Genomic DNA, 57,671 nt, shown 5'->3' on the forward strand with positions numbered 1-57,671 from the left:
GGGCCCGGTACCGGATGCCGGGCAGGCGTCGGGCAGGGGGCCCGTCTCCGGTGCGCGGCCGGGGACGGGCAGCAGTGCGTGCACCACGTCCGGTGGCAGGGCGTCGCGGTCCGCCGCCAGGGCGTCGGCGAGGGCGTCCGCAAGGACCTGCAGGGGCGGGGAGGACGCGTCCGACTCCGCGGCCCGGCCGGTGAGGACCCGCACACCCCGGCCGCGGGCGCGTGCCGCCAGCTCGGCGGCGAGGCGGGTCTTGCCGATGCCGGGATCGCCCCTGATGCCGAGTACCTGCCCTTCACCGATGAGGAGCCTGTCCAACAGGTGCTCAAAACGGGCGAGTTCGTAACGTCTGCCTATCAACTCGGTCATTCCCGAGCCCTGTTCGGACTGGCCTGTCATGCCGTCGTGCTCCCGTCCCCCAAGGCGCCGACGAGCCGCCCGGCCGCCACGACCCCGGGCCCGGCCCGACTTCAGGCGCCACTATAGGCACGGCATGAACACGGCAGCTTCACAAGTGCCGCAATCTCTTTACGTAGTTTTACGAATGCCAGATCACTCGGCACTCGGCCTAAATTGCCAGTCCGGGCCGGGCGCTGAACCTCCGGCTCCGAGAGACCAACGGGGATGCGTTACCAGCCTGTTTCCGCCCGCAGGCGGGGGCGGGCCGGCGACTGCCGACGGAACGGGGAGGCAGCATGACTTGGCCGGAAGTCGATCGACAGGATCACGAACGTTCGCAACCGGAGCACCACGGACCGCAGTACAGACGGACGGCGGCGCCCCCACCGCGGACCGCGGCGCTTCCGCGGCCGGCCGGGGACCTGCGCGCGGCGCAGCGGCCACCGGACGCGCACCGGCAACCGGAACGGGAGCGGCAGGGGCAGGGGCAGGGGCAGGGGCAGGGGCAGGGGCATCGTCGGCGGCGGGAGGCGGGCGTGCCGGACGGCGTCCCGGCGGTTTTACCGGTCATCGGTGAACTACCGCCCGGTGGCGGATCGGCCGGGTCGGGCGCGGCGGAGCGGAGCGTGCCGCTCGACGAGCCGGGAGTGCGGCCCCACCCGCGGGACGTGGGCCACAACGCGACCCTGGTGGACGTCACCGGCGCCGAGGAACTGCTACTGGAGACCCTGGCACGCCACCCCGGCGAGGTGCTGTGGATGGGCTCGGTGACCTCGGGCGCCTCGCCGCTGCTCGGACTGGTGCGGAAACTGGGCGCGGAGATCGGCGCCGCCTTCGGTCTACGCGCGCTGATAGACCGCGACTGCGACGTGGCGACGGTCGCGCCGTGGCTCACGGAATCCCAGCGGGGACCGGAGGTGCGCACCGCCCCCTCGATTCCCCAGGACCTGCTCGTCGTCTGCCGGCGGCTGGCCGTCGTCTCGGCCGGCCGGTACGCGGACGAGCCGCTGCTGTCGGTCGTCGGCGAGCCGATCGGCGTCCGGATGATCGGCGGGCTGTTCGAGGCGGTGTGGGCCGGGGCCCTTCCGCTGGAGGGGCACGACCGGGTGGACGGCATGGTCCTCGACGACGTGAAGAGGGCCATCCTGCACCTGATGGCGGAGGGCGCGAAGGACGAGATGATCGCCCGCCGGCTGGGCGTCTCGCTGCGGACCTGCCGCCGTCATGTCGCCGAGATCCTGGCCAACCTCGGTGCCTCCAGTCGTTTTCAGGCCGGGGCCCGAGCCGCCCGGCTGGGCATGGTCGCACCCGGTTCGTGCTGCTCTCCCGGGCACTGACCGACCGGACACCCCGCAGGCAGCGGTGCGGCTCCGGCCCGGGGCCCGGCGCCGCCCGGGTCGGCCCCCGGGTCCGGTGGTGACGCCGGCCGTCCGACTCCCTCGCCCCCGTGCCCGACCGTGCGAGCACGGGGGCGAGGGCCATCCGCCCCTGCCCCTCGCCGTCCCTTCCTTCCCTCCGCCGATGCCGTCGGCGGAGGCAAGGAAGGGACGGCGGCGGCTGCGGCGACAGCGACGGGGGGCCTGTTCCTGCGCGTACCGGCCGGGTGTTCGGGCCGCGTCCGGGTACCCGAGGGGCCGCGCGTACGGGCCGGGCTCCGCCGCCTCCCGGCTCCTCGGTCAGCCCGGCGCGTCGCCCGTGACGAGCAGCAGCAGCGCCGCGAGCCGCGCCTCCTGCGCGGTTCCGGCCCCCAGCCTGTTGAGGGTCATGTGCAGATGCGACCCGAGCACCCCGAGTGCCCGCTCCCGTCCGCCGGTGGCGGCCCACACGTCGACCGCCGCGCGCAGCGGCGTGGCCCATACCTCCCACGGCGGCCCCGGATCATCCATCAGCCTCAGCAACTCGGCTTTGGCGCCGCGTAGTTGATCGGCCTGAGCGCGCAGCGCGTCCGGCGGGCCCGCGACCGGGGACGGCGCCGGGGGCGCGGAGGCCGCGCCGGGAGGGCCGGGAGGTGGTCCGCCGTCCCGGTCGTGCGCGGACAGCCAGGCGGCCCAGCCGTCCCGAACCGCTTCGAGGAACGGCCTCCTGTCCTGTCCGGGCAGGGCGGAGGTGGCCGCCGCGGTCGCCGCCAGCGCCTGGCCGAACACCTGGCGCCGGGTGCGGGGCTCCCGGCAGGCTCCCAGCGCGAGGACGCTGGAGCGGTGGAAGAGGTCCTCGCTCAACGGCATCAGACCGGCGCCGCCGTACCGCCCGTTCTCCGGAACGTACGCCGCCCGGACCACGCCGGGCGGCAGCAGCACGCCCTGGTCGAGCGGCCCGGCCCCTTCGCCGGTCCTGGCCAGCGAACCGACCGAGGAGGCGTAGTCGGCCTGCGTCAGCCGCCGCTCGGCGGGAACCTCCGCGTCCACGGCGTCCGCCGCCCGCCGCAGGGTCTCCGTCACACCCCGCGCCTCCTCGTCGCCGAGCCCGGCGATGCGCAGCCGGAGATGCGGGCCGCCCTGCCAGTACCGCACGAAGAACCACGGATGTTCCGAATCGTCGCCCTCCCCGGCGGCGGTCGGCGCCGGTTGCGGGGCCGGAGCCGGCGGTGTCGGGACGGGAGCGGGGGTCGCGTCGGTGGCGGCGCGCGGCGCGGACGCGTACCGGGCCACGGCGGGTGCCACGCCGAGCACCAGCGCCCGGTCCGTCACATCGGTGCCCCAGGAGGGCAGATGGAGATGCCAGGTGCGCCATCCCCGGGGCCCGCCCCGGGGCGTGCGCGCGGGCGGGGCGGATCCGGTCCCGGAGCTCCGCAAGGTGCCGTCCTCCCTCGGATCGGATGTCATGTCACGTCCTCAGGTCGAGCATCGGCTCGGCGAACCGGGAACGCCCGCACACCGTCATGAAGACCGGTACGGTCCGCCGGTCCAGCCCGGCCAGCCGCTGCACCCGGAACTCGTCGTACGATCGCGCCGGTCGCGCGTACAGTCCCCGGGCCGCGGCGGCGAGTTGGAGTCCGTGGGCGGTCCAGCCGCACCACAGGTTCAGCAGCGACCAGGCCACCGGACCGAGGTCGTCCAGCAGGGCCCGCACGTCCACCGCGAACGTCCACGCCATGGAGGCGTGCCGCAGCCCGCAGTCCGTGCCCGGCGACATCGGGTACCCGAAGGCCTCCTGGAGCAGTGCCATCACCCGCGGCTCCCGGCGGACCGACCGCACCTCGCCGTCCACGACCTCGTGGTATCCGGTGTGCCGGTCGCCCACGCCCTGCAGCGCCACCAGCAGTCTCACCCGCCGCCCCACCTCGACCAGGGCTTCCGCCGGCGGCGGCACCCGGGTCCAGGCCACGGCCTCCCGCAGCGCCTCCTCGGGCAGCCGGGTGGGACGGCCGGAGAAGCCGGACAGCCGCCCGGGGACCCGGCCGGCCGTGCGGTTCCACAGCACCCGGTCCCACCGGGGCGCCGGGGGCCCGCCCGTGCCGTCCCGCCGACCTGCTGCCGCGTCCGCGCCGGCAGGGGCGCCCGGGATCCCGCACGCGATGGGTCCGCCGCCCGGGAACGTGCCGTCGCCGCCGGTCGCGTGGCCGGTGCCGCCGACGCCGACGGCGCCGGTTCGGGTGCCCGGGGCGCGTGCTTCCGGGCGCGGTGCGGGTGCCGTGAGCCGGTGCCCGGCGACCTCGTCCGCCTCGTCGAGGGAGGGGTGGGCGGAGGCGTCGGCCAGCAGGGCGTCGAGCGCGCCGTACGCGCCCGGTCCCGCGGCTCCGCCGGGCAGCGGGCACCCCCCGGCCGGCGGCACCACGTCCCGCAGCGCCACGCGCACCGGGGCCGACCAGCGCCCGGGTCCCGTCGCCCGCACCATCCTGGCGCAGGCGGCCGCCTCGGAGGAGTCCAGGAGGAGTTCGGCACGCGCCCCGAACAGTTCGGCGGCCACCAGCAGACTGCGGAGGTTGATGCCGGTCTCCAGGTCGCCGAGGGCCGCGCGGAGCCTGCCGTAGGGCGTCGGCAGGTCCGTGTACCGGGCGGCCAGCACCACGTCCAGGTCTCCGCGCGGGGTGGGCAGCGCCGCGTACGGGACGTCCAGGTCGACCAGCGCGTGCCGGTACGGGTCCAGGTAGGCGGCGCCGTGCCGGGAGAGGGTGAGCGCGTGGACCGGGAACTTGCTGCGCACCGAGGCGACGGGGCGGTGGTCGTTGAAGCGGTTGGACGGCTCGCGGCGCTGCAGACCGAACGCGGCCAGCAGCAGGTGCCCGGCGCGGTCCTCGGGGTCGTGGGCGCCGACCCGACCGTGCGGGTGGTCGGCGCCCCCGAGCAGTTCGCTGGTGCCGTGCGGCAGGGGGGCGCCGAGACCGCCGCGGGCCGCTAGGGGCGGCAGCAGTGCGGTCGTGGCTGCGGCGTCGTCGATCTCGATCGGCCCCCCGAACAGGGACTTTCCGGGTCCCTGGCGGTAGGCGAAGCGGTGGACGGCCTCGACGGTCAACTCGACTCCTGGGAGGGGGGAACGGTGGTGCCGTCCGGGCGGGCAGCGGGCCCCGCCCGGTCCGCGGACCCGGCGGGCCCGGGGTGGTCCGCGGACGCGTCGGGCCCGGTCGTACGCGCGGGCGCGTCGGTGCCGGTCCGGCACGCGGAGGCGTCGGAGGGGTTCCGGCATGCGGAGGCGTCCCGCGCGGTCCGCTGCTCGGACGTACGGGGGCGGGTGGGGTGGCGTGCCCGCGCCCACCGCGGGGGTGCCGCCGCCACGGCGGTCACGGGAACGGGTGCGGGTCGAGGCGGTCCACCCGGGATCCGGCCGGGGCCGTCTCCCGACGCCCTGCCGGGGACGGTACGCCGGGCAACGGCCCCCGGGCCGGTCCGCCGCCCGGCCCCGCATGCCCCGTGACCACGTCGACATCGACATCGACATCGACGTGGGCGTGGGCGTCGACGTGGGAGTCGACGTGGGCGCGGGCGGTCGGCTGCCCGGGGCGGTCGTACGGCGGCACGAGCGCCGGCTCCGTCTCCGGCAGGCCGTCCAGGAGCCGGGGCAGCCCGGTGAACCGCTGGTGGACCTGGCCGAAGCACATGGGCACGATGCCCGGCACGACCGCCTTGACCACCGCCAGACCCGCGTCGGCGTGCTCCGGCGTCGTCTGGTCCACGAGCAGCACGTCCGTCAGTCCCGCGTCCGCGTACAGTTCCGCGACGAAGCCGAGACCTCGGGTCACGTCCCCGCGCGCGGCCCGCGCGTACACTCCGGGCCAGTCCGGAAAGGCGTCCGCGAGCGGCAGGAGCGGACCGCCCAGCACCTCGGTGACGCGCGGCAGCAACCGCGGGTCGGCGTTGCGCCGCGGATGGTCCATCAGGTCGTCGACCCGGGACCGGTCGCCGACCATCGGCTCGATCGCCGCCGGGTCCCAGGTCAGGCCGGTCTCGGTGAGCTGCGCCAGCTCCCACAGGGCAGCCCGGACCGCGGCCTCCGGGTCCGGGCTGCCGCCCGCGGTGCTGAACGCGGCGGGCAGCGCGCGGTCCGGGCGGAGCGCCAGCGCCCACACCACGGGCACCGCGATGTCGGCGGTGGCGACCAGCAGCCGGATCTCGAACCCCCGGGCCCTGGCCATGCGCAGCAGCAGCCGGCTCTGCGGGTCCCGCACGGTGTCGGGGTCGATCTCGGGCAGCGGGCGCCGCCGGTGCCAGGCCAGCAGGAAGGCGTCGCGTTCGGCCAGTTCCAGCAGCGAGTGCAGGGCGGCCTCCTCGTACGACGAGCCCAGCGCGCAGCCGCTCGACGACTCCAGGACGTGGTTCAGGCGCCGGTCGCCGGGCTCGCGCGGCGGATACCGGTACTGGTAGAAGCCGGCGTCGGCGGGCACCAGCAGGGGGCGGCCGTCGCGCATCCGGTGGGCCCACACCCAGTCCATGGGGGTGCCGGCGTCCCAGGGCCGCACCCGGGACAGCGGATGGGCGAGCTGCGCCTCGGTGTAGCCGCCCAACCGGGCCGGGTCCAGGGCCCGTTCGCCGAGCTCGGCCAGGCTGCGGCCGGTGACCGGCCGGGTGCCGTGGGGATAGCCGGCCATCCGCTCGTAGGCCTCCAGGTAGGCCACCGCCTCGGCCTCACCGTAGGTGCGGGCCCGGCCGTGCCCCGCCGGGGAACCACCCAGCAGTCGGACCTCCGACATGGCGAACGGCACGTGCGCGTCGCGGCTGACCCGCACGGCAGGACCGAAGCGGGAGTCCGCGAGGGCTTCCCTCATCCGGTCCGCGTCCATGCCGAACGGGGCACCGGCCCGGGTCGGTACCGCCGCCGCGGTGGGCCGGGGCCGCAGCCGCGGCGCCGGAGGCGGCCGGAGCGGGTCACGGGGGGCACCGGGCGCTGCGCACACCGGGCAGCGGTAGGTGCGCCGCAGCCGGTGGCGGCGGACCGCCCCGTCGGCCCGCAGTACCGCCAGTTCGCCCGGGCCCAGGGGCGCCGCCGCGACCACGGTGCCGTACACCTCGACGGCGTGCCGCAGCCATGGCGGCCGGGGCGGCACCGGACGCCGTCCCGGCGGCCGGGGCGGGGCGACGGCACCGGAGGCCGGGGGCGCCGCCGCGACGGGGGCCGGGGGCGCGGCCGTAGCGGCGCGTCCGGAGCCGGCCGACGGGGCCGGTCCGGCCGGGGCCGGCGCCGAGGCCCCCGACTCCGCGGCTCGGGACTCCGCGGCTCGGGACTCTGCGGCTCGGGACTCTGCGGCTCGGGACTCTGCGGCTCGGGACTCTGCGGCTCGGGACTCCGCGGCTCGGGACTCCGCGGCTCGGGACTCCGAGGCTCGGGACTCTGCGGCGAAGCGGAGGAGTTCCTCGCCCTCCGGGCGGTGGCGGTGCGACCGCCGGGTGACGAGGCAGCCGGCGCACGCGGGTGGCGTCCCCGCACCGCCCTGCACGGCGGGCGGCAGCCACAGCGGGCCCACCAGCACGCTCCCGGTCTCCACCCGCACGGACAGCAGGCCCGTCCCGCGCAGGCGGGCGGTGGCCAGTGCCGACTGCTCCCACTCCTGGTCGTATCCCCCGCTGACGGCGACCACGCCCACGTCGGGATGCTCCGCCCAGCCGCTCCAGTCCCAGCCGACCGGCGCTCCCGGACCGGCAAGCACCTCGGCGGGCGACCGCAGTGCGGCGGTGCACGGTGCCGGGGAGGTCGGCGGGGAGGTGGGCGGGGTGGGCCCCGCCGCGGCGGTCAACGCAGCTCCAGGAGACCGCAGGGCAGCAGCCGTCCGGGCAGCACGCCGTCGCCGGTCAGCCGATGCGCGGTCAGCGTGCCGCCGAGCGCCGCGCCGCCGCGGGCCAGGGCCGCCGCCCGCTGCGGGGCGAGCGAATGCAGCACCCAGGTGCCGGGAGCGTCGCCCCGCTCCGGCGTCCACCGGCCCCCGGACTGGACGCGGGCGCAGCACTCGACGAGCGCGGCGTGCACGGCGGACTCCCGTCCGGGGCCCCACTGGCGGCCCAGCACGGCGCCGTCGGCGTCGCGCACCGCGGTAGCGACCCACCAGCCGAGGGGTGGGATCCGCCGGACGTCGAGTCGTACCGGCTGTTCGAAATGGTCGAGCAGCGCTCCCCACAGCGCCTGGACCTCGGGGTGGGTGACGGAGTCCCAGTCCACCGGTTCCGCACCGGGGGCGTCCCGGTGCGGGACCGGGGCGAGGCGCAGCAGGCCGTCCAGCAGCCACTGGTGCTCGGTGGCACCCGCGCAGGCGACCGGGCCGCCGGAGCCCGCAGGGTGCGTCCCGGGCACCACGACCGAGCGCAGGCCGTCGAGCAGCGCCTGCACTCCGGCCACCGCCCTGCTGGGTCCCCAACCCAGGGTGGTGCGCCCGGAGTCGATCCAGCGCACGGAGGCGACGGAGACCGGCACCTGCTCCACGTCGAGGTCGCGTTCGAACCGGGCGGGACCGGTCCAGCGGGCGGTGAGCGGCCCCGACGCCGCGTAGGCGCCGGTGGGGTCCGGGGCCGGCGCCCGGCCGTCCGCGAGGTCGGCCAGCAGCGCGCCGGCGTCGACGCGCCGCCACCGGCCCGCCGCCGGGCCTCCGCCGGAGCCCTCGGGGGCCCCGCGCCTCCCGCCCCGGTCCGGCTCCCCCTCGGAGGGCACCGGCATCCGCTCCGCGGACGTCGGGCGGGGACCGCTCGGTGGGGCGGTGCCCGTCACGGGCGTGCGGCCGATGCCGTCGGGACCGGTTTCGGTCCGGTCGTGCGATCCGCTGCGGATCCCGACCCGGTCGTCCGAAGCGTCGCCGGCGGCCCGGTCGTCGGCACCACCGCCGTCCGCCCGGCCGTCCGGACCGCCGCCGCCCTCCTCGGTGGGCTTCTCGGTGGACTTCTCGGTGGACTTCTCGGTGGGGTCTACGGCCTCTCCGCCGTCCGGGGCCGCGGGGCGCACCCCGTCCGGTCCGGTGAGGGGGATGCGCCGCGACTCCAGGGCGTGGCCCCACACCAGGGTCAGATGGGGTGCGGCCGCGGGTGGGCTGGGGGCGACGCCCGGGGAGTGTCCGGAGACCTGGTCGGCAGGGGGCTCGCCCGGGCTGGTGCCGGAGCCGTCCGGTGGGGAGGTGCCGATGCCGGTGAGGACCTCCACGCAGGCGCGGGCGGCGAGTGCCCCGGCCAGTACGGCGCTCATCGGCCGCGGCGTCCAGCCGGCGGGTTCGAGCGCGGCCCAGGCGGCGGCCCGCCGCAGGGCCGCGGCCGGGTCCGCGGACCCGCCCCGGGGCCCCGGCGTGGCCACGGCGGCCAGATCGGGCCGCGCCACCACGACCACCACGGGATGGCCGGCCGCGGATGCGGCCCGCCAGACGTCGGCCTCGGCGGACCCACCCGGTCCGCGCGCGTCCGTGACCCCGTCCGTGCACCCGTCCGCGTCCGCCTCCACGGGCGCGGGCACGCCCGCATCCGCGTCCGCGACCAGGACGGTCACGTCGGGGGCGGATCCCTCCGCAGGGGCGATGCCCGGCAGGACGCGCACCCGTTCCACTCCGTGGACGGCGAGACCGCGCAGCAGCGCCGGCACCGCAGGGCCGGCACCGCGCACGTCCACGGTGGCCGAACGCAGCACGGCGAACACGCCGTAGGGGTCGTCGCTGTGGTCCTCCAGGAACGCCAGGACGTCGGCGTACCGCTCGGCGGTGCCGGGGTCGGGCTCGGGGGTTCCCATCGCGTCCAGGTCCAGCAGCACCCCCTGGTCCAGCAGGGCGCGCAGGATGCGCGCGAGGACCGGACGGGACTCCTCGGTGCCTTCGGCCGCCACCAGTTCGTCCAGGCAGGTGCCGTCCGACAGCGGGCCGAGGTGCCGGTCGAGGAGGGTGAACAGGGCGGGCGGACCGCCCAGCACGAACGACCGGCGGCCGTGCGAGAGGTGCACACCCCGGGACACCGGCGCCAGATGGGCGCCGGGGCGCAGCTTCACCCAGGTGCCGGGGCCCGGGTGGTCAGGCGCGGCCCCGCCCGCGGTCCGGCGGTGAGCCGTGTCCGCGGCCGGTGGAACCGCGGGGGCCGCCGCCGGTCGGGCCTCGGCCTCCGTGGGGCCGCCCCCGGCGGCGGGCGCGACGGTGGTGGACGGGGTGGTGGTGGACGGGGTGGTGGGCGCGGTCATCGTGCGGCCCCCTCGCGCCCCGAGGCCGCCAGGTCCCCTGCGGGCTCCAGGCCTCCCGCGACGTCCCTCCGATCCGGGCCCGGGGACGACTCCTCCCGGCCCGCGGCCTCCTGATGTCCCGTCACCCCCTCCGGGGCGGCGCGGCCGGCGCCGGACGGGGCCGGGGCCGGGTCGTCGGACTCCCCGGCGGGCAGGTCGTACTCGACCGCCCACTCCACCGCGTGCCGGCCGGGCCGGACGCCGGGCAGGGCCTCCTCCAGGTAGCCGGGGCTGCGGCGGTCCAGCAGCCGGGGCAGCACCCTCGCCGTCAACGCACTGCCCAGGTCCAGGTACTGCGGCTTGTCGCGGCGCCGGGACTTCACGTAGGCGCGCACGCCGTCGTCGCCGTCGCGGGACGGCAGGCCGCCCAGCGGCGTCTTGGCGACGACCTCCTCGGGTACCTCGTGTGCGGCGCGCCACTCGGTGAGCGCGATCAGGTGCTCCGCCTCGCTCAACGAACCGGCCGCCGCGGGGAAGTCGTCCCCCGGGTACCAGCGGCGACGTCCGAGCACCACCTGTCCGGCCGTCAGCCGGGGCAGGGCCATGGTGCGGTCGGCGGGCTCGCCGGCCCGCAGCCGCCGGGCGCGTACACCGGCCAGCGGATCGAGGGTGACGCGTCCGCTGTCGGCCAGCCACATGGCGATGCGGAGCGGCTCGGGAAGCAGCTCCGACCATTTCATCCCGCAGGTCACCGGGACCACGGTGCGTCCGTCGCGGTCGGTCAGGGAGAGGGTGTCGGTGGCCGGGTCGTGGCCGAGGCGGAGGCCCGCCCAGCCCTCCGGGGTGACGGTGTCCGGCAGCAGGCGGACCCGGTGGTTGATGTTCGCGTTGTGCAGACCGTGGTCCTCCAGCACGATGCCGCCCGCGCTGCCGAACTGGCGCAGCACCCGGGCCGCGGTGCGGTCGGCCGCGTCACCGCCGAGTTCCCGGTCCGGCCCCAGGAAGCGGCTGCCGAGCAGGTTCCGGCCGCCGTAGCAGTCGTTGAGCACCAGCCGCCCGTCGACCGGCTGCACCAGCATCGCGTACGAGGCTGCCCGGCGGCGGAAGTACGCCGGCATCCGGTCGGCGAACGCGGCCAGCGCGGCCGGGTCCAGGGCCGCCTCCGGCGCGTCCTCGGCGTCGTGGAGGGTCCGCAGCACGTGGCCGACCGCTTCCCGGCGCAGCGCCAGCAGTGCGGCGAGTGCGCCGTTCGGCGGGCCGAAGTCGTCGGCGGTGGCGGCGCTCAGCGCGGTCTCGCGCCGGTAGACCATGGTGACCAGATCGGCGGCGGCGTCCAGCAGGTCGACGCGGGCGCCCGGCCCGAAGCGGTCGACGAAGGCGGTGCCCAGCAGGGCGCGCACCTCGTGGTGGCGGTCGAAGAGGGAGAGGAACGAGGTGACGTCGGCCAGGTCGGTGAGGGCCGCTCGGTATCCCTCGTCGGTGACCTGTGCGGGCGGCAGCACCAGGTCCTCGTTGACGTGCAGCCGGGCCGGCCGGATCGATCGGGCGTTGAGGTCCCGCTCGGCGCGGTTCAACCGGGTCAGCGCGGCCACCCGTCCGCTGACGCCGCCGGTCGCCAGGTCGCCGAGCGCGCGTTCGGCCTCGTCCAGGGCGGGCAGCGCCTCGGGGTCCTGCCGCCGCAGGACGGCGCGGGCGGCGGGCAGCGGGTCGGCGAGTTGCTCGTCGAGGGCCGGGCCGGGCCGGAGGATGCCGGCGGCCAGTGCCTTCGCCAGGAAGGCGACGGTGGGGGCGGGCGCCAGGCCGAGTCGTGCGCTCAGTTCCGCCGCGAGCGCCCCGGTGCCGATCGGGCCCAGCGCGGTGAGGGTCAGCAGCAGCGACAGCGGCCGGGTCAGGGAGGCGCTGACCAGGTTGGTCCCGGAGGACGTCCGGCGCACGTAGCGCACCTCGGAGTCGTCCGCGCGCAGCGTGCGGTTGCGCTCGACGACCTCGGGCAGTCCGGCGGCCCCCTCCGCCTGCCAGGGCCGCTCTCCGGTACCGGTGATCACCGCGCCGAACAGCGCGCGGTCCAGGGAGACGAACGCGCGCGCCGACCGGCGGTCGAAGTCGGCCGCGTCGAGCCTCCGTCCCTGCGGCGCCCAGTGGGCGAAGCCGACCGCGGTGAACCGGGACAGCGGGCTGGTGCGCACCATGGCGCGGGTCAGGTGCTGCAGGATGCCGCGCTCCGACTTGCGCAGCCGGGCGGAGGGTGCCGAGTAGCCGGAGCGGTAGCGGCGGACCGCGTCCAGGACCTGGGGCGAGTTCAGCGCCAGGGAGAGCTGGAACGGTTCGGCGGCGCACAGTTCGGCGAGCACGGACCGCTCGTGGGCGACCAGTTCGGCGTGCCCGGCGGTCAGCGCGGCCCGGGCGAGCTGCGAGCGCTGCCGGTTGTCGAGCCACGCGGTGACCGTCGGCGGCCAGTCGCCGGTCGTGAGGGCGGGCGCCGGATCGCGCTGGTTGTGGATGTCCCGGCGCAGTTGCAGCGCGCGGTGCCGCTCCCGGCCGGCGGCCCGGCCGGCCACCTCGTACAGCTCGTCGCAGGCCTGCTCGGCGAGTTGCGTGCCGACGGTCCCGGCGGCGGCCAGTGCGCGCAGGGCGACGGTCAGGCCGGGGGCGGCGAGGCGGCGGCCGGGCAGCGGGTTGACCCGCAGCAGCAGGGTGTCGGCGAGCACCGGGCGGCGTACCCGGGCGGGCACCGCGGGCTGCGGCTGGGCGGTCGACTCGACGGAGGTGTCGACGGACATGAGGGGCGGTCACCTTCCTGTGCGGGCCCGGCGGGCGGACGGGCCCGGGGGTTCACTGCGAAGTCGGCGGGAGGCGGACGAGGCGGGAGGGATGCCCCGGGCGGCACGGACCGCCGGGGCGGAGCCGGCGCCCCGGACGGTCACACCGGCTCCCGCCGTCCGGGCGCCGCCGCGGTGGTCGCGGGGCCCGGTGGAGACGGGCCCGGTGGAGACGGGCCGGGTGGAGACGGGCCCGGGGGCGCCCGGCGGGCGGGCTCACGCCGTGGCGGCGACCGGCTGGGGGGCGCTCGGGGGCGGGCTCACGCCGTGGCGGCGACCGGCTCGGCGGGTGTGCGGTCCAGGAGGGGCATCACCTCGGAGGCGAACAGCTCCAGGCTGCGGAACGCCTCCGTGCCGCCCAGCCCGCCGAAGTCGGTCTGCCACAGCAGCACGTCGGCGGCCAGCCGCTCCTGGAACCGGCCGATCTGCTCCACCACGTGGGCCGGGGAGCCGACGAAGGCGGTGCCCGAGGAGCGCAGGTCCTTCGCGGTGAGGGTGCGGGCGATCCGGTTGAAACCGGTGTAGCCCTGGTAGTCGCTGGAGGTGGTGTCGTCCCAGCGGTTCAGGGCGGACGTCCACACCTTGAGGTACCGGTCCAGGTGGACGTCGGCGACGCGGCGGGCCTCCTGGTCCGTCTCCGCCACGAACAGCGGCAGGCTGGCCGCCACCCGGGGGGCCTCGCCGGCGCCCCGGCTGGCGGCGAAACTGTCCCGGTAGGAGGCGACCAGGGCGTCGTCGAAGGAGGTTCCGGAGGGCGTGATGAGCAGCCCGTGCCCCAGTTCCCCGATGCGTACGAAGCTCTCCGGGGACCGTACCGCGGCGATCCAGAACGGCGGCCGCGGCCGCTGCGTGGGCCGCGGCAGCACTGTGGCGTCCCGGAACGAGAAGAACGGGGTGTCGAGGGTGACCTGCTCCTCGGTGAGCAGCCGCCCGACGGCGTCGACGGTGGCCTCGAAGCGGGCCCGGCTGCCGTCCATGGGCACGCCGAGCGCCTCGAACTCGTAGGGCAGGTAGGCGCGGGCGAAGCCGATCTCCAGCCGCCCCTCGCTGAGGGCGTCCACCATCGCGATGCGGGAGGCCAGGTCGATGGGGTGGTGGAAGACGGGCAGCACGCATCCGGTCATCAGCCGGATCGACCTGGTCTGCGCGGCCACCGCGGAGAGGAACGCCAGGGGGCTGGGGCAGTAGCCGCCGTAGGGGTGGAGGTAGTGCTCGGTCATCTTGACGTAGTGCATGCCCGACTCGTCCGCGATCCGGGACATGCGCAGCACGTCCTGGAAGTACTCGGTGGCCGGCTTGGTGTCCGGGGCGGAGTCGGGCAGGAACGACACGCCGAAGCGCATGGTGGTCTCCAAAGTTCTCTCGGCACGGCGGGGTCGGAGCTGCCGCGTCCGGCCCGGTGGTGGGCGGCGGTGGCCGATCCGTCACCAGGGCTGCCACGGGTGCACGGTGGGGCAGGCACGGGGTGGAGCGGGCGGGTCGGTCGGGTGGGTGGGTGTCGGGGCACGGAGGCGACCGGGGGCGGCAGGGGCACGGGGCGGCCTGCGGCCGGCAGGAGCGCGGGGCACGGGCGGGCTGAGCACGGAGCGCGGGCGGGTGCGGCCGTCGGGAGTCAGGCCGTGCGGGCCCCGTCCTGCGGCCGTACCGTGGCGGCCCGCGCGACCGGCCGGCTCACCGGGTCGGCACCGGCGGCCGGGAGGCCTCCTCCACGGCGGAGCGCACCCGTTCCGGAAGCTCACGCTCCGCGAAGCCCGTCATGCGCTCCAGCCAGGTCTCCCCGAGCAGTTCGTCGGCGGCCTCGCTGACTCCGAAGCACAGGTAGTAGCGCTGGAGCGGGCTGATGCCCAGGCAGGTGAGCGCCGGATACAGGGTGTTGAGGACGAGGCGGTGCGCGGTCTGCCAGTACGGTTCCCGGAGCGTGATGCCGCTGTGGTGGGCCGCCGTGTGGAAGGCACTGGGCACCGGGCGGTCGTCGGTGGGCGCCGTGGTGGCGCCCAGTGCGCCCAGTGTCTCGTCGGTGACCAGACCGGACGCGGTGAACGCCTCGGCTGCCCCCCGGCAGCGGGCGAACGCCGTTGCCCAGTGGGCGAGCAGGGGCGTCTCGGGCGGTGCCGCGGAGGGCGCGGACGTCTGCGTCCCGGTGGCCGCGGCGGGCTCCGGACTCTCGGCGGCAGCGGTGGGTGACGGTGCCTCGGCCACGGCTGCGGCGAAGAACTCCCGGTCGCGCACGTACCGTTCGCGGAAGGCGGCCCGCAGGTCGGTACGCCGGCCCACCGCCGACATCACGCCCTCGGCGTGCGAACGGTAGGGCAGCGTGCCCACGCCCAGCCCGTACGGATGGCCGCGGGCGAGCAGGGCCAGCACCCGGGCCACCAGCCGCCGGACGTCCTCCTCGTGCGCGGCGGAGCCTCGCGCGCCGCTCGCCGGTCCGGTCGTCGCCCCGTCCGGCCCGAAACCGGGCGTTGCGGCGGGATCCGGTGCGGCGCCGACGCTGTGCAGCAGCGGGGACAGGAGATGGGAGGAGAGCTGGTCGCGGGCGTCCACCAGGGCGGGGGTCCAGCCCGGCGGGGGCTCGGTCTCCTCGTCCACCTCCACCAGCCCCTGCGCGCGCAGGGGCGGATAGGGCGGCGGTACGTTCTCCCAGCGGCCCAGTTCCGCGGCCCGCGCCCGGTAGTCCGCCTCGTCGGGGGCGGTCGCCGGCAGCGATCCGGCGGCCCGCGCGGCCAGCGCCGCGAAGTCGTCCAGACGTACGGTGTTGCTGGCCAGCGGGCGCAGCGTGATCCGCAGGTGGGAGCCGCCGAGCCAGCCCCGGCGCACATGCGCCAGCGGCACCCACTGCTGTGCCGTCAGTTCCCGGAGCGGGCCGGCCAGCAGGCGCAGCAGCGGCCGCGGGTCCGTCGAGTGGTCGTGGACCCGCACGATGCGGGTCCGTCCGGGCAGATCCACGCGAGACTCCTCCGGAAGGGCGCGGGGGGACCCCGGTGGACCTTGGTCCCCCCGCCGCGGTGAGCGGTCTTCGAGCCGGCCGGCGGCCGGCACACACATGAGCCCGGGCTGAGGACCGGACCGGAAGCGCCGTCAGTGACGGACGATCAGCAGCAGCAGCACGACGAGGACGAGGAGACGGAGACGGCGTCCAGCGCTGCGCCGTCGACCACGTCCTCCGCGTCGTCCACGAACTCCGCGCTGTTGATGATGATCGACGCGCCCATCTCGGGCAGCGCCACCGCGTCGTTCAGGTCGAGGACCTGCAGGTCCTCGAGGTCGAAGGCGGCGAACTCGGTCGCGGTCTGGCTCATGTCGCATGTTCCCTTCATGGGTGACTGTCGGATCCGCCCGCAGGAGTGCGTGGGCGGGCCCGGGAGCTTGCTCCGACCGGCGCGGGCCGCTGTCCGGCCTGCCCGTCCCTACGGACGGACCGCCGGGGACGTGCCCGGCGGCGGCGCGTCAGGACGGGCCGTCCGGCACGGGCCGGCGCCTCGGAGCGCTACTCATCGTGGTGACCCCGGAGCGCCGCGACAAGGCCCGCCCTGCGGCAGCAAACTGCGGATCACCGGCCGGATCTGCAGCTTGCTGCCAGAGCACCGGAAGGCGGCCCGAACCGCTGGACGCGGGTTGCCGTCCACCGGCATCGTCGGTCCGCGTACCCGGGCGCCGCCCGGCCGCCGTGCCAGGTGGCCGGGCCGCCCGCCCGCGCCGTACCCGTTCCCGCACCCCGTCGGTGCCCGTCTCCGCGCGGGGCGGGTGCGGTACGGCCGGGCCGGCCCGGCTCCGGGCGTCCCGCTACCGCGCGTACCGGCGGGCGTCCGCCCGGACCGGAACCGGCATCGCACCGACACGGACACCGACACCGACCGGACGGACGCCGCACCGGCACCCGCACCGCCGTTGCCGCCGGCGCCGGCCGGCGGACACCGCACCGGATCCGCCGGCCGCGACGCGCGGCGGACTCCGGCCGCAGCGACCGGCGTCCGGTGGCGCCGGTGGCGCTGCCGGACGCCGGTCCGACCGAAACGACTGAGGGAGCACGATGACCGAGGGCCACACCATCAGTGCACGGCCGGCCGGCCGTGCCGCGCACGGTACGGGGATGCCCGCGTGATCGCCGCGCGAGGGCTGGAGCGCACCTTCCCGAGCAGGTCCGGCAAGGTGGAGGCGGTCCGCGGGGTGGACCTGGACGTCGCCGAGGGCGAGGTGCTGGGCCTCCTCGGCCGCAACGGGGCCGGCAAGACGACCACGGTGCGGATGCTGACGACGCTGCTGGATCCGACCGCAGGCACGGCCAGGGTCGCCGGGCACGACGTGGTGACCGAGCGGCGCGAGGTGCGCAGGCGGATCGGTCTCGTCGGACAGGGCGGTGCCGCCGGAGGCGACCACCGGGTCGTCGACGAACTCCGCACCCAGGCCCGGCTGCACGGCCTGGGCCGGCGCGAGGCCGCCGCGCGCGCCGAGCGGATGTGCGCGGACTTCGGCCTGGAGGGCCTGGAGCTGCGCCTGGCCAAGACGCTGTCCGGCGGGCAGCGGCGCAGGCTGGACATCGCCCTGGGCCTGGTGTCCCGGCCGCTGGTCCTCTTCCTCGACGAGCCCACCGCCGGTCTGGACCCCACCAGCCGGGCCGCCGTGTGGGAGCACGTGCGCTCGCTGCGCACCGAACACGGCGTGACCGTCTTCCTCACCACGCACTACCTGGACGAGGCCGACCAGATCTGCGACCGGATCACCGTCGTCGACGAGGGCCGGGTCATCGCCGACGACACCCCGGAGGCGCTCAAGGACGCCACCGCGGGGGACACCGTGGTCATCGCCACCCCGCAGGTGGCCGAGGCCGCCGTCGCGGTGGCCCGCGCGGTGCCCGGGGGCCGGGTGGACCGGGCCGCGGACGCGGTGCAGGTGCGGGTCGTCGAGGCCCGCCGCCGGCTCGCCGACATCCTGCGGGAACTGGACCACGCGGGCGTCGACGTCGAGTCGGTCCTGGTCAAACGGCCGTCCCTGGACGACGTGTTCCTCGCCCTCACCGGACGCTCGATGCACGGGGAGCACCCGGAGCCGGGCGCGTCGCGCACCGCTCCCGCGACTCCGGCCGACGCCCCCGACAGCGCAGACACCACAGACACCGCAGACACGACAGGCACCACAGGCACGACAGGCACCTCAGGCACGTCAGGCACGACAGACCTCGCCGATCCGGTCGCCCCGGCCGACGCCGCGGCCCCCGCCGCGGGTACCGCCACCGGTGTGCCGGCGTCCGGCGCCAGACCCGCGCCCGCGTCCGGCGGGCCGCGGCCCGCCGCGGGTGCGGCGGGCCGGCCCGCGGCGGCCGGGACCGCCACGGCCACCCTCCGGGAGGACCAGTGACCCCCCAGCCCGTCAACGACGCCGTCGCGGTGTTCCAGCGCTCCCTGCGCTACACCCTCCGCAACCCCGCGTGGGTCGCCGTGGGTCTCATCCAGCCCGCGCTGTACCTGCTGTTCTTCGGGCCGCTGCTGCTCAAGCTGTCCAGCGGTCCGGGCTTCGACCACACCAACTCCTGGAGCGTCTTCGTCCCCGGACTCCTCGTCCAGCAGGCGATGTTCAGTTGCGTGTTCGTCGGGATCGGCATCCTCGGGGAGCGGCGGGCCGGCGTCCTGGACCGCATGCGGGTCAGCCCGGCCAGCAAGACCGCCCTGCTGGCCGGCCGGGTCGCCCGGGACGTCGTCGTCCTGCTGGTGCAGGCGAGCGTGCTGGTGCTGGGCGCGGTCGCGGTCGGGCTGCGCGCCTCCCTGCCCGGTGTGCTCCTCGCCGTCGTACTCGTCGGTGTCCTCGCCGCCGGCATGTCCTCGCTGTCCTACGGACTCGCCCTGCGCATGGGGCAGGAGGAGGCCTACAGCGGCGTGCTCAACGCCGTCACCCTGCCGGTGCTGCTGCTCTCCGGGATCCTGCTGCCGATGTCGCTGGCCCCGGGCTGGCTGGCGTGGATGTCCCGGGCCAATCCGCTCACGCACGTCGTGACCGCCGAACGCCACCTGTTCGCCGGTGACATCGACAGCGGCCGGGTCCTCCTGGGCGCCGGCCTCGCGGTGCTGCTGGTGCTGGTCGCCGGACGGTTCGGCATCCGCGCGATGCAGGAGACCGCCCGTTGAGCGCCCCGGCCGCCTCCGCGGCACCGCCGGCCGCCGCACCGCGGACCGCGCCCGCGCGCTGCGAGCCGCGCCGGCTGCGTCTGGACAACGGGCTGCGCGTCGTGGTCACCGAGGACCACGACGCGCCCGCGGTCGCCGTCGCCGTCACCTACGACGTGGGCTTCCGCTCCGAGCCCGAGGGAAGCAGCGGCTTCGCCCACCTCTTCGAACACCTGATGTTCGAGGGCAGTGCACGTGTCGGGCGCGGGCAGCACGCCCAGCTCGTCCAGGCCTCGGGCGGCGTCTTCAACGGCACCACCCACCGCGACCACACCGCCTACTACCAGGTGGTGCCCGCCGAGGCCCTGGAACGGGTGCTGTTCCTGGAGGCCGACCGGATGCGGGCCCCGCGCATCACCGAGGAGACCCTCGCCCACCAGATCGCCGTGGTGCGGGAGGAGGTGCGGCGCAACATCAGCGGCCGCCCCTACGGCGGCTTCCCCTGGGTGCAGCTCCCGCCCGCCGTCTTCACCACCTTCGCCAACACCCACAACGGATACGGCGACCTGGCCGACCTGGAGGCGAGCCGCCCCGACGACTTCGCCGCCTTCTTCGACACCTACTACGCCCCCGGCAACGCGGTCCTCACCGTGGTCGGCGCGGTCGACGCGGACGCCTGCCTGGAGCTGGTCGACCGCCACTTCGGCCCGCTGCCCGCCCGCCCCGTGCCGCGGCGCCCCGACTTCGGCGAGCCCGCGCCAGCCGCCGACCGGCTCGACACGCTCCCGGTAGCGGGACTGCCGCTGCCCGCTCTCGCCCTGGGCCTGCCGCTGCCCGACCCGGTCGCCGATCCGGACCGCTACCTGGCCGCCACCGTGCTCGGCGCGCTGCTCGGTGACGGCGAGAACTCGCTCCTGCACCGCACCGCCGTCCGCGAACGCCGGCTCGCCACGTTCGTGCACGCCGGCGCCGGGCTGACCGGAGTGCCCTGGGAGGCGCGCGATCCGGACGTGTTCGTGATCCGCGCCATGACACCGACCGAGCAGACCGCCGACGCGATCGGCGACGCCGCGTTCGAAGCGCTGGGCCGGCTCGCCCAGGACGGCCCCGACCCGGCAGCTCTCGCCCGGGCGGCCGCCCGGCTCGCCACCGAGCAGTACCTCGCCCTCGACCGGGTCGGCTCCCGCGCCCGTGCCCACGGCCGCTTCGAACTGCACCACGGGGACGCCGCCCTCGCCGACCGGCTCCCCGGCCGCCTGCCGCGGACCACCCCCCAGCAGATCGCCGAGGCCGCGGCCGCCCTGGCGGGCCGGCCCCGCCGCGGTGTCCTGCTGTGCCCGGCGCCCCACCACGGAGGCCGAGGATGACGACCGCTGCGGCAACCGGAGCCGCCACGCCCGATCACTCCCACCGCGCACCCGACGAGGCGCACCGCGGGCCCGGCCCTTCGCCCGTGGGCCTGCCCGCGCTCGGCGCCCCGCGCCCCGTGCCGCCGCCGGACGCCGCCACCCGGACCGCCGACAACGGCCTCAGGGTGGTCGCGGTGCGCCGTCCCGCCGTGCCGCTCGCCGAACTGCGGCTGCACATCCCGTGCGGCGGCGGCCCCGCCGCCCTGGGCGCCACCGCCGAGGTGCTGTCCGCCGGCCTGCTGGGCGGCACCGCCGGACCGCCCGCCCTCGACCGGACCGCCGTCGACGACCGCATCGCCGACGCCGGCGGACGGCTCACGGTGCGCGTCGACCCGGAGGGTCTCGAGGTGTCCGGCACGGTCCTCGCCGACGGACTGGACGCGGTGCTGGGCGTGCTGGGCCGCTGCCTGGCCGCCCCCGCCCTCGACCCGGCCGACGTCGCCGCCGAACGCACCCGCCTGCTGCGCCGTATCGAGGTGGCCCGCGGCGCGCCGCGCCACCTGGCCCGGGAGGCGCTGCTGCTGCGCGCCTTCGGCGACCACCCGATCACCCGGGAGACGCCGCGGGCCGAGCTGGTCGCCGCGGTGGAGACCGCGGCCGTGGCCCGCCTGGCCGCGGAACGCGTGGTCCCGCGCGGTGCCGTGCTGGTCCTCGTCGGCAGCGGCGACCCCGGTGCCGTCGCCGACAGCGCCTGCGCCGCACTCGCCGGCTGGCGCTCCGACCATGCCGTCACCCGGCCGACCGCGCCCCCGGCGCTGCGCACCGGTCCCCTGACCGTGGCGGCCCGGCCCGGTGCCCGGCAGGCGCAGATCCGGCTGGCCGCGGACGCCCCGCCGCGCACCGACCCGGACTACGAGGCCCTGGTGGTCGCCAACATGGTCCTCGGCGGCTACTTCTCCTCGCGGCTCGTCGGCGAGCTGCGGCAACGCCGCGGCTGGACCTACCAGGCGCAGTCCCACCTGTGGGAGCACGCCGGGCGACGCGCCTCGCTGCTGGTCGAGTTCGACACCGATCCGGAGAACGCCGCAGCAGCGCTGCGGGCGACGCACGAGCAGCTCGCCGCGGTCGCCGGCACCGCGCCGCCCACCGCGGAGGAGGTGTTCGCCGCCCGCTCCCACGCCGCGGGACTGACCGTGCTGTCGCTGTCCGGGCGGCGCGGTCTGGCCCGCCTGCTCGTCGCCCTCGACCGGGCCGGCCTCGACCACCGCTGGCTGCCGGGCCACCTGCACCGGCTGCGCACGGTCGACCCCGACGCCGTGCGGGCCGCCGCCCGCCGCCTCGCCCCGGACCGCTTCACCGGGGTGGTGGCCGGCGACCCCGCCGTGCTGGAACCGCAGACCGCGGGCCTGCCGGACGGCTGGGCCCCCGACTCCGGGCGGTCGGAGAACGCGTGACCGGACGGGACCCCGGTGCACGGTGCCGGTCCACGGCACCACCCGGGTACCCGTCGCGCGGGAGAACCCGGCGGGCGTGCGGGCGGGGCCCGGCGCGGGGACCGGCGGCGGGCTGACCCGTCGCCGGGTGACCGCGTACGGCCGGATGCCGGATACGGCAGGCCGCCGGGTAGGGCAGGCTGCCGGGTAGGGCAGGCTGCCCGTGTGCGACGGGGTGCCGGCATGCGGTCGGGTGCGGTTCCGGCGTACGGTCGCCGTCGGTTACGGGAGGGTGCGGGCCAGGGCTTCCAGGGGCCCGGACAGCATCCCGGAGAACGCGGACTCGGCGGCGCCCACGAGTACGGCGTCGTCGCCCAGTTCGCCCACGCGCAGCCGCAGTTGCTCGCGGGAGGCGGGGAGGGCGTGGCGGTTGATGCGGCTGCGGATCTGGGCGGCCGAGCCGAGGTACACGTCGCGGAGCGTGCCGCCGAAGACGACGGTCCGGGGGTTGAGGATGTTGACCAGGCCGGCGACGCCGACGCCGAGCCAGTCGCCGACGCGGTGCAGTGCGGCGCGGGCGCCGACGTCGCCCCGGTCGGCCGCCTCGACGACGGCGCGGACCGCGTCCCGTCCGGCGGCCGAGCCGTCCCGGCCGGCGGCCTCCAGCAGGGCGCGTTCGCCGGCTTCGGCTTCGAGGCAGCCGCGCGCACCGCAGTCGCAGGGGCGTCCGTCCTGCGGGTTGACGAGCATGTGGCCGATCTCGCCGCCGTAGCCGCGGTCGCCGGTGAGGAGTCGGTCGCCGGTGATGACACCGCCGCCGATGCCGATGTCGCCGTGCAGGTAGACCATGTCGCGGCTGCCGGTTCCGGCCCCGCGCAGGTGCTCGGCGAGGGCCCCGAGGTTTGCCTCGTTCTCGACCGCCACGGGCAGGCCCAGGCCGAGTCGGCGGGTCAGGCCGGCGCCGAAGTCCTCGTCCGCCCAGCCGACGCTGGGGGCGGAGTGGACGAGGCCGTCGGGGTGCCGGACCAGTCCGCGGACGCCCGCGCCGACGCCGACGCAGCAGGTGCCGGGGCGCGCCCCGGCCTGCAGTTTCCCGGACAGGCCGACGAGCGCGTCGGCCACCTCGTCGGCCCGGAGGTCGTCGCGCGGCCAGGAGATCTCCCGCCGGTCGAGGAAGACGCCGCCCAGTCCGATGCGTGCGGCGGCGAGCCGGTCCGCGCAGATGTCGAAGGCGAGGACGTACGCACGGTCGGACTCGGGCCGCACGACCAGGGAGGGGCGGCCTGCCCGGCCCGTGTCGCGGGGCAGTTCCTCCCGGACCAGGCCGACCGAGGCGAGTTCGCTGACCAGGCCCAGGATGGTGCTGCGGTTGAGTCCCATGCGCTCGGCGAGGACCGCCCGGGAGGTCGAACCCCCGAGGTGCACGTGGCGGAGCAGGGTGCCGAGGTTGTGCCGGCGGATCTCCTCCTGCGAGGGACCGGCTTTCATGCCGTCTGGACCTTCATCGTCGTACGCCGCGGCGGCGGGACAGTGCGTCCACGCCGGCGGCCACCAGCAGTACCGAACCGGTGACCGTGAACTTGACGCCAGAACTGTAGCCCATCAGGCCCATGCCGTTCTGGATCACCGCGACGACCATGCCGCCGAGTACGGCGTCGACGACTCGGCCCCGCCCGCCGAACAGGCTGGTTCCGCCGATCACGGCGGCACCGACCGCCAGCAGCAGCACGTTGCTGCCACCGGTGTTGGGGTCGACCGAGTTGCCGCGGGACGCGGCGATGATCCCGCCGACCGCGGCCAGGGACGAGCAGATGGCGAAGGCGCTGACGCGGACTGCGGCCACGTTGATGCCGGCCCGGCGGGCGGCTTCGGCGCTGCCGCCGACCGCGTAGATGTGCAGGCCGAAGGTGGTCCGCTGGAGGACGAAGGTACCGGCGACGAGCAGCGCGGCGATGACCGGCACCACGATGGGTACCCCCTTCAGCGAGTCGACGATGACGTTGCGGCTGCGCTCCTGGTTGAGGAGGTGGACGGCGACGGCGCCGAGGACGGTCAGCGCGCCGACCCGGACGGCGATCAGGGCGGGGGGCGCGGTGACGAGGCCGCGCCTGCTGCGGTTGTGGTTCTGCCGCAGTTGGATCGCCGCGTACACCGCGACCCCGGCGGCCAGCAGCGACCAGCCGAGTGCGGGGCTGAGGTTGTTGTTGGCGACGGCCAGGATCGTCTTGTCCCGGATGGAGATGTTGGTGCCCTCCTTGAGGAGCATCAGCACGACACCCTGGAAGCCGAGGAAGGCGGCCAGGGTGACCACGAAGGAGGGGATGCCGACCCTGGCCACGAGCACGCCGAGCAGCAGTCCGATGGCGATGCCGGTCAGGATGGCCGCCGCGACGGCGCCGTACCAGGGCCAGCCGTGGTCGGTGAGCAGGATGGCGAGGACGGCGGCGCAGACTCCGCTGGCGTATCCGGCGGACAGGTCGATCTCGCCGAGGAGGAGGACGAAGACCAGTCCCATGGCGATGGCGATGCTGCCCGCGCCCTGGGTGAGCAGGTTGGCGAAGTTGAGCTCGGACAGGAAGACCGGGCGCAGTGCCGCGAAGAACAGGCAGAGCACGATCAGGCCGAGGACGGCCGGCACGGCGCCCAGGTCCCCGCCCCGCAGTCGTTCCAGGTAGGTGCGGGCGACCGAGCGCAGGCTCGGGCTGCGGGCGGTGTCCTGCCCGACGGGGCGGTCCGGGTCTTCCGGCTTGTCGGGCTGCTCGGGGTGCTCGGAGGCGACGGCGGTGGTCATGCGGGGGCTCCGTTGGTGTGGGCGAGGCCGAGATCTCCGCTGCGGCCCGATGTGATGAGTTCGACGACCTGGGAGTGGGTCACGTCGGACGCCTTGACCTGGGCGGCCATGCGGCCCAGGTAGAGGGCGGCGATCCGGTCGGACACCGCGAAGACGTCGTTCATGTTGTGCGAGATGAGCACCACGGCGAGGCCGTTGTCGGCCAGCCGGCGGACGAGTTCGAGGACCTGCGCGGTCTGGGCGACACCGAGTGCGGCGGTCGGCTCGTCGAGGATGACGACCTTGCTGTTCCACAGCACGGCCTTGGCGATGGCCACGGTCTGCCGCTGGCCTCCGGAGAGGCTGGAGACCTGCTGGCGGACGGACTTGACGGTCCGTACGGAGAGACCTGCGAGGGTCTTGGCGGCCATCTCCTCCATCGTGGCGTCGTCCAGGACGATTCCGCGGCGCTTCTCCCGGCCGAGGAACATGTTCTGCACGATGTCGAGGTTGTCGCACAGCGCCAGGTCCTGGTAGACGATCTCGACGCCCAGGGCGGCCGCGTCGCGCGGGCTGTGCACATGGACCTCCTCGTCGGCGAACCAGTAGGTGCCGCCGTCGATCGGGTGGATCCCGCCGATGCACTTGACCAGGGTGGACTTGCCGGCGCCGTTGTCGCCGACGAGGGCGGTCACCTCGCCCGGGTGGATGTCGAAGGACACGTCGTGCAGGACCTGCACGGGTCCGAAGCTCTTGTCGATCCCGCGCAGTCGGAGGATCGGGGTCGCTGTCATGGAAGACCGCTCCTTGGGGTCGTGGTCCCGCGGGCCCCGGAGCGGGGATGCTCCGGGGCCCGCGGGCAGGCCGGGCGAACCGGCGGGCGATGAGGGCTACTTGATGCCGGCCGCCGTGCACAGGGCGGCGAACTTCCCCGTGCACAGTTCGTCCTTGCTGACGAATCCGTCGGCCACCACGTCCTTGACGTTGTCCTTGAAGATGGCCACCGGGGTCTCCAGGACCGCGGGCACCTTGCGCTTGCCCTCCGGGTCCTCGACGGTCGCGTTGGTCTCGCCCTTCTGGCCCTTGGCGAGGGACACGGCCAGCTTGGCGGTGGCGTCGGCCTCCTTCTTGACCGCCTTGTAGACGGTCATGCACTGGTCGCCGGCGAGGATGTTCTGCAGGCCCTGCACGGTGGCGTCCTGGCCGGTGACCGGCACCTTGCCGTTGCGGTTCTGCTTGCGCAGGACGGCGATGGCCGCGTTGCCGAGGCCGTCGTTGGCGGCCAGTACGCCGTCGATCCCGGGCTGGCTGGTGAGCATCTGCTCGAAGATCGTGCCGGCCTGGGCGTTGTCCCAGTCCGGCACCGACTGGTCGGGGCCCTTGATGTACTCGCCCGACTTGTACTTCGGGTCCAGGACGCCGTTGTAGCCCTTGGCGAAGAGGGTGGCGTTGTTGTCGGTGGGTGAGCCGTTGAGCGTGGCGATGGTGGGCTTCTCCACCTTCATGTCGGCCAGGCACTTGCTCAGGCCCTCGCCCTGCAGTCTGCCGACGGCGGTGTTGTCGAAGCTCACGTAGTACTGGGCGGAGCCTCCCAGGGTGAGCCGGTCGTAGTCGATGGTGGCGACGCCCTGGGACTTGGCCCGGTCCAGGACGGCCTTGCCGGTGCCGCTGTCCAGGTTGACGATGACCAGGACGTTGACCCCGTTGGTGATCATCTGGTCGGCGATGGTCTGGAACTGGCGCTTGTCGCCCTGCGCGTTCTGGATGTCGTAGTCGACGCCCGCCGCCTTGAACGCCGCGGAGAGGTACTTGCGGTCGGCCGTCTCCCAGCGCGCCGACGACTTGCTGTCCGGGAGGATCACGCCGATCTTCGGCTTCTTGCCGCCGGAGCCGGCGGTCGTGCTCGACGAGGAGCTGCCGCAGGCGGCGAGCGAGGCGACCATTGCCACGGAGGTGGCGGTGAGCAGGAGTCCCTTGCGCATGGGCAGGGTCCTTTCTGATGCTTACGGCCGGACGACCGGACGCAAGAGGGGCGTGTGGGAAGGGGGCCAGGAGGCGCGCGCTCCTACCGTTCGCCGGCTGTCGGGGGTCCGCTCCGGCTGAATGTTGTGAGCGGGAACTTATGGCCCGATCCACCCCCAGCGCCACACCCGGGACGCCGCAACTTTGTAATGCCTCATTACAATCAGATGACGCCGCCGTACCGCCGGACCGCCACCCGGCCCCGCTCCGCCGGCGGGCGACGTGGCGCGGACCGCACGTGCCGCCAGGCCGGCACGGCGGATCCCGGCAGACGATCAGCGCGAGTTACCTGATCCGGGCGTCTCGAAGCCGCCGCTGCTCCCCGGGCGCACCCTTTCGGCCATGTTCCAGCTCAGCGATGCCGCGCCCCTCACCGACGACCTGCAGCAGCTCCGCCGCGCTCTGCACCGCGACCCCGAAGTGGGGCTGCACCTACCGGACACGCAGCGCACGGTGCTCGCCGCCCTCGCCCGGCTCGGCCTGGAGATCTCCACCGGCCGGTCGCTCAGCTCCGTCACGGCGGTGCTGCGCGGCGGGCGCCCCGGGCCCGCCGTGCTGCTGCGCGCCGACATGGACGCCCTGCCGGTGCAGGAGGCCGCGGACCTGCCGTACGCCTCGCGCCGCCCGGGGGTGATGCACGCGTGCGGCCACGACCTGCACGTCAGTGCGGTGGTCGGCGCCGCCCGACTCCTCGCCGGCCGCCGCGAGGACCTCGCCGGCGACGTCGTGTTCATGTTCCAGCCGGGAGAGGAGGGGCACGGCGGCGCCCAGCTCATGATCGACGAGGGGGTCCTGGACGCCGCCGGAAGCAGGGTCGTCGCCGCCTACGCCCTCCACGTGCTCGCCAACACCCTGCCCGCGGGGACGGTCGCGACGCGTCCGGGCACGATCCTCGCGGCATCGGACGGTTTCGACGTCACCGTCATCGGCAGGGGCGGGCACGGCTCCTCGCCGCACACCGCTCTGGACCCGGTTCCGGTGGTCTGCGAGATGGTGACGGCGCTGCAGACGATGGTGACCCGCGGCGTCGACGCCTTCGACCCGGCGGTGATCACCGTCGGTTCCCTGCACGCCGGCCGGGCCCGCAACGTCATCCCCGAGACGGCGACGTTCCAGGCGACCGTCCGCACCGTCTCCGAGCGGGCGCGCGCACAGGTCCGGGCGGCGGTGCTGCGCACCCTGCGGGGCATCGCCGACGCCCACGGCGTCCGGGTCGAGATCGACTACCGGGACGGCTACCCCGTCACCGTCAACGACGCCGACGAGACGGCGTTCGCCACCGGGGTGGCCGCCGAGCTGCTGGGCCCGGGCCGCACGCTCCTGGCACCGCAGCCGATCTCCGGTTCGGAGGACTTCTCCTTCGTCCTGCAGCAGGTCCCCGGAGCCTTCCTCGGCATCGGCGCCTGCCCGCCCGGCCGGGACCCGGCCGCCGCCCCGATGAACCACTCCCCGAACGCCGCCTACGACGACTCCGTCCTGCCGGCCGCCGCCGCGCTGCTGGCCGACCTCGCGGCCGGGCGCCTGGCCGCCTGCGCCGACGACGCCGAGCACGCGGGGAACGCCGGGGACGCGGGGAACGCGGCCGGTGCCTCGGACCCGGGCGGTGCCTCGGACGCCCGCAGCGCACACGCCGGCACCGCGGACAGCCGCACCACGGACAGCCCCACCGCGGACAGCCCCACCACGGACAGCCGCACCGCGGACACGGGTTCCGCGGACACCGGCGCGGAGGCTCTCCGGTGACCCGGGCCACCGCCGTCGACGCGGCTTCGGACGTCCGCGGACCGACGGCGCCGGTGAGCGCCGTGGTCGGACTCCTGGTGTTCTTCGAGATGCTGAGCGGTTTCAGCCAGGTGGGGATCACGCCCCTGCTCCCCGACCTGGCCGACGCCTACGGACTCGCCGACGCCCAGGTGAACTGGGTGCACGCGGTGCAACTGCTGGCGGCGGCGGTCAGCGTGCCGCTCTTCGGCCGCCTCGGGGACCTGCTCGGCCATCGGCGCCTGCTGCGGATCGCGCTGGTGTCCATCGCCATCGGTTCCTTCCTCGTCGCGCTCGCCCCGAGCGCCCCGCTGCTGTGGGCGGGCCGGGCCCTGCAGGGACCCCTGGCGGCGCTGCTGCCGCTGGAGATCGCCCTGGTGCGCAGCCGGCTGTCGGTCCCCGACGCCCGCCGCGCCATCGCCCGCCTGGTCGGCGCGCTCACCGTCGGCGGGCTGCTGGGCGCCGCCCTGATGGGCGCGGCCGCCGGTGCGCTGGGAGGCGTACGCGCCGCACTGCTCGTGCCCGCCGTACTGGCCGCCGTCTGCGTCGCCCTCTCCTACGCGGGGGTGCCCGAGTCGCGGCCCCAGCCCGGGGCACGTATGGACTGGGCCGGCTTCACCCTGCTCGCCCTGGGCGCCGGCACGCTGCTGCTGGGGGTGTCCGCGCTCCAGGAGGACGCGCCGGACGGGCGCTTCGTCGCCTCAGCGATCGTGCTGGGGGCCGTGTTGCTGGCCTGGTGGGTACGCGTCGAACTGCGCGCCGCCGACCCGCTCGTCGACGTGCGGGAACTGGTGGGCCGCCGGGCCGGACCGTTCTACCTGGCCGCGGCCGGGTTCGGCGTCGTCTACTTCGCCGCCCAGGCCCCGGACACGACGTTCCTGGCCGCCGACCCCGAAGCGGCCGGCTACGGCTTCGGCCTGTCCGCGACGCGCATCTCGCTGATGCTGCTCCCCGCGATCCTGGCGGCCGTACTGGGCTCGGCGCTCACGGTGCCGATCGCCCGGCGCCTCGGCTACCGGCGGACCCTGGCCGTCGCCTTCGGCCTCGTCGCGGCGAGCTTCGTGGCCGTCGCCGTACGGCACACCGCGCTGTGGGAGATCGCGGCGACCAAGGTGGTCGCCGGGCTGGGCCTCGGCATCGCGTTGAGCGCGATGCCGACCGTCGTGGTCGAGGCCGCCGAGCAGGCCCGCAGCGGGGTCGCGACGGCGCTCTACAACAACGTGAAATCGCTGGGCGGTTCGGTCGCCGGTGGCGTACTGGCCGCCCTCATGGCCGCCCGCACCCCGGCATCGGGCACCCCGGCACCGGGCGCCGCGGAGGGCACGCCCGCGGAGTCGGCCTACGTCCTCGTCTGGCTGGTCTGCGGACTGTGCGCGCTGGCCGCGGCCGGGGCCACCCTGCTGGCTCGGCGGCCCGAGGACGGCGCGGACGCGGCGCGCACCTGACGGCCCTGGGCGGCTCAGGTGGGCGACGGCGCGGTCCCGGTCGCCAGAAGCGCGTCGGCCTGGTCGAGGCCGCTCTCCCGGGATATCTCCTGCACCGACTGCGCGCTGCGGACCACGGCGAAGCCGACGCCGTCCCGGTGGGCGGCGTAGCCGTAGACGGCGGGCCTCGGGAAGCTGTTGTACGACCAGGGAGTGGAGAAGTAGTACGCACCCGTGTCGTGCAGGACGACGACGTCGTCCTCGCTCAGCTCCGGGAGTTCCCGGTCGTGGGCGACGACGTCCCCGGCGAAGCAGCAGGGGCCCGCGACGTCCTGCCGGACCGGGGGCGCCTGCTTCGGCCGGCCGTCCGGCGCGAAGGCGGAGACCCGCAGGGGCCAGGACTCGGGCATGAAGACGGTACGGGTGGCGAGGTGGGCGCCCGCGTGGGTGAGGGCGATGCGCCGCCCGCCGGCTTCCTTGACGTACTCCACCCGCGCTGCGATGAACCCGTTCTTGGCGAGCAGCGACCTGCCGAACTCCGTGACGACGGCGTACCGGCCGTCGAGCAGCGCGGGCTCCGCGGCCTCGAGCGCGGCCACGTACTCCGGGTAGGTCGGTGAGACGGTGTCGTCCGCGAAGTTGACCGGCAGGCCCCCGCCGAGGTCGAGGCTGGTCACCTGGCGGCGGCCGACCCGGGCGTTGATCTCCTCGGCCAGGTGGTGGGCGGCGGCGAGTCCGGCGGCGATCAGTTCCAGCGGGCATCCCTGCGAGCCCACGTGGGCGTGCAGCCGGGTCAGCCAGGGCCGGGCCGCGAATGCCTCCACGACCTGCCGCCGCGCTCCCGGGTCCCGCAGCGCCACACCGAACTTCGAACCGGCCGTCGCCGTGCTCATCGCGCCGATGGCACCCCCTCCGACCTGCGGGTTCACTCGGAGGCCGAGGACGGAGGTGCTGTGCGGCGGACGCAGCGCGTCCACCCGCCGCAGCTCGTCCAGGTTGTCCGCGTTCAGGGAGACGCCCAGGGCCAGGGCCTCCGCGATCTCCTGGCGGGTCTTGGCCGGGGAGTCGAGGACGATGCGGTCGCACGGGAAGCCGGCGTCGAGCGCCACCCGGAGCTCACCCGGGCTGGCCACCTCGCACCCCATACCGGTCTCGGCGAGCAACCGCAGCACGGGCACGAGCGAGCAGGCCTTCGCCGCGAACGTGTGGAGCACCCTCGGTACGTGGGCGAACGCGCGGTGGAGGTCGTCGACGGTGTCCCGCACGCCCTGGACGTCGACGAACCCCGCGGCCGGCTCCCCGGCACCGACGAGGCCCTGCGCGACGGCCTCCCGGACGGCCTCGGCGACGCTCACCCGGGACGTGCACGGCGCGGCCGCGCCGCCGGCGACCGGCGCGGAACTCGGGGACGGTGAGGACATACGCGGCACTCCTGGGGGCGGGTCGCACGGGTCTCCGGTCGGTCCGGGCGCGACCACGCGGCCCGGGCCTCCCTCACCAGGGTGACTCCTGCCCCGCACCACCGTCATTGGCCTGCAGGACAAAACCGAGCGGAAGATGTGTGCGGGGCCCCTATGCCCGCCACGAACCGGCGATCCCGGGCGCCTACCGGGGTCAACCGGGCCGGAATCCGTCGGCTCAGGTCCCGACCCGCTCGGCACCCGGCCGCGGCACCCGGCCGGGGAACCCGGCTGCGGGGCGCTACGGCCCGCCCGGCATCCCCTGCTCCTCGGCCCCGCCCGTCCCCGCGCCCGCGACGGGGCCGGCCTCCGCGGCCGGCGGTAGCAGGCGCGCCGCCAGCGTCACCAGCAGGCGGGTGTCCGGGTCCTCCAGGTCGACCCGGTGGCGTTCGCGGATCCGGCGCAGCCGGTAGCGGAGCGTGTTGGGGTGCAGCACGAGTCGCCGGGCCGCCGCCGCGGTGTCGCCGCCGGCGTCGAGATACGCGACGAGGGTGCGCATCAGCGTGCCCCCGGCCTCGGCGTCCGCGCGGACGAAGTCGTGGACCGCTCCGGAACCGCTCTCCCACACCGGGCGCACGGCATCGAGCGTCCGCAGCACCTCCAGCGCGGAGCCGACGCCCTCCTCGTCCGAGAACCGGGCCGGTCGCGGCACCCCGCGCGCGCCCGCGTCCGCCTCACGCCGGCGCAGCGCCCGGACGACGAGGACGGCGCGGTCGCGGGCGCGGTCCGCGGCGAGCGGCGACGCGACGACGGGGCTCACGCCCAGCCAGACCGGCGCGGCCTCGCGCAGCGAGCGGGCGAGGGCGTCCAGTTCCCTGGCGAGCTCGTGCGCCGTCGGGGCACCGCCGCGGCCGCAGCCCGGGTCGAGGGGGAGGAGCACCGTGAGACGGTCCTCCTCCCCCAGTACCCGGGCGTCGGGGTGGTGGGCCGAGACGTGCAGCCGCAGGACCTGCATGACGCGGTCGGCGTCGGCGGCTCCGCGCAACCGTTCGGCGACCAGGACCGCGCACGGCGCCTCGGCGGAGATGCCGAGCGCCCAGGCGTGGGTGCGGCGGTCGCCGCGGCCGTGGACCAGGCCCCGAAGCGCCTCGTCGCACCGCAGTTCCGTACCGCTCAGGCCGAGTCGGCGGCGCAGCAGCAGCGGGGCGGCGAGCGGCGCGGCGCGGCGGAGGTAACTCGCGGCGTCGGGAGCCAGGGCCCCGCCGTCGGCCGCCACCCAGATCGACCCGAGCACCTCCTGGCCGCTGCGGACGGCGACCACCAAGCGCTCCGGGCTGCCGTCGTCGGCCGGCCGGTGGATGACGTCCTCGGAGGTCCACAGGGCGCGCAGCAGCCCGCTGCGCCGCAGCTCGGCGATGCGCTCCGCGGGTACGCGCCCGCCCAGGATGGTGGTGCGCCGCAGCGGGTCCGCTCCGGGGCCGGTCGCGGAGTGGGCCAGCACCCGCAGCTGGGTGTCCTCGACGGTGATCGAGCCGCCCACGTACTCGGCCACCCGAGCGGCGAACGCGGCCAGCGTGGGCATCGCGTCCACGCTGTTCCCGGCGGCGCCGCCCGGGGTTCCGGCATGCGCGAACGACAGGTACGAGCGGACCAGCTCGGCGGCGCGCGACCAGTCGGCGCCCGGGGCACGCGCCAGGAGTCCGATCCCGGTCCGCTCCACGGCCGCCAGCACTCCTGCCGGCTCCTCGCCCGCATCGGACGGTGCGTCGGCGAGCACCAGGGCCCCCGCGCCGCGCCGCGCGGCCTCCAACACCGTGGCCCCCTCGGCGGCGGCCCCCACCGCGAGCAGCAGCGTCCCGGCGACCGGGCGGCCACCCGGCTCCTCAGGACCACAGAGGTCTCCCCGGTCACCCGGCCCTTCCCTGCCCTCGGATTGTTCCCGACCTTCCGGTTCTTCCCGACCTTCCGGTTCTTCCCGACCGACCGGCACCTCGAGGTCGTCGAGGCCGATCGCGAGCCGCGTCACGGGCACGTCGGGCGTGCGCGGTGCGCGCAGCAGGCGCAGGGTGTCCCGGTCGTCGAAGGCGAGGAGCCCGCGCAGGGAGGGGGCCGCGGGCTCACCTTGCTCTTCGTCGGCCACTCGTCTCCTCCGCCGTGCCGTGCGACTCGCCGTGCCGTCGCCGCCGAGGATATGCGGGCCCCAGCCGCACCCGAGACGGCACGCCAGCCGGGGCCCGGGTCGGCCACCGACCGTCCACCTTCCGACGCACCGGCAAAGGCGGACTCCGCTCACGGGAATGTGCCTGCTCGGCGAGCTCTCCTACCGGACGGCAGGTGCAACCGGACGGAGACGAGGCGTCCGTCCACCACCTCGACCACGGTGCCGTCGGCGATCCGGACGAGGTCGCCGCTCCGGTCGCGCGGCGCCGCCACACTGAGCCATCCCGTCCGCTCGTCGTGCTCGGCTTTCCACTGCTCGCCCCCGGCGACCTGGACCGGGACACCGGGCACCAGGGTGTGCTCCGGAAGGAGGAAGACCGCTCCCGGGGCCGCATCCGGTACGGGCAGCGGTGCCGCGTTCCAAACGGATCGCGGACTGTATCCCCCTACGTAGAGCAACTGGTGGGTGGTGACGCCCACCTCCAGGCGGAGCGTGCCGACGCACACGCCGGTGGACCCGTCCGAGCCCGCCCGTGCGAGCTTCTCGGCCCGGTCCTCGGCGGCGCAGTGGAAGTTGACACCACCGGACGCCTCGTACATCACGCGTCCCCTCAGCGGCGCCCCCGCCGCGACCCGAGCGGACACCTCCTCGACCCGCACGCCGCTCCCGGGCCGTGCCGCCCCCGGAGTTTCGCGAAGGGCGAGGCTGCGACCTGCCAGGACCGCGAGCGACTTGGCGCGCGCGATGAAGATCTCCGGGTGGTCCATGGCCAGTGCGGCCCGCGGTGGGTAGATGACGGAATCGACGAACGAGGGGAGTTCATCGCGCAACGCGGTCAGGACGACCGCGAGTTCCGGCTCCGGCAGATCCCCTACGAAGATGCAACCTGACTGGATTTCGCCGAACACTTCCGCTCTTGCGTGCTCGTCCCGGACATGCTGCAGGATGAACTGGGCGACTTCGGTGAACAGAGCACCGGTGGCGAACCAGTTGAGCCCCTCCGGCTCCTCGCCACCGGGCAGGGACACGACTTTCGACATCGGAACCTCGTTCCTGCGACGTTCTGGTATACGTGTGACGCATCCTCGGTCTCGGAGAGTTGCCGGGCGTCCGTGTTGCGCGCTTGAGACCGGCGGAGCGGACGGACCTGCGTACGCTCACAGCTCCACCGGTCGAGGCCGACGCGTGTCTACAGCTGCCGGTCGCCCTGCCAGGTGACCGACGTCAAGGCGGTGAGACCGCCATGGGCCAAGCCTTTGTACGTCACCGTCCGGGCGGGACCGAGCTCGTGTGCGACTCGCTGCGCCAGGTCCGTTCCCTCCTGGAACAGCCGCTGCCACCCGGCGTCGTACTTGCCGTCCTCCCGGTCCCGGAGCTCCAGGTTCAGCGTGGTGTCGATGTCCTGTGCCCACCGGTACAGGGCGGCGGCGAGATCGTCGGACAGGTCCAGAGCGGCGGCGGGGTCGTCGGGGAAGAAGTCTCCGAAGCCGTCGGAGCGCAGCGGACCGAACTTGAACTCGCCTTCCACCGTGATGTCGACCGGGTGCGGCGGGGTGCCGTGGCTGTCGCGTTCCCCATGGAGGCGGTCGCAGCCCCAGCACACCCACTTCACCGCACGGTGGCGTTCGTCCCAGCAGCGGACCACCCAGGACGGGCCGAGGTGCCGGGCAAGGCGCTGCGCGACGGCCAGACCCCGCTCGACGTGCTTCCGCAGATCCGGGCGGGAGACGAAACCCCCGGGCGAGCGGGACGACGACCAGGAGCGGAGCTCGTCGGAGAGGTCCTGAGGAAGACCGAGGGCAGTGTCCTGCAGCGGGACGTTGACGGTGAACGCGGTGGTGTCCTCCTCCCACCAGCCGCCTTCGGGCGGCTGGTACAGCGGGGACGGCTCACCCCGGGCCTGCACCAGCAGGTGCTGAGGTTCCTCACCGGTCATACGGGGTTTGCTCCTACGACGCATCCGTTGTCTGCCACGGTAGCGGCCAGGCGCTGGGTCCTGCCCTGGAAACAGCCTGAGCCGGTCACAAGCCCGAACGCCGTCCGTGTCGACGGAGAAGTGCGGACGTACCCTCGGTAAGGACCGCGAAGACCTTCCGGGCCGGCCCGCGACGCGTCCGTCAGAGCCTGCTGCCGAAGTCCTGGGTCCACCAGGGGCCGCCCGAGCCCTGGTGGACGCCCACGCCGATGTCCTTGAAGGAGCAGTTCAGGATGTTGGCACGGTGGCCCGGGCTGTTCATCCAGGAGTCCATGACGGACTGCGGAGTCTGCTGCCCCCGGGCGATGTTCTCCCCGTAGGTGGACCAGGGGTAGCCGGCCGCCGTGATGCGCTGGCCGGGATCGGCACCGTCGGGGTTGGTGTGGGCGAAGAAGTCGCGTGCCGCCATGTCGTCAGAGTGGCCCCGGGCGGCCTTCTCCAGTTGGGCGTCCTCGGTGACCGGCCCGCAACCCGCCTTGGCCCGCTCCTTGTTGACCAGCGCGACGACCTGGTCCACGGTGCCGGCAGGGGTCGGCGCGGCCGGCGGCGCCGCGGCGAAGGCCTTCTTGCTCGGTCGGGCGGAGGGAGAAGGGGCGGAACTGCGCTTCGTGGGGCGGGCGGGACTCGGCGTGGGACTCGGTTTCCTGGTGGCCGAGGCGCTGGGGCTCGGCGACCGGGTCGGGGTCGGCGGTGCCACCTCGATGTTGCGGGTGGCGGACAGGTCCAGCACCGGGTCGTCGGCGGGACGCCCGGCGGCCTCCTCCTGCTCGCCCGTGTCTCCGGTTCCGGGCCCGGTCGCGAAGTACCACAGGCCGCCGCCGGTGAGGATGACGGCCGCGACGACCGCTCCGCCGATGGCGCGGCGCCGGTCGCGGCGGCGCCGGCGGGCCGCGTTGCGGGACACGGCGCGGCGGCCCGAGGCGCGGTGGCCGGAACGCGCATGCCCGGCCCCGGCTGCCGCGCCGACACCCGCCCCCGCCCCCGCACCGGCACCGGCACCGGCACCGGCACCGGCACCAGCCGTCCCCACCGGGGACGCCGAGCCCGCCAGGGCCATGCCGTCCGGTGTGACGCCGCAGTGCGCGAGCAGCGCCGCCGAGACGGGGACCAGGGCCAGTCCGGCCAGGAGTCCTTCGGCGGGCATCAGTCCGCTCCACAGTCCGGAGCACCGCACGCAGGCTCGGGCGTGCCGGGCTATCCGCTTGCGCCACAGCGCCGACGGCCTGCCGTCCCAGGACGTCAGCATGCCACCCAGCTCCTGGCAGGACGGCTGCGCCTCCAGCGCCCGGACCACCACGCGGCCCGCCTCCAGCTGGGCCTTCATCCGCTGCACCCGGACCGCGGTGTGCTGCGGCGACATCTCCAGCGCCGCCGCGACCTCGACACGCGTCAGTTCACCGGCGCACTCCAGCCACCACAGCGACAGCAGGGCCCGGTCCTCGGGCTCCAGCCACCGGGTGGCGCGCGCGGTCTCCCGGCGCTGACCGGACAGTTGCAGCCGGACCATGGTCAGGTCCACGAAGTCGGCGCCCGGGTCGGCGAGGTCCTGGACCTCCTCCGTGGTGCCCGGTGCGGTCTGCCGGGCCTGCCAGTGCGCGCGGACCCGGTTGGTCGCGATGGCGACGAGCCAGGAGCGGAAGCCCTCGGGACTGCGCAGGCCGTGGAGCGAGTTCAGGGCGCGGAGCATGGTGTCCTGAACGACGTCGTCGACGTCGACGGAACCGTTCAGGGCACGGCCCACGATGTTGTAGACGAGCGGGAGGTAGGCGCCCACCAGAGCGTCCTGGGCCGCCTGGTCGCCCGCTCGGGCGGCGGTGACCAGCGCCGTCGACTCCATCGCGTGCTGTGTACTCATCAGAAGCATCCCTGTCCTCGGTGCCGGACGGTACTGCCCGACACATGGGAGACCCCCCGCCGAGCTTCCGATAACAACTTTTCGAAAGACTCGTTCGCCCAGAGACTGGCCGCACGGTACGGCCCCCGCAATGGGCGGGATCACAGTCACGGTCACGAACCACCCCCGCCGTTCATCTTCACCGGTAACCAGCGGCGGTATGCACCTACTTCATCCGTTCAGGGTGCAATTTGGCGTTTCCTTCCACAGCGGCAACGAGGTTGAAGAAGAAGCACGCCGGCCCGCACCGGGCAGTGCCGAGGCGGACACGCGAGCGCGTCAGCGTGGCACCGCCTGCACACGCGCGCCCACTCGTCGGGACCGTCCGGTTCCCGACCCGGAATCCCGCCGGGGCACCCACCCTCAGCCGGGCGTCCCGCGCATGCCGCAGCACGGCGTTTCGGTCAGATCGCGTGCCGCCCGCCCAACAGCTCCGCTACCGTGAGGGACGAATGGTGGCCAGAGGGTGACCTGTGCATGTTCTGGCGTGCGCCGATTCTTCCGCGACGCAGCGGCCCAGGGGGAGAGTATGACCATGTCTGGTCAACAACGTACGCGGGTGTGGCTGGCGGCCATTGCCGCCGCCGTCACGATCGCGGGGACTCTCGTCGCGCTGTTCGCCACCGACACCATCGGCGGGGACCGCAACGAGTGCAGCCAGCAGAGCGTCTGCGGCCACGACAACAACACCGATTTCGGCGATTCCTCAGGCCGGGCACCGCAGTCGTCCGGGAGTCCGGAGGGAAGCCGGTGAGGGGCCGGGCCGGTCTTTCGGTCGCCCTGCTGCTCTCCACAGGCCTGTTGTTCGGGTGCTCGAAGAACGAGTGCTCGGGCGGCTCCGTGTGCGGCGGTCACAACAACGTGGGCCGCACCGAGTCCCAGTCGGTCGGTCCCGCCTCACCGTCATCGACTACCGAAGCCCCCTTCACCTACACGGTGTCCGAAAACGACCCATGGGACGCTTGCGAAGGCGGCCTGGGCAGGGTCTACCCGAAACCGCCCCCCGCCTTGGATGCCATCGCGGCACACCTGGACGGCCGGCCGGGTCAAACAGCAGCGGAGGCCGCGGAGGGCCGAAAGAAGCTTGCCACCTTCGATGAGCAGCATCATGCCATCACGGCCGACCTGACGATCATCACGCTCACGCTGCAGGGCCGGTCGTCCCACGCGGTGGTCATCAACAAGGTGAGACCCGATGTCCTGGGGGTGAAACCCACGCCTGCCGGAAGCGTTCGCGTCCAGCGGGTGGGAAGCTGCGGCGGAACGAACGAAAGCTCCTTCCTCGTCGACCTCGACAAGGAGAAGCCCGAACTCGAGTTCAAGGAAGGCCAGGACGCCACAGGAAGGATGCGGGTGAAAGGTTTCCCGGTCCAGGTGACGGACGACGACCCCGAAGTGCTCACCATCGTCGCGTTCACGGTTTCGGGAGTCCACAGCTTCGGCTTCACAGTCGATTGGACGAGCGATGGCAGGTCCGGATCGACCCAGGTGCGCGGGGCGGATGACGGCCCGTTCTCGGTGGCCTCCGACATCGGAGGCACGCAGTACGACTACAGCATGCAGGAGGGCGGCTTCACATCGCACACATCGCGCATCGACCCGGCGGATCCGCTCGGTGACGCACTCCCCCTCGCCCCCTCGTAGGGGCCGTACCCTTCGGCCCCCGTTCCCGCGGGCGTGCCCGAATACCGTCCCCGCCAGTGGCCACGGCACCTCGAACGAGACGTCACAACTCGTTCACGAGACCGGTGCGGTCGGCCCACCTGACGCATCCTGAGTCCAAAGGAACGTCACCTGGGGGATCTCATGCGCACCCGCACCACCACCATCGCGGCCCTCGCCGCCGCCGGACTGCTCGCGCTCACCGGATGCAACCCCGACGCGACCGGCGGCGGCAGCGGCAGCGCGTCCGCCACCGACTCCGTCAAGAACGGTGACACCGCGACCCTGCCCGACCTGACCGGCAAGGGCCTCCAGTCCGCGCAGGACCAGGCGCAGGCCGCCGGCTTCCACCACCTGCGCTCGCACGACGCGCTCGGCCGCAGCCGCAACCAGATCCTCGACCGGAACTGGAAGGTCTGCTCCCAGACCCCGAAGCCGGGCCGGCAGCCGACGGACACCAAGGTCGACCTGGCCGCGGTCAAGCTGGACGAGACCTGCCCCGCCCACGACGAGGGCACCGCGCCGGACGCCGGATCGGGGATGCCCGACTTCAAGGGCAAGTCCGTCAGATTCGCCCGGCAGGCCCTCGACCCGTCCACGAGCATCAGCGTGAAGGACTCCTCCGGCCGGGACCGCATGATCATCGTGGAGTCGAACTGGAAGGTGTGCACCCAGGACCCGAAGCCCGGCACGAAACTCACCGGGCAGCCCGTCACGTTCACCGTGGTGAAGTTCGACGAGTCCTGCTGACCGCCGGACGGCGGCAACCGGCCGTTCGGGTCCGGCCCGTCGACTCACGGGCGAACGGGGCCCTCGGCGAGCGCGCTGCCGCCGAGGCCCCCGCCCCTCCCCGTCAGAGTGCCGCGAACTCGACGAACTCGGCCCACGCCGTGGCGCCCACGGCGAGTTCGGCACGCGCGGTGTCCTTGGAGTCGCGGACGTGGACGGTGCCGGGGAGGGCGGCGAACTCGAGGCATTCGCCGCCGTTGCCCGCGCTGTAACTGCTCTTGACCCAGGTCCGTCCGTCCCGGTCGGGCCTGGCCATATCCCCGCTCATCTCTCTCCCAACAGTTTCTCGATCAACGCACGTGATTCTGCCGGAGTATGGGCCTGGGCGCGCAGAGTCCCGTACGTACGCTCAAGCTCCCGGACCCTTTGGCGCTCCGTGTGCACACGGCTGTCGCCCTGCACCTCCGCGTAGGCGATCCTGCGCCCATCCTTCATCTCCATCAAGGTGAACGGACCGGCCAGGCCCGCGTTTTCCGGTCGGGAGAGCGGCATGACCTGGATCTCCACGTTCCGCTTCTCCTCGATGAGCAGGAGTTGCTCCAATTGCCCCCGCCATACCAACGCACCACCGAGCGGGCGCAGCAGTACGGCCTCCTCGATCACGAAGCTCAGATGCGGAGCAGGCCGTCGATCGAAGATCCCCTGCCGCGCCAGTCGGGCAGCCAGCCGCTGCTCGCTTACCTCTACGTCCAGTTGGGGCCGCCACATGTCGAACACGGCCCGTGCGTACTCCTCAGTCTGCAAGAGCCCCGGAACCGCCTGGGTGGCATAGACATGCAGTACGGCTGCCTCGGCCTCCAACCTGGCCGCATCCCGGAAGAACGCCGGATACTGCGCCCGAGCCACCTCCTCCTTGCCGGCGCTCAACACCCCACTCGCTGCGAGCAGTTCGTCCGCACGGTCGATGAACTTCGGCGGTGGGACACGCCGACCCTGCTCGAACGACGCGATGCTGGAGGGCGAGTAGCCCGTCAGCGAGCCGAACCTCGCGCGATCCATCCCCGCCCGTTCCCGGAACAGCTTCAACTGCCGTCCGAACACGCACAGCATGCCCCCGCCGACCTCGTGTTCCGGCTGCCGGACCGCGTCGTCCACGCCGCTGCTCCTCCCGTACGACCGTCGCCACAAGCCACCGGACCCCGTCCACCCCACGACCGACCCGGGGAGCGATCACGTCCGGCACCGCCGGCGAGCGCACCACGCGCGGGTGCGGCCCGCGCCCGTGGGCGCATCGCCCCGCCCCACGCTACGCACAGTCCACGACCGCCGACCGTCTGGAGTCCGCAACTCCCCCGAACGGGGATGTGCCGCGACGTCCCGCCCCTGGCGTGATCCGACAAGAGAAGTCCGCCGGAGCGTTCTAGGGTCGAGCCATGCATCAGGAACCAGACCTCACCGGCATCACCGTGGACACCTCGGCCCCCGCTCTGGTCACCGGCGCGACCGGATACGTCGCGGGGTGGCTGGTCAAGGGGCTCCTCGACGCGGGCGTCACGGTGCACGCGGCCGTACGCGACCCCCACAACACGGCGAAGATCCAGCACCTGCTGGACTTCGCGGAGAAGGCACCGGGCGACATCCGGTTCTTCGCCGCCGACCTGCTGGAGGACGGCTCCTACAGCGAGGCGATGGCCGGTTGCCGCGTCGTGTTCCACACCGCTTCCCCGTTCACGACGCAGGTGAACGACCCCCAGCGCGAGCTGGTGGACCCGGCCGTGCAGGGCACCCGCACCGTCCTGCGCAGCGCCGACGCCACCCCCTCGGTGGAACGCGTCGTGCTGACCTCGTCCTGCGCCGCGATCTACACCGACGCCGCCGACTGCGCCGCCGCTCCCGGGGGCCGGCTGACCGAGGAGGTGTGGAACACCACCGCCTCCCTGGACCACCAGCCGTACAGCTACTCGAAGCTGCTGGCCGAACGGGCCGCCTGGCAGATCGCCAACGCGCAGGACCGCTGGCGGCTGGTCGTCGTCAACCCCTCCCTGGTCGTCGGGCCCGCGGTCAACGCCCAGCCCACGTCGGAGAGCTTCTCCATCGTCCGCCAGTTCGGCGACGGCACGATGCGCCACGGCGCCCCGCGGGCCGGGCTCGGCGCGGTCGACGTCCGCGACCTGGCTCGCGCGCACATCGCCGCCGGGTACCTCCCGGACGTCCGGGGCCGCCACATCGTCTCCGGGCACGACACGGACGTCCTCGAACTGGCCCGGGTGCTGCTCCCGCGTTTCGGGGACCGCTTCCCGCTGCCGCGGCGCGCCCTGCCCAAGCCGCTCGTCTGGCTCGCCGCACCGACCGCCGGGCTCACCCGCACCTTCGTCAGCCGCAACGTCAACCACCCCTGGCACGCGGACAACGGCAAGAGCCGCCGCGAGCTGGGCATGGAGTACCGGCGGCTGCGGGAGTCGATGGAGGACATGTTCGAGCAGCTCGTCGAGCGGGGCTCGGTCAGCCCCGGCAAGTAGGACCGCATCCGTGACCGCGACCGTGTCCACCTATGCCCTCGCCCCGCAGTGGGGCCGCGGTCTCGCCGCGCTCGGTCTGGAACCGGCGGGCGTGCTGCGCCGGGCGGGGCTGCCCGCGGACCTCCTCGGGCGGCCCGGGGCGCGCGTCGGCGCCGAGGAGTTCTTCGCCCTCTGGGAGGCGGCCGACGCCCTGTACGCCGGTCCCGACCTGGCGGTAGCGGCGGCTTCGGCGGTGTCGGCCGACCACTTCGACATACCGGTCTTCGCGGGTCTGGCCGGCCGCGACCTGGTCCAGGCGGCACAGCGCATCGGCACGTACAAGCGGCTGATGTACCCGGTGACGCTGGACCTGCGTACGGACGCGGGCCTGCGGATCGCGCTGCGCCCGCGGGATCCCTTCACGCCGCCTCCGGTACTGGAGCGGTTCGAGCTGCTGTTCTGGGTCGCCTTCGCGCGGCTGGCGACCGGGGTGCGGGTGGGGCCGGCGAGGATCGCGGTGCCGGACCCGCCCGCGGACCAGAGTGCCGTCGCGGCGTTCCTGGACGGCACCGTCTTCACCCGGGGCCGCCGCGCCGAGGTGGTCTTCTCCCCTTACGACATGCACCGGCCGTTCGTGACGCACGCGGAGGCCGGTATGTGGGAGCAGCTCGAACCGGAGCTGCGCCGGCGCCTGCGCGACCTGGAGGCGTCCGCGACCTGGACGGAGCGCACCGGGACGGCCCTGCTGACCTGCCTGCCCGCGGGGCGGCGCACGCTGGCGGAGGTGGCGGCGGAGCTGGGGACCAGCCCGCGCACGCTGCAGCGCCGGCTGGGCGCCGAGCACACCTCGTTCCAGGACGTGCTGGCGCGGACCCGGGAGCGGATGTCCCGCGCCTACCTGCGGCGCTCCTCGCTGTCGTACACCGAGATCGCCTTTCTGATCGGGTACGGGGAGCTGACCTCCTTCCACCGCGCGCTCCGTCAGTGGACCGGCCAGACCCCGCGCGGGGTGCGCTCGGGGGCCGGGGCTTCGGTGTGAGGTCGCAGGCGCCGGACACCGGCGTGCGGGGCGGGTACGGGGCCGTGCGGGTGCGGCGCGTCGCCGTCAGCGGTCGGAGCTCACCTGCGCGGGAGTGCGGCCCGTCCAGGAGTGGAAGGCGCGGTAGAACGAGTTGGGGTCCTCGTATCCCAGCAGGTAGGCGATGTCGCGGACGGACATGGTCGAGTTCCTGAGGTAGTGGCGGGCCAGTGACTCCCGGGTTGCGCTGAAGGAACTCCCGGTAGGGGGCGGGGTTCGGCGGCGGCTCCGGGGTGGAGATACGCCGGGGCCGCACCTCGTGGCGGGTGGCGATGCGGGCGAGGACCACCCAGAAGGCCAGTTCGGTCACCGCGAGCACGGCGGGCGGCACCAGTCCCGGCGGCCACTCGTAGGCGACCTCCAGGCCCTCCGCGGTCTCCCGCACGCTCAGCACCATCGGACCGATCAGCTTCTTGTAGGTCCCCAGCCGGCGGGCCGCGGCACCGAGGTCGTGGCTGCACAGCGCGGCGAAGATGGCGGGATCGAACACTTCCGCGCGCAGCGAGCGGGCGATGGCGAGCGGAAGTTCCGGGTCGCCGGACTCCGCCTCCACGGCCAGCCAGAGGGCGAAGTAGGCGTCGGGCGGCAGGACGACGGACTCGCGGGTGAACAGGTCGGCCGGGAGCCCGGCCCGGCGCAGCACATGGCCGGCGTCGATGCCGAGGTCGGCCAGCAGTGCCCGCGCGGTCGGCTGGACCGTGAAGCCGTCGGTCGTCATGCGTGGGCCCCCGTTCTGCGCGCCGTGTCCGCGGCGCCGCGCGCCGGCCGGCTCGGGTTCCGGCGCGGCAGCGGTCGGACGACCGGGCCGTGGCGTCGCCCGGGCCCGGTCTCGCGTCGTTTCACGGTAGCGCGGATGATCAGCTTCCGGACTGGCGGAAGGCGCCGGTCTGCTCGCGAGGGGCGGCACATGTCGCGGGATCGCCCGCCCGCCTCGTCCGCGCCCCTGCCCGGACAGGGCGCCGGACGTACCGGGCCGCTCATCCCGACCAGCAGTCGAGTCGCAGCGCGGCCTTGCCGGCGGGGGCCATGGTCTGCCGGATCTCCACGTGTCCGCCGCTCGTGGCGTACGTGCCCAGATCGGCGGTCCGTCCGCGGTGTGCGCCCCAGTCGACGGTCAGGGACCGGCGGTAGCGGGCTCCGGAGGAGGGGGTGATCGTGATCGTGTAGGAGGCGGTCGCCGAGCCCGCCGAGGACGGGATGTCGAGGGCCGCGGCGCAGCGTGCCGAGTCGGGCGCCACGGACGTGGTGTAAGTGGTGGGGAGGACCATCAAGAGCCTGATCGTCTCGTTGACCGTCGCGGAACACCCCCGCGTCGGCGGGGAGGACGATCGAGTCGGTCTTGGCAGCCTCGATCTGAACGGAACACCCCCGCGTCGGCGGGGAGGACCCCGTCGACCGGGCTGCCATCCGAGCCCAGGCCGGAACACCCCCGCGTCGGCGGGGAGGACGTGCCCGTCGACGTCGACGACGCGCAGCTCACCGGAACACCCCCGCGTCGGCGGGGAGGACGCTACTCGGGCCACCACTGCTGGTGCAGTGCGCGGAACACCCCCGCGTCGGCGGGGAGGACGGACGTAGTGGCGGTGCCGGTCGGGCCGGTGCCGGAACACCCCCGCGTCGGCGGGGAGGACGGCGTCCACGTGGCCGTGACACCGTCCGTCGCCGGAACACCCCCGCGTCGGCGGGGAGGACTACTGCGAGTCGTCGGAGTCGGTCTCGTACGTCGGAACACCCCCGCGTCGGCGGGGAGGACGGTCACGGTGCGGGTGCGCCGGGGTACGACTACGGAACACCCCCGCGTCGGCGGGGAGGACGACATGGCGCCGGCCAGCTGCTCCAGGTTGGCCGGAACACCCCCGCGTCGGCGGGGAGGACGCCAGCATCCGGGCACCGGTGGGCCAGACCCGCGGAACACCCCCGCGTCGGCGGGGAGGACCCGCAAGGTCACTTTCCAGTGCGGTCAGTCGACGGAACACCCCCGCGTCGGCGGGGAGGACGAGGTCCACCCGGTGGCGGACACTGCGGTCAGCGGAACACCCCCGCGTCGGCGGGGAGGACACTTCCTGACCTGCGCTTTAGAAGTGGCTTGGCAATCTCTTTACCCTTGGTGGTCCTGTCATGCGGATGAGGATAGGGCCCCACGCGCGGCGGCGGATTGTTTCTGGTGCTCTGCGGACGTATGGCGCGTGGATCGGGATTGTGCTGCTGGGGAGGCGTTGTCGGTGGCGGGTGCTTGGATCCTTGGTGGTGGGTGTTCCGTTCGGCGGGGGAGGGGGAGTCATGGGGCTGTCGGTGTTGGACGAGTCGGCGTGGGGGAAGTCGCGGGGGCTGGACCCGGACTGTGCGCCGTATCCGTTGGTGCGGCATCTGCTGGACGCGGCGGCGATGGCTGCGTGCCTGTGGGATGTGTATCTGTCGGAGAATCAGCGGCGGGCTGTTGCCGCCGGCCTGGAATGCTCGCTTGAGCAGGCGCGCGGGGTGGTGGCGCTGTGTGCGGGGCTGCACGACATCGGCAAGATCTCGGGTTTCCAGTTCTGCTCGCGGCATGGAAGGGACTACCTCAGCGCAACGTTCCTCGCGGATGTGGGGAAGATCGGCGTCGAGCGGGTCGGTCACGATGTCGCGGGCATGCAGGCGACGTCCGCCGTTCTTGGCGTTCTCGGGTTCAGGGATGACGGTGAGGGATCTGCGGTGCGGCGGATCGCGGAGATCATCGGTGGGCATCACGGGCGTTTCCACCGCAATGACTACCGCCGTAACGCGCACTGGGCGGTACAGGAGCGGCTGGGTGGTCGGGCGTGGGCGCTGCAGCGGGAGCTGCACGCGCAGGCGGTGCATCGCCTGCTGGGGGAGCCGGGGGTTTCGGGTGCGTTCGGTGCGGGTGCGGCCGTGTTGGTGACGGGGGTGGTGATCCTGGCGGACTGGCTCGTGAGCCAGGTGGACTACGTCAGGGGCCGGCAGCAGGCGTTGACTCGCTCGCTGGAGGATCACTTCCGCCGCTCGGAGGCTGATGCGCCCGCTGTGCTGCGGGAGGCGGGCCTGGAGCCGGTGGAGCTGGCGTATCGGGGGTTTGCGGAGTCCTACGGGATCGACGGGTCTCCCAACCCGTTGCAGCGGTCGGTGATGGAGGAGCTCCCGGCTGCCGCGGAGGGCGGCAGGAAGGGCGGGATTCTGCTGGTGACGGCCGCGCCGGGTGACGGCAAGAGCGAGACGGCGCTGGAGGCTGTTCGGGTGCTGTCGCAGGTCTTCCCCACCCGCGGCTACGCCTTCCTGCTGCCGACCATGGCCACCAGTGACCAGATGTACGGGCGGGTGGCCGGCTCGCTTCGGCGGCGGGCAGCGCACGGGGCCGGGCTGACGTTGCTGCACAGCATGGCGTGGCTGAACACCGCGTACGCGGATGAGGAGCTCGGGGGCGGGGGCGGGGTTCTGGTCTGTGACGGGGACGAGGGGCCGGGTGCGGTGCGGTCGGAGGCTGATCTGCGTCCGCGGCGCTGGCTGCGGGGGATGAAGCGGGCGCTGCTGGCGCAGTTCGCGGTGGGCACGGTGGATCAGGCGTTGATGTCGGTGCTGCCGGTGCGGCACAACGCGCTGCGGCTGCTCGGTTTGACGGGCAAGGCGGTCATCGTCGACGAGGCGCACGCCTACGACCCCTACATGCAGGTGCTGCTGGGGCGGCTGCTGAACTGGCTGGGGATGTTCGGGGTGCCGGTGGTGCTGCTGTCGGCGACGCTCCCGGTGTCCGTGAGCGATCAGCTGATCAAGGAGTACCTGCGGGGCGCGGGGATGAAGCCTTCCGGGTTGAGGAAGCGGGAGTTTCCGGCGCCGTATCCGGGCTGGCTGTATGTGGACGCCGACGGCGGCGCGTGCACGCCGATGTCGGCGGTGCGCCAGCAGGAGCAGGCTGCGGTGCGGAGCATGGACCTGGGGGTTGAGGTCGCGCCGGTGGTGCACGGGGCGAAGGCGGGTGCACGGGGCCGGCTGGCCGTGATCGAGCGGCTGGTGGAGCCGGTGGCTGCGGGTGAGGGCGGCTGCGCTCTGGTGGTGTGCAACACGGTCGGCGAGGCCCAGCAGACGTATCTGCGTCTGCGGGAGCGCTTCACGTCGCTGACCGGCGAGGAGCTGCTGCTGGTGCACGCCCGCTTTCCCGGGGACGTGCGCGAGGAGCGGACGGCCGAGGTGACGAGCGGGATGGGCCGCAGCGGGCCTCGTCCCGCCCGGCGGATCGTCGTGGCGACGCAGGTGGTGGAGCAGTCCCTGGACCTGGATGCGGACCTCGTCATCAGTGACCTGGCTCCGCTGGCGCTGCTGCTGCAGCGGGCGGGCCGGTGCTGGCGGCACGAGAACTGGTGGGCAAGCCATGGTTACCCCGGTGGGCGGGCACGGCCCGGCTGGGCCGATGCCCCGCGGCTGGTGGTGCTGGACCCGCTGGCCGGCGGTGGGAAGGCGCCCGTGCAGTGGGGGGAGGTCTACGCCGAGCACCTGCTGATCGAGACATCCGAGGTGCTGGCCGGGCTGGACGGGGGGCAGATCTCGCTTCCGGGGGATGTGCAGCAGCTGGTGGAGCAGGTGCACGGGGATCGTGCCGACCGTTTCGACTGGGACAGCCCGGCGAGGTCGGCCGCCTGGAGTGCCTACCGGGGCGGCGAGATGGCGGCGCGCGGTATGGCGGACGTCGTGGTCGTGCCCCGGGCGCGCAGCCTGTGGGAGCTGCACGAGATGCATCACCTGGAGGGCGCCGAGGACGAGTGGGAGGCCGCGACCCGTCTGGGCGCCGACTCGGTGCGCCTGCTGTGCGTGCACCAGCAGCCGGACGGGCGGATGACACTGGACGTGGCCGGCCGGGAAGAGCTCCCCGCAACGCAGGCCGAACCGACAGCGTCGGATGTGCGGCGCGTGATGCGGCGGACGATCCCCGTCCGCGCCGACTGGTTCAACCGCGCTGAAGCGGACGCCCACCGGCCGCCCCCCTCCTGGGCGGAGCACCCCATGCTGGGCGATCTGCGCCTCCTGTGCCAGCCCGTCGTGGACGGGCTGGCACAGGCAGTGCGGGTGGGCGAGAAGACCCTGCGCCTTGATGTTGAGCTGGGGCTCGTCCGGGAGTGAGGTTGCTCAAACCCCCGCATCGGCGGGGAGTGTGCTTGACGTCAGAGCTGCCGGTGCCCATCCACTGAAACACCCCCACGTCGGTGGGGAGGGCGGGCAGGGCGGTTGCCCGAGCTCTGGGTCTCACTATCGCAGGGGAGCAGGGCTATGGATCACCGCCACCACGAGGATCAGGATCCAGGTGACCGACCGGGGCCACGTCACCTGCATCGCCAGCGTCGGCTGTTCGGACTTCCACATGTTGCCTCCATCTATCGACAGTTGGACGCGCACGCGGCCAAGGAGCCGCGAGACGATGGGAGGAGGCGACGGTACAGCTTCGTCAACGACCTTGCAAATTAGGTGATTTGATCGGCAAAGTTGCCGGTACCCTTCCACCTTGAAGACGAGACCCGGGTAGCCTCCCTCTGTCAGTGGCGGCTGGTTCAATCACCAGAACCGCCCTCGGTCGGGAGCGCCCCCGATGCGAGGGGACTGACGTGTCCGTGGTGACGTTGCGAGTAAGGGGGTTTGATGGGTGGGGGGTTCGACCTGCGAGATGAGCCGTGGGTGCCGGTCCGGATGGTTTCGGGAGAGTCGGTCCGGGTCGGTTTCCGTGAGTTGTTTACGCGGGCGCATGAGATCGAGGATCTCGAGTTGCCGGTCGCGCCGGCGGCGTCGGGGCTGATGCGGATACTCGCGGCGATGACGACGCGGATCGCGCACCATGCGGGTGTGCGGCTGGACGATGAGGACACCGCGGAGGAGATCGCTCAGTGGTACGCCCTGCGGCGGGGGGTCCTGGCCGCGGGCCGCTTCGATCCCGATCAGGTCGAGGCCTACTTCGGCGAGGAGGTCCCGGCAGGCCGGTTCGACCTGTTCGATGAGGAGCGGCCGTTTCTGCAGGATCCGCGGCTGGCCGAGGAGTGTGTCGACGGGCAGGGGCGGCCGAATTCGTCGGGTGTGAACAAGCTTGTGCTGGGGCGTCCGACCGGGGTGAACGGTGCGGTGCTGTTCGGGCACTTCACGGACGGCGATCCGGTGCCGGTGCGCGCGGCGGAAGCAGCCTGGCATCTGATCGCGCAGGTGTACTTCGGTCCGTCGGGGCAGTGCACGCCGCGTCGGATCACCCAGACGCGGGCGGGTAGTGGGGATGCGGGCCCGCTTCGGAAGTCGATCTCGTACTTTCCGTGGGCGCCCGACCTGTTCACCACGCTGGTCCTGGCGGTGCCCCGCCCCGGTGACCATGAGCCCGATGAGGCGGACGCCTGCCCGTGGGAGGAGGACCTGCCCGACCCTCTGGGCCCCTTGCCGGAGCTGTCGTGGCCGCGTCGGGTGCTGACGGGCCGGTCCCGCCACGCCGTCTTGCTGGTGCCCTCCACGGATCGCACGGAAGTGACCGATGCCTACATCACGTGGTCCACGCATGAGAGCGCGCCTCAGGCGCGGGATCCGTTCGTCGTGCTGGATCGGCGCCGGGACGGCGGCCTGCAGCCGCGGGAGGCGGATGCCTCGCGGGCGCTGTGGCGGGATGTGGATGCGCTGCTGCTGATGGACAGCGATCAGGACGCTCTGCGTCCGCGTGCCCTCGACGGTCTTCCGGACGGTCTGCGGGGCCGGCTGCGGGTGCGGGCCTACGGCTTCGAACAGGACGGGCAGCAGAAGGACAGCGGCTGGTTCGAGGCGAGCACTCCGGCGGTGCTGCAGTGGCAGCAGGAGGCAGATCCGGAGATGGCGGAGCATGTGGGGCGTTGTCGCCGGGCCGCGGAGGATGCCGGTGAGCGGCTGGAGTTCGCGGCGAAGGTCGCCTGGAAACTGGCCACCGATGTCCACGCGGATGCTTCCGGCAAGGTGAAGATCGACCAGCGCAAGCCGGGCCCGTGGGCTGCCGCGGCCGGCGCGCGCTACTGGCCCGCGGCCGAGCGGGAATTCTGGCAGCTCATCCATGCGGGCGATACGAGCCGGTGGCCGCAGCCGCCGTTCGTCAACGCTGCCCTTCACGCGCTCGACGCTGCGATCGGCACGGCGAACCGGGCGGACATCCGAGTCGCCCGCGCCCGCAGCCGCTCCCGGGCAATCCTGCGCGGCCTGCTGCAGGCCCCTACCACTGCCTGACCCACCATCCTGTCCCCTCCCCTTCTTTTCCTCCATCGCCGCTTCTCCAGGGATACGCCTATGTCTGATCCGGTATCGGCGGCCGGTGCGCCGCCGAAGAACGGCTCCGAGCGCGCCTCGGACGCCTTCGTCACCTACGTCCTCGATCTGTGCAAGGTCAAGAAGACGCAGTCGGAACTGCGCACCGGACTCGGCCTGCCGGTCGAGCGCTGCAACTACCTGCACCGCTATCTCGTGCCGCGGCTGCCGGAGCGGATGCACCCCGACGCCCGCCGCGCCCACTACGCGGTGGCCGCGCTGATCGCCGCCCGCCCGCGTGCCGCCCGCGAAGCCGACACCCACACCGGCGCCGACGGGCAGCCGAGGCCGCAGTGGTACCAGCGCGCCAACCTCGGCGCCTCACTCGCCGAGGCGGTCAATGCACAGATCATCAAACCGAACTCCGCCGAAGGCGACCTGCACCTGATGGCCCGGCAGAGCAGCGAGGCCATCCACCCCCGGCTGCCGGCGCTGACCGGGCACCTGCTCCCCGCAGGCGTGCGCGTGGACTGGGCGGTGCTGCTGGAGGACCTCACCTGGTGGAACCGGGAGCGCGACCGGATCGCCACCCGCTGGCTGGAGGCCTACTTCCGCACCACCGCACTCGACACCGAGCAGGACCCCGCCGCCAGCCCTTCCCGTCCGAGCGAGGAGAACTAAGTGTCCCTGTATCTCGACCTCTCAAGCCTGCAGTCGGTGCCCGCCGCCAACCTCAACCGCGACGACCTCGGCTCGCCCAAGCAGGTCCACTACGGGGGCGCCACGCGCATCCGCGTCTCCAGCCAGTCCTGGAAACGCGTCATCCGCCAGGGCGTCGAGCGGGACCTCGGCGAGCGGGCCGCCCGCACCCGCATGGTCCCGGTCAAGGTCCGCCAGGCCCTGGAGCGGGCCGGCTGGCCCGAGGAACTGGCGGCGTTCGCCGGGGCGCAGGTCGCCGCGAGTGCCGGCAAGAAGGGCATCGGCACGGAGAAGGCCGGCCACACCTCGGTGCTGCTGTTCCTGCCCGAGGCCGCCATCGACGAGCTTGCCGCCGTGTGCGAGGAACACCGCAGCGACCTGGAGAAGGCTCAGGGCAAGAAGAACCCGGGCCAGCTCCTGCCACCGGCCCGCATCGAGGAGATCCTCAAGCGGCGCACCGCCTCGATCAGCCTGCTGGGCCGCATGCTCGCCGAGCTGCCCGACGCGAACGTCGACGGCGCAGCCCAGGTCGCGCACGCCTTCACCACCCACGCCAGCGAGCCGCAGCGCGACTACTTCACCGCCGTCGACGACTGGCTGGGCGAAGCCGAGACCGGCAGCGGCCACCTGGACACCGCCGAGTTCAGCTCCGGCGTCTTCTACCGCTACGCCACCGTCAACATCGCCGACCTGCTCACCAACCTCGAGGGCGACCAGGAAGCGGCCCGCACGCTGCTGGCCTCCTTCGCCGAGCACTTCCTTGTGTCGCTGCCCCAAGCGAAGAAGAACAGCACCGCCCCGCACACCCTGCCCGACCTGGCCTACCTGGCCGTGCGCGAGCACCGGCCCCTGTCCCTCGCCGCCGCGTTCGAGGCACCGGTCACCGCCGACACCACCGGCGGGTACGCCCAACCCTCCCGGCAGGCCCTCGCCACGTACGCGGTGAACATCAACCGGCTCACCGGCGAGCGCCACCGCCCCTTCCACGGCCACGCCACCATCGCCCCCGCCGAGCAACTCACCGGACTCGGCACCGCCCACGACTCCTTCGACCAGCTGATCCAGGCCGCCGTGGAAGCAGCCCTGCCCCACACCGGAGAACAGCAGTGAGCGGTCTGCTGCTGCGCCTGGCCGGCCCGCTGCAGTCCTGGGGTGAGCGCTCCGCGTTCACCCCCGTGCGCGACAGCGCGTCCTTTCCCACCCGCTCCGCGCTGACCGGGATCCTCGCCGCGGCCGAAGGCCTCGGCCGCAGCGCCGGCGGCCTCGACGTCTACGACCGCCTCGACTTCACCGTGCGCGTGGACCGGTCCGGCACACGACTGATCGACTACCACACCGTCGGCGGCGGCTTCCCCAAAGCACAGACCGCTGCCACCAGCGGCGGCAGCAACAAAGGCGCCGCCGTCATCACCCGCCGCCAGTACCTGAGCGACGCAGTGTTCACCATCGCAGTCACCGGCCCCACCACCGACACCGAGCGCATCGCCCACGCCCTGCACCACCCGCAGTGGGCGCCCTACCTCGGACGCCGCTCCTGCCCCCCGGACGAGCCGTTCCTGTTGCGCACCCACGTCACCGACCCCGTGGGCGAGCTGCGCCACCGTGTGCCACTCAGCCGCGAACCCGCACCCGCCGCGCCCGATACCGTCCCGGTCACCTTCCTGTACGAGCAGGCGCCCGCCGACGTCCCGGACAACGAGGTCGACGTCCTGGCCGCCAACGACCACCCGGTCAGCTTCGCCCAGCACCAGCGCAGCCACCGCACCCGGCGCATCTACCGGGTCGAGCACCGCCTCGCGCACTCCCTGGCCTGCCCCCGCCGGCAGCTGATGGACCGGCTGATCGCCTACTGCCTGGAGGAGAACGCCGCATGAGCCCCACCGGCGTGATCGCCCGGATCCGCCTCAACCCCTACAGCCGAGCCGTGCAGCGCGACCTGCGCGACGCCACCCACATGCACCGCACCGTCATGCGGCTCGCCCCCGACGACCTCGGAGACGCCCCCCGCCGCACGGCAGGCCTGCTCTACCGCGTCGACGAAACCACCACCGCCAGCACCCTGCTCATCCAAGGCAACACCATCGATCCCGGCCGGCTGCCCGCCGACTACGGACACGCCGACGTCAAGGACCTGGCCCCCATGTTCGCCGCCCTCCGCGAAGGCCTGGCAGTCAACTACCGAATCGTCCTCAACCCCGTCAAACGAGAACGCCTACCGCTTCAGCAAAAGGGCCGGCGGGGCCGCATCATCCCGCTGGCCGGGCCGGAAGCCGACCACTGGTGGAGACAACGCGCCGCCGACGCCGGACTCCAGCTCCACGTCCTCACCCCCACCAACCTCGCCCCGGCCAGAGCGCGCGGCGCCGACGCCCCGTCCATGCGGCACAGCCTGGTCCGCTACGACGGAACCGCCACCATCACCGACCCCCAGGCCCTCACCCAAGCCGTCCTCACCGGCATCGGCCGCGGCAAGGCCTACGGCGCCGGCCTCCTCAGCCTCGCCCCGTCCCGAACCTCATGAGCGCACCGAGAAGGGGCGGCGACGCACGCAAACGCCTCGCCGCCCCCACCCTCGCCATGCTGCCCCGCGTCGCGGACTCCCTGTCCTTCCTCTACATGGACATGGTCCGCATCGTGCAGGACGACACCGGCGTGTGCGCCCAGATCCCCACCGAGGACCGCCGCACCGACACCGTCTACATCCCCACCGCCGCCCTGTCCTGCCTCCTGCTCGGCCCCGGCGTCTCCATCACCACACCAGCCCTGGCCACCCTCGCCCGCCACGGCACCAGCGTCGTCTGCACCGGCGCCGGCATCGTCCGCACCTACGCCGCAATCCTGCCCGACTCCCTCACCACCCACTGGCTCGAACAACAAGTCGCCGCCTGGACCGACCCCGAACGCCGCCTCCACACCGCCACCCGCATGTACGGCATGCGATTCAACGACGAAGTACCCGACGGCACGACCCTCGCGCAACTGCGCGGCCTCGAAGGCCAGCGGATGAAAGCCCTCTACCGACTCCTCGCCCAACAACACGGCATCGGCCGCTTCCGCCGCAACTACCACCCCGACCAGTGGCACACCCAGGACCCCGTCAACCTCGCCCTCTCAGCCGCCAACACCTGCCTCTACGGCACCGTCCACGCAGCCCTGCTCGCCCTGGGCTGCAGCCCCGCACTCGGCTTCGTCCACGCCGGCACCCAGCACGCCTTCGTCTACGACATCGCCGACCTCTACAAAGCCGAAACGACCCTCCCCGCCGCCTTCGCCCTCCACCAATCCCCCAACCCCGAACAAGAAGCACGCCGCCGCTTCCGCGAAGAACTCCGCCTCCTGCGCCTCCTGCCCCGCATCGTCAACGACATCCAGACCCTGCTCACCCCCGGCGCCGAACCCGAAGACCGCTCCGAACGACGCGACGTCGACATGGTCCACCTCTGGGACCCCCAAGACGGTGCCCTGCCCGCAGGCGTCAACTACGCCGAAGGCGGCAACTGATGCCCTCCATGGTCGTCATCGCCACCACCGCCGTCCCCGACCACCTACGCGGCGCCCTCACCCGCTGGACCAGCGAAGTACTGCCCGGCATCTTCGTCGGCAGCGTCTCCGCCCGCGTCCGCGACGAACTCTGGTCCGCCGTCACCGAAACCGTCACCGACGGCGCCGCCCTCCTCATCCACCCCGCCCCCACCGAACAGGGCTACGCCCTCCGCACCGCCGGCACCCGCCGCCGCATCCCCGTCGACTTCGAAGGCCTTACCCTGATCCGCATGGCAGGACCACCAAAGGCAAAGAAACTGCAAAGCGAGTTCTAAGCTGCAGGTCAGGAAGTGTCCTCCCCGCCGACGCGGGGGTGTTCCGCCCCAGCCGGAGACCGGTCTGGGGCTGCGTGGGTCCTCCCCGCCGACGCGGGGGTGTTCCGATCACGTACTTCGGGGTGGAGGTGTGGGAGATGTCCTCCCCGCCGACGCGGGGGTGTTCCGCCGTCTGCCTTGTCCAGCTCCAGCTGGGCTTCGTCCTCCCCGCCGACGCGGGGGTGTTCCGCACACGCTGCGTACCGCATTTCAATTCCTGGTGTCCTCCCCGCCGACGCGGGGGTGTTCCGGCCGGTCATGAGTAGGGCGCCGGTGAACGGCAGTCCTCCCCGCCGACGCGGGGGTGTTCCGCGGCGGCCGGTGGTTGCGGGTGACGTCCCGATGTCCTCCCCGCCGACGCGGGGGTGTTCCGCAGCAGCCACAGACCACCATCGAACCGGCGGGGTCCTCCCCGCCGACGCGGGGGTGTTCCGACGAGATCAAGACGTGGCTTGCCCGCGTGGCTGTCCTCCCCGCCGACGCGGGGGTGTTCCGTCCTTGATGCCGGGCAGCCACGCCCACGTGGAGTCCTCCCCGCCGACGCGGGGGTGTTCCGAGGAACGCTACGAGCTGCTCACGACGCAGGCCGTCCTCCCCGCCGACGCGGGGGTGTTCCGACGCTGCACGAACGCGCGCACGTCCTCGTCAGGTCCTCCCCGCCGACGCGGGGGTGTTCCGATGCTCGGGTAGCTCACGGTGGGTCTCCTCGGGTCCTCCCCGCCGACGCGGGTGTGTTCCGGATCGCGCGGATGCCCTGAAGGCCGAGGAGCGGTCCTCCCCGCCGACGCGGGGGTGTTCCGCGTGGAGGCGGCCGTGGCTGAAGCACCAGGCGGTCCTCCCCGCCGACGCGGGGGTGTTCCGCGCACCACCGCGGCCGCGATGATGTCCGACTTGTCCTCCCCGCCGACGCGGGGGTGTTCCGGTGCGCCGGTTGAACGCGACGCTGAACTTCACGTCCTCCCCGCCGACGCGGGGGTGTTCCGACGGAGCCGTACGCAGCTACTACCGGGCGTCCGTCCTCCCCGCCGACGCGGGGGTGTTCCGGAGTGGTCGGACTGGAAGAGCGACCCGCGCGGGTCCTCCCCGCCGACGCGGGGGTGTTCCGGTGTCGATCAGCTGGTCGGCGACGCGGGCGACGTCCTCCCTGCCGACGCGGGGGTGTTTCAGAGGCTGGGGCCGGCGAGCACGCATCGGGCCAGTCCTCCCCGCCGACGCGGGGGTGTTCCGGGTGCCGAGGTGCCCCAGGGCGGGCGTGGCTGGTCCTCAGCCAACACGGGGGATGCTCCGAACGGTCACGCTTCCACGCTGAGAAGCTGCCGTTACTCGAGTGTCAACCGGTCGTCCGATTTCGTCATCAGCAGCGCAGACCTTTCTGGAGAATCGCTAGGGTTCCAGCATGCCGCCTGTGTCTCTCATCGTCCTCGGCGCCGGTGACCGTGGCGCCAAGCATGCCAAGTGGGCTCTGGCGCACCCCGACCGCGCGCGCGTTGTTGGTGTCGCCGAGCCGCGTGAGGTGCACCGGACGCGGTTTGTACATGATCACGCTCTTCCGCCGGAGCGGAGCACTTCGGACTGGAGAGACCTCGCCGCCCTCGGCAAGATCGCTGATGCCGTGCTGATCTGCACACCGGACCGCCTGCATGTGGAGCCGGCCGTGGCCTTCGCGACCCTCGGATACCACATCATGGTCGAGAAGCCGATGGCTTTGGACGAGGCCTCCTGCAGAGAGATTGTCACAGCAGTAGAGCGCTCCGGCGTCATGCTCTCCGTAGGGCACGTTCTGCGCTACACCCCGTACACCAGCGCCCTCAAGCAGATCGTTGACTCAGGACGGCTCGGTAGCATCGTCAGCATCCAGCACCTGGAACCGGTGGGCTTCTGGCACCAGGCTCATTCCTTCGTCCGCGGCAATTGGCGACGCAGCGACGAGGCGACGTCCATGCTGATGGCCAAGTCCTGCCATGACTTGGACTGGCTGCAATACGTCCTCGGCGAGCCACCAGCCCGCGTTTCAAGTTTCGGCAGGCTGTCCCACTTCTCTCCCGCGAACCGGCCTGTGGGCGCGGCCGACCGTTGCTTGGACTGCTCCGTCACGGCCGAGTGCCCCTACTCGGCCCCTCGCTTCTACGGTGAGCTGCTGGAGCGGAAGGAGCATCGTTGGCCGCTCAGCGTCGTCGTCGACGACTTCACGCCCGACGCGTTGAAGGAGGCCCTCCGAGTGGGTCCGTACGGGCGGTGTGTGTACGGCTGCGACAACGACGTCGTTGACCACCAGGTCGTCGCCATGGAATACCCCGGAGGAGCCACCGCCACCTTTACGATGACCGCGTTCACTGAGGCGGTAGGCAACCGCAGCACCCGCATCTTTGGCACACACGGCGAACTCGTCGGCGACGGTCAAACTATCCGCGTCTATGACTTCCTGACCCGCACTGAGGAATCGATAGCCGTGACGGGTGACGGCGCGATGAACGCTTCGGGCGGCCACGGCGGTGGTGATGCAGGGCTCATGGGTGCCTTCATCGAAGCGGTGGCCACCAAAGATCCCACCCGAATCAAGTCAGGCCCGCGGGACTCTCTGCTCAGCCACCTCTCCGTTCTCGCGGCGGAGCGAGCTCGACGCAACGGCTCCGTGGAGACCGTGCGAGACCCCTTGTAGCGAGCGAGCCCGGGGTGGGCGCCCTGCCGCGCTCACTCCGGGCTCGCTTCAGGCCAAAGGTGTTCTACAGCGCAGCAGCCCGCGGACGGCCGACGTCAGCGGGCCGGCCCGGTACGTCACGCCCGGACGCTCCCTCGCACTCGGACGTCCTGTCGGGCCGGACGTCCTGTCGGGCCCGGTCGGCCTCCGACGGGGATCGTGTCTCCGTACGGCTCCACCCGCACAC

The 57,671-nt window shown here is 73.8% G+C and carries 44 protein-coding genes, 1 pseudogene and 2 CRISPR repeat arrays (2 of these 47 cut by a window edge); of the genes and pseudogenes, 21 read left to right on the forward strand and 24 right to left on the reverse strand.

Features of this window, described 5'->3' with window-relative positions; translation table 11 throughout:
- Nucleotides 1-396, reverse strand: the 5' end (the start) of a protein-coding gene (locus tag ACL02U_RS04090; RefSeq protein ID WP_412789219.1) for an AAA family ATPase. 2,943 nt of this gene lie to the left of the window's left edge; 396 of the gene's 3,339 nt are visible here — the first part of the coding sequence; the start codon lies at nt 394-396; the stop codon falls past the left edge of the window.
- A gap of 626 nt (nt 397-1,022) precedes the next feature.
- On the opposite strand from ACL02U_RS04090, the gene ACL02U_RS04095 reads away from it, so the two are divergent.
- A complete protein-coding gene (locus tag ACL02U_RS04095; protein WP_412789220.1) occupies nt 1,023-1,733 on the forward strand; it encodes a LuxR C-terminal-related transcriptional regulator in 711 nt (236 codons plus the stop codon).
- Between the two features lie 339 nt (nt 1,734-2,072).
- Here the strand turns inward: ACL02U_RS04095 and ACL02U_RS04100 are convergent, their stop codons facing one another.
- The 8 genes from ACL02U_RS04100 to ACL02U_RS04135 all read right to left on the reverse strand — a co-directional run bounded on the left by ACL02U_RS04100 (nt 2,073) and on the right by ACL02U_RS04135 (nt 16,057).
- Nucleotides 2,073-3,218 (reverse strand): lantibiotic dehydratase C-terminal domain-containing protein, encoded by a 1,146-nt coding sequence (locus ACL02U_RS04100; RefSeq protein WP_412789221.1) that lies wholly within the window; start codon nt 3,216-3,218, stop codon nt 2,073-2,075.
- A 1-nt stretch (nt 3,219) separates the two neighbouring features.
- Nucleotides 3,220-4,848, reverse strand: a complete 1,629-nt coding sequence (locus ACL02U_RS04105) for a hypothetical protein (protein ID WP_412789222.1) — start codon at nt 4,846-4,848, stop codon at nt 3,220-3,222.
- A 265-nt stretch (nt 4,849-5,113) separates the two neighbouring features.
- On the reverse strand, nt 5,114-7,561 hold the full coding sequence (locus ACL02U_RS04110; RefSeq protein WP_412789223.1) for a YcaO-like family protein: 2,448 nt from the start codon (nt 7,559-7,561) through the stop codon (nt 5,114-5,116).
- Nucleotides 7,558-9,960, reverse strand: a complete 2,403-nt coding sequence (locus ACL02U_RS04115) for a hypothetical protein (protein ID WP_412789224.1) — start codon at nt 9,958-9,960, stop codon at nt 7,558-7,560. The genes ACL02U_RS04110 and ACL02U_RS04115 overlap by 4 nt, the downstream gene beginning before the upstream one ends.
- A complete protein-coding gene (locus ACL02U_RS04120; protein WP_412789225.1) occupies nt 9,957-12,719 on the reverse strand; it encodes a lantibiotic dehydratase in 2,763 nt (920 codons plus the stop codon). Before ACL02U_RS04120 ends, ACL02U_RS04115 begins: the two co-directional genes overlap by 4 nt.
- A gap of 299 nt (nt 12,720-13,018) precedes the next feature.
- Nucleotides 13,019-14,101 carry an LLM class flavin-dependent oxidoreductase gene (locus tag ACL02U_RS04125; RefSeq protein ID WP_412789226.1) on the reverse strand — a complete coding sequence of 361 codons (1,083 nt, stop codon included), beginning with the start codon at nt 14,099-14,101 and terminating at the stop codon, nt 13,019-13,021.
- Between the two features lie 328 nt (nt 14,102-14,429).
- Nucleotides 14,430-15,704 (reverse strand): hypothetical protein, encoded by a 1,275-nt coding sequence (locus ACL02U_RS04130; RefSeq protein ID WP_412789227.1) that lies wholly within the window; start codon nt 15,702-15,704, stop codon nt 14,430-14,432.
- Between the two features lie 146 nt (nt 15,705-15,850).
- On the reverse strand, nt 15,851-16,057 hold the full coding sequence (locus ACL02U_RS04135) for a thiopeptide-type bacteriocin (protein WP_412789228.1): 207 nt from the start codon (nt 16,055-16,057) through the stop codon (nt 15,851-15,853).
- 799 nt (nt 16,058-16,856) lie between these two features.
- Between ACL02U_RS04135 and ACL02U_RS04140 the strand changes: the two genes are divergently transcribed.
- The 4 genes from ACL02U_RS04140 to ACL02U_RS04155 are packed head-to-tail and all read left to right on the forward strand — an operon-like array spanning nt 16,857 to nt 21,659.
- A complete protein-coding gene (locus ACL02U_RS04140; protein WP_412789229.1) occupies nt 16,857-18,113 on the forward strand; it encodes an ATP-binding cassette domain-containing protein in 1,257 nt (418 codons plus the stop codon).
- Nucleotides 18,110-18,877, forward strand: coding sequence for an ABC transporter permease (locus tag ACL02U_RS04145; protein ID WP_412789230.1), 768 nt, complete (start codon nt 18,110-18,112; stop codon nt 18,875-18,877). Before ACL02U_RS04140 ends, ACL02U_RS04145 begins: the two co-directional genes overlap by 4 nt.
- Nucleotides 18,874-20,223: a M16 family metallopeptidase gene (locus ACL02U_RS04150; protein WP_412789231.1), complete on the forward strand. Its 1,350-nt coding sequence runs from the start codon at nt 18,874-18,876 to the stop codon at nt 20,221-20,223. The genes ACL02U_RS04145 and ACL02U_RS04150 overlap by 4 nt, the downstream gene beginning before the upstream one ends.
- Nucleotides 20,220-21,659, forward strand: coding sequence for a M16 family metallopeptidase (locus ACL02U_RS04155; RefSeq protein WP_412789232.1), 1,440 nt, complete (start codon nt 20,220-20,222; stop codon nt 21,657-21,659). The genes ACL02U_RS04150 and ACL02U_RS04155 overlap by 4 nt, the downstream gene beginning before the upstream one ends.
- A gap of 261 nt (nt 21,660-21,920) precedes the next feature.
- Here the strand turns inward: ACL02U_RS04155 and ACL02U_RS04160 are convergent, their stop codons facing one another.
- From ACL02U_RS04160 to ACL02U_RS04175, 4 genes are all read right to left on the reverse strand, one after another.
- Nucleotides 21,921-23,126 (reverse strand): ROK family protein, encoded by a 1,206-nt coding sequence (locus tag ACL02U_RS04160; RefSeq protein ID WP_412789233.1) that lies wholly within the window; start codon nt 23,124-23,126, stop codon nt 21,921-21,923.
- Between the two features lie 13 nt (nt 23,127-23,139).
- A complete protein-coding gene (locus tag ACL02U_RS04165; protein ID WP_412789234.1) occupies nt 23,140-24,429 on the reverse strand; it encodes a sugar ABC transporter permease in 1,290 nt (429 codons plus the stop codon).
- The gene (locus tag ACL02U_RS04170) at nt 24,426-25,202 is read right to left on the reverse strand and encodes an ATP-binding cassette domain-containing protein (RefSeq protein WP_412789235.1); all 777 of its coding nucleotides are present in this window, start codon (nt 25,200-25,202) and stop codon (nt 24,426-24,428) included. Before ACL02U_RS04170 ends, ACL02U_RS04165 begins: the two co-directional genes overlap by 4 nt.
- A 96-nt stretch (nt 25,203-25,298) precedes the next feature.
- Entirely contained in the window at nt 25,299-26,390 is a 1,092-nt protein-coding gene (locus tag ACL02U_RS04175; protein WP_412789236.1) for a sugar ABC transporter substrate-binding protein, read from the reverse strand.
- A gap of 382 nt (nt 26,391-26,772) precedes the next feature.
- Here ACL02U_RS04175 and ACL02U_RS04180 point away from each other — a divergent pair, with 382 nt between their 5' ends.
- Both ACL02U_RS04180 and ACL02U_RS04185 read left to right on the forward strand, forming a co-directional pair.
- Complete coding sequence (locus tag ACL02U_RS04180) at nt 26,773-28,173, forward strand: M20 metallopeptidase family protein (protein ID WP_412789237.1); 1,401 nt, start codon at nt 26,773-26,775, stop codon at nt 28,171-28,173.
- Complete coding sequence (locus ACL02U_RS04185) at nt 28,170-29,636, forward strand: MFS transporter (protein ID WP_412789238.1); 1,467 nt, start codon at nt 28,170-28,172, stop codon at nt 29,634-29,636. The genes ACL02U_RS04180 and ACL02U_RS04185 overlap by 4 nt, the downstream gene beginning before the upstream one ends.
- A 14-nt stretch (nt 29,637-29,650) precedes the next feature.
- Here the strand turns inward: ACL02U_RS04185 and ACL02U_RS04190 are convergent, their stop codons facing one another.
- From ACL02U_RS04190 to ACL02U_RS04210, 5 genes are all read right to left on the reverse strand, one after another.
- A complete protein-coding gene (locus ACL02U_RS04190; protein WP_412789239.1) occupies nt 29,651-31,036 on the reverse strand; it encodes a diaminopimelate decarboxylase in 1,386 nt (461 codons plus the stop codon).
- Nucleotides 31,037-31,316: 280 nt separating this feature from the next.
- A complete protein-coding gene (locus tag ACL02U_RS04195) occupies nt 31,317-33,155 on the reverse strand; it encodes a helix-turn-helix domain-containing protein (protein WP_412789240.1) in 1,839 nt (612 codons plus the stop codon).
- Between the two features lie 149 nt (nt 33,156-33,304).
- Nucleotides 33,305-34,216 carry a hypothetical protein gene (locus ACL02U_RS04200; RefSeq protein WP_412789241.1) on the reverse strand — a complete coding sequence of 304 codons (912 nt, stop codon included), beginning with the start codon at nt 34,214-34,216 and terminating at the stop codon, nt 33,305-33,307.
- A 149-nt stretch (nt 34,217-34,365) separates the two neighbouring features.
- Entirely contained in the window at nt 34,366-35,112 is a 747-nt protein-coding gene (locus ACL02U_RS04205) for a hypothetical protein (protein ID WP_412789242.1), read from the reverse strand.
- A 181-nt stretch (nt 35,113-35,293) separates the two neighbouring features.
- Complete coding sequence (locus ACL02U_RS04210; protein ID WP_412789243.1) at nt 35,294-37,006, reverse strand: sigma-70 family RNA polymerase sigma factor; 1,713 nt, start codon at nt 37,004-37,006, stop codon at nt 35,294-35,296.
- A 574-nt stretch (nt 37,007-37,580) separates the two neighbouring features.
- Between ACL02U_RS04210 and ACL02U_RS04215 the strand changes: the two genes are divergently transcribed.
- The 3 genes from ACL02U_RS04215 to ACL02U_RS04225 all read left to right on the forward strand — a co-directional run bounded on the left by ACL02U_RS04215 (nt 37,581) and on the right by ACL02U_RS04225 (nt 39,457).
- A complete protein-coding gene (locus ACL02U_RS04215; protein WP_412789244.1) occupies nt 37,581-37,799 on the forward strand; it encodes a hypothetical protein in 219 nt (72 codons plus the stop codon).
- Nucleotides 37,796-38,689 (forward strand): hypothetical protein, encoded by an 894-nt coding sequence (locus ACL02U_RS04220; RefSeq protein ID WP_412789245.1) that lies wholly within the window; start codon nt 37,796-37,798, stop codon nt 38,687-38,689. Before ACL02U_RS04215 ends, ACL02U_RS04220 begins: the two co-directional genes overlap by 4 nt.
- A 162-nt stretch (nt 38,690-38,851) precedes the next feature.
- A complete protein-coding gene (locus ACL02U_RS04225; protein ID WP_412789246.1) occupies nt 38,852-39,457 on the forward strand; it encodes a PASTA domain-containing protein in 606 nt (201 codons plus the stop codon).
- Between the two features lie 103 nt (nt 39,458-39,560).
- Here the strand turns inward: ACL02U_RS04225 and ACL02U_RS04230 are convergent, their stop codons facing one another.
- On the reverse strand, nt 39,561-39,752 hold the full coding sequence (locus tag ACL02U_RS04230) for a DUF397 domain-containing protein (protein ID WP_412789247.1): 192 nt from the start codon (nt 39,750-39,752) through the stop codon (nt 39,561-39,563).
- Between the two features lie 8 nt (nt 39,753-39,760).
- Entirely contained in the window at nt 39,761-40,591 is an 831-nt protein-coding gene (locus ACL02U_RS04235) for a helix-turn-helix domain-containing protein (protein WP_412789248.1), read from the reverse strand.
- 278 nt (nt 40,592-40,869) lie between these two features.
- Between ACL02U_RS04235 and ACL02U_RS04240 the strand changes: the two genes are divergently transcribed.
- Nucleotides 40,870-41,955 carry an NAD-dependent epimerase/dehydratase family protein gene (locus tag ACL02U_RS04240; protein ID WP_412789249.1) on the forward strand — a complete coding sequence of 362 codons (1,086 nt, stop codon included), beginning with the start codon at nt 40,870-40,872 and terminating at the stop codon, nt 41,953-41,955.
- Nucleotides 41,956-41,965: 10 nt separating this feature from the next.
- The gene (locus ACL02U_RS04245) at nt 41,966-42,973 is read left to right on the forward strand and encodes an AraC family transcriptional regulator ligand-binding domain-containing protein (RefSeq protein WP_412789250.1); all 1,008 of its coding nucleotides are present in this window, start codon (nt 41,966-41,968) and stop codon (nt 42,971-42,973) included.
- Between the two features lie 66 nt (nt 42,974-43,039).
- On the opposite strand, the gene ACL02U_RS04250 is transcribed toward ACL02U_RS04245, so the two are convergent.
- From ACL02U_RS04250 to ACL02U_RS04260, 3 genes and pseudogenes are all read right to left on the reverse strand, one after another.
- Nucleotides 43,040-43,183 (reverse strand): helix-turn-helix domain-containing protein, encoded by a 144-nt coding sequence (locus tag ACL02U_RS04250; RefSeq protein ID WP_412789288.1) that lies wholly within the window; start codon nt 43,181-43,183, stop codon nt 43,040-43,042.
- Nucleotides 43,184-43,205: 22 nt separating this feature from the next.
- Nucleotides 43,206-43,730 (reverse strand): annotated as a pseudogene (locus ACL02U_RS04255) (AraC family transcriptional regulator ligand-binding domain-containing protein); the annotation flags it as partial.
- Between the two features lie 259 nt (nt 43,731-43,989).
- Nucleotides 43,990-44,283: a hypothetical protein gene (locus tag ACL02U_RS04260; RefSeq protein ID WP_412789251.1), complete on the reverse strand. Its 294-nt coding sequence runs from the start codon at nt 44,281-44,283 to the stop codon at nt 43,990-43,992.
- Nucleotides 44,284-44,309: 26 nt separating this feature from the next.
- Nucleotides 44,310-45,070: direct repeats of the CRISPR family, unit length 29 nt; unit sequence CGGAACACCCCCGCGTCGGCGGGGAGGAC.
- Nucleotides 45,071-45,292: 222 nt separating this feature from the next.
- Here ACL02U_RS04260 and cas3 point away from each other — a divergent pair.
- The 9 genes from cas3 (at nt 45,293) to ACL02U_RS04305 (ending at nt 57,445) form a co-directional block, all read left to right on the forward strand.
- Nucleotides 45,293-48,118, forward strand: coding sequence for a CRISPR-associated helicase Cas3' (gene cas3 / locus ACL02U_RS04265; RefSeq protein ID WP_412789252.1), 2,826 nt, complete (start codon nt 45,293-45,295; stop codon nt 48,116-48,118).
- 513 nt (nt 48,119-48,631) lie between these two features.
- Entirely contained in the window at nt 48,632-50,212 is a 1,581-nt protein-coding gene (gene casA / locus ACL02U_RS04270) for a type I-E CRISPR-associated protein Cse1/CasA (RefSeq protein WP_412789253.1), read from the forward strand.
- Nucleotides 50,213-50,272: 60 nt separating this feature from the next.
- Complete coding sequence (gene casB, locus ACL02U_RS04275; protein WP_412789254.1) at nt 50,273-50,911, forward strand: type I-E CRISPR-associated protein Cse2/CasB; 639 nt, start codon at nt 50,273-50,275, stop codon at nt 50,909-50,911.
- Nucleotides 50,912-52,039 carry a type I-E CRISPR-associated protein Cas7/Cse4/CasC gene (gene cas7e, locus ACL02U_RS04280; RefSeq protein ID WP_412789255.1) on the forward strand — a complete coding sequence of 376 codons (1,128 nt, stop codon included), beginning with the start codon at nt 50,912-50,914 and terminating at the stop codon, nt 52,037-52,039. It abuts the gene before it with no gap.
- On the forward strand, nt 52,036-52,803 hold the full coding sequence (cas5e, locus tag ACL02U_RS04285; RefSeq protein WP_412789256.1) for a type I-E CRISPR-associated protein Cas5/CasD: 768 nt from the start codon (nt 52,036-52,038) through the stop codon (nt 52,801-52,803). Before cas7e ends, cas5e begins: the two co-directional genes overlap by 4 nt.
- Entirely contained in the window at nt 52,800-53,450 is a 651-nt protein-coding gene (cas6e, locus tag ACL02U_RS04290; protein WP_412789257.1) for a type I-E CRISPR-associated protein Cas6/Cse3/CasE, read from the forward strand. Before cas5e ends, cas6e begins: the two co-directional genes overlap by 4 nt.
- A gap of 56 nt (nt 53,451-53,506) precedes the next feature.
- A complete protein-coding gene (cas1e, locus tag ACL02U_RS04295; protein WP_412789289.1) occupies nt 53,507-54,430 on the forward strand; it encodes a type I-E CRISPR-associated endonuclease Cas1e in 924 nt (307 codons plus the stop codon).
- The gene (gene cas2e, locus ACL02U_RS04300; protein ID WP_412789258.1) at nt 54,430-54,747 is read left to right on the forward strand and encodes a type I-E CRISPR-associated endoribonuclease Cas2e; all 318 of its coding nucleotides are present in this window, start codon (nt 54,430-54,432) and stop codon (nt 54,745-54,747) included. The genes cas1e and cas2e overlap by 1 nt, the downstream gene beginning before the upstream one ends.
- Nucleotides 54,748-54,764: 17 nt before the next feature.
- Nucleotides 54,765-56,013: a CRISPR direct-repeat array (repeat unit 29 nt; unit sequence GTCCTCCCCGCCGACGCGGGGGTGTTCCG).
- 169 nt (nt 56,014-56,182) lie between these two features.
- Complete coding sequence (locus tag ACL02U_RS04305; protein WP_412789259.1) at nt 56,183-57,445, forward strand: Gfo/Idh/MocA family protein; 1,263 nt, start codon at nt 56,183-56,185, stop codon at nt 57,443-57,445.
- 116 nt (nt 57,446-57,561) lie between these two features.
- Here ACL02U_RS04305 and ACL02U_RS04310 read toward each other — a convergent pair whose 3' ends face one another.
- On the reverse strand, nt 57,562-57,671 hold the 3' end of the coding sequence (locus ACL02U_RS04310; protein WP_412789260.1) for a hypothetical protein. It continues 217 nt past the right edge of the window; the window shows 110 of its 327 coding nt (coding positions 218-327); its start codon lies beyond the right edge, outside the window; it ends in the stop codon at nt 57,562-57,564.

This window comes from Streptomyces sp. MS06 (assembly GCF_047200655.1).
GTDB lineage: Bacteria > Actinomycetota > Actinomycetes > Streptomycetales > Streptomycetaceae > Streptomyces.

Coding starts and splice junctions, on each gene's coding strand:
- ACL02U_RS04115 (WP_412789224.1), bottom strand. CDS start 9,960: ATGACCGCGCCCACCACCCCGTCCACCACCACCCCGTCCACCACCGTC.
- ACL02U_RS04210 (WP_412789243.1), bottom strand. CDS start 37,006: ATGAGTACACAGCACGCGATGGAGTCGACGGCGCTGGTCACCGCCGCC.
- cas1e (WP_412789289.1), top strand. CDS start 53,507: ATGCTGCCCCGCGTCGCGGACTCCCTGTCCTTCCTCTACATGGACATG.
- ACL02U_RS04170 (WP_412789235.1), bottom strand. CDS start 25,202: ATGACAGCGACCCCGATCCTCCGACTGCGCGGGATCGACAAGAGCTTC.
- ACL02U_RS04155 (WP_412789232.1), top strand. CDS start 20,220: ATGACGACCGCTGCGGCAACCGGAGCCGCCACGCCCGATCACTCCCAC.
- cas6e (WP_412789257.1), top strand. CDS start 52,800: ATGAGCCCCACCGGCGTGATCGCCCGGATCCGCCTCAACCCCTACAGC.
- ACL02U_RS04175 (WP_412789236.1), bottom strand. CDS start 26,390: ATGCGCAAGGGACTCCTGCTCACCGCCACCTCCGTGGCAATGGTCGCC.
- ACL02U_RS04305 (WP_412789259.1), top strand. CDS start 56,183: ATGCCGCCTGTGTCTCTCATCGTCCTCGGCGCCGGTGACCGTGGCGCC.
- ACL02U_RS04205 (WP_412789242.1), bottom strand. CDS start 35,112: ATGACCGGTGAGGAACCTCAGCACCTGCTGGTGCAGGCCCGGGGTGAG.
- ACL02U_RS04180 (WP_412789237.1), top strand. CDS start 26,773: ATGTTCCAGCTCAGCGATGCCGCGCCCCTCACCGACGACCTGCAGCAG.
- ACL02U_RS04215 (WP_412789244.1), top strand. CDS start 37,581: ATGTCTGGTCAACAACGTACGCGGGTGTGGCTGGCGGCCATTGCCGCC.
- ACL02U_RS04200 (WP_412789241.1), bottom strand. CDS start 34,216: ATGTCGAAAGTCGTGTCCCTGCCCGGTGGCGAGGAGCCGGAGGGGCTC.
- ACL02U_RS04125 (WP_412789226.1), bottom strand. CDS start 14,101: ATGCGCTTCGGCGTGTCGTTCCTGCCCGACTCCGCCCCGGACACCAAG.
- ACL02U_RS04135 (WP_412789228.1), bottom strand. CDS start 16,057: ATGAGCCAGACCGCGACCGAGTTCGCCGCCTTCGACCTCGAGGACCTG.
- cas3 (WP_412789252.1), top strand. CDS start 45,293: ATGGGGCTGTCGGTGTTGGACGAGTCGGCGTGGGGGAAGTCGCGGGGG.
- ACL02U_RS04230 (WP_412789247.1), bottom strand. CDS start 39,752: ATGGCCAGGCCCGACCGGGACGGACGGACCTGGGTCAAGAGCAGTTAC.
- ACL02U_RS04100 (WP_412789221.1), bottom strand. CDS start 3,218: ATGACATCCGATCCGAGGGAGGACGGCACCTTGCGGAGCTCCGGGACC.
- ACL02U_RS04225 (WP_412789246.1), top strand. CDS start 38,852: ATGCGCACCCGCACCACCACCATCGCGGCCCTCGCCGCCGCCGGACTG.
- ACL02U_RS04190 (WP_412789239.1), bottom strand. CDS start 31,036: ATGTCCTCACCGTCCCCGAGTTCCGCGCCGGTCGCCGGCGGCGCGGCC.
- ACL02U_RS04240 (WP_412789249.1), top strand. CDS start 40,870: ATGCATCAGGAACCAGACCTCACCGGCATCACCGTGGACACCTCGGCC.
- ACL02U_RS04165 (WP_412789234.1), bottom strand. CDS start 24,429: ATGACCACCGCCGTCGCCTCCGAGCACCCCGAGCAGCCCGACAAGCCG.
- ACL02U_RS04120 (WP_412789225.1), bottom strand. CDS start 12,719: ATGTCCGTCGACACCTCCGTCGAGTCGACCGCCCAGCCGCAGCCCGCG.
- casB (WP_412789254.1), top strand. CDS start 50,273: ATGTCTGATCCGGTATCGGCGGCCGGTGCGCCGCCGAAGAACGGCTCC.
- casA (WP_412789253.1), top strand. CDS start 48,632: ATGGGTGGGGGGTTCGACCTGCGAGATGAGCCGTGGGTGCCGGTCCGG.
- ACL02U_RS04160 (WP_412789233.1), bottom strand. CDS start 23,126: ATGAAAGCCGGTCCCTCGCAGGAGGAGATCCGCCGGCACAACCTCGGC.
- cas2e (WP_412789258.1), top strand. CDS start 54,430: ATGCCCTCCATGGTCGTCATCGCCACCACCGCCGTCCCCGACCACCTA.